The following is a 55,947-nucleotide window of genomic DNA, read 5'->3' on the forward strand; positions in this document are numbered from 1 at the left end:
GGCAATGGCACGATTGGAATGAATAGCCTCGGAACCACCGCGCAGGATGGTTGCGTTGCCCGATTTCAGGCACAGGCTCGCGGCATCGATGGTCACGTTCGGCCGCGATTCATAGATAATTCCGACCACGCCCAGCGGCACGCGCATCTTGCCGACCTGGATTCCCGACGGCCGGTAACTCATGTCGCGGATCGAGCCGACCGGGTCGGGCAGCGCCGCCACCTGACGCAAACCGACAATCATGCCGTCGATGCGTGCGGGGGTCAGGGCCAGACGTTCGAGCATGGCCGGCTCAAGACCATTGGCCCGGCCTGCGGCCAGATCAAGTTCATTGGCGGCGGTCAACTCGGCGCGAGCGTTATCCAGAGCGTTGGCGGCAGCCAGCAGGGCGCGGTTTTTCTGCCCGGTACTGGCACGGCCGATCACACGGGAAGCGTCGCGGGCAGCGCGACCCAAACGGGTCATGTAGTCAAGAACGGACTCAGTCATGGTCTCTGTGGTCTTGGCAAAGAGGAAAGCGGCAGATTATAGCTGTCGCGCTCTCCTACTAACAGCGGTGACGGGCGGATGGTCGAAATGGACCGCAAAAAGACAGCGTTCAGCCTCGATTAAGTCTGGAGTTGTTATCATTCCGTCACATTCAGCCTGAACACGTCGGCCGCCATGTCCATTCTGACCACCGCGAAACTGCCAAAAGCCCTGCCTGACAGCTTTTTCAACCGTGATGCTCAGCTGCTTGCCTGTGAATTGCTGGGCAAAGTGATCCGTCATCGAGTCGGTGATCTGTGGCTTTCGGCACGAATTATCGAGACCGAAGCCTATTACTGCGAAGAAAAAGGCAGCCACGCCTCCCTCGGCTACACAGAAAAGCGTAAGGCTTTGTTTCTGGATGGCGGCCACATCTATATGTATTACGCCCGTGGCGGCGATTCGCTGAACTTCAGTGCCCGCGGGCCGGGCAATGCGGTGCTGATCAAATCGGCTTACCCGTGGGTCGATGAAATCTCAGGCCCCGCGAGCCTGGCGCAGATGCTGCTCAACAACCCCGACGCCAACGGTCGACCGCGCCCCTCGCAAAAGCTCTGCGCCGGCCAGACCTTGCTGTGCAAGGCGCTGGGCCTGAAAGTGCCGATCTGGGATGCCCAGCGCTTCGATCATGAAGTGCTGTTTGTCGAAGACGTCGGTACACCTCCCCCGCACATCATCCAGACCACACGCCTGGGCATTCCTCATGGCCGCGACGAACACCTGATGTACCGCTTCGTCGACAGCGCTTACGCGCCCTACTGCACCCGGAACCCTCTGCGACGCGGTCAGGTCGAAGACCGCGACTATTTCCTGCTTTGAAACATCCCCCCTGCGGGCCAATGAAAAAATAATGGAGTTGTATGTATGGGCCCATGGCTCGATAGCCTGACCGTCTGGTTGACGGTAAACCCGCAATGGCTGGCGGCGGCGGTATTCATAGTGGCCTGCGTTGAGTGCCTGGCGATTGCCGGATTGATCGTGCCCGGCACGGTATTGCTGTTTGCCATCGCCGTGCTGGCCGGCAGCGGCGCGCTGTCGCTGGGCGAAACACTGCTGCTGGGTTTTCTCGGCGGTTTATTCGGCGATGTGCTGTCGTATTTCCTGGGCAGGCACTTCCATCAGAACATTCGCCGTTTGCCAGGGTTGCGCCATCATCCGGAATGGATCAACGGCGCCGAAAGCTATTTCCAGCGCTATGGCATCGTGAGCTTGTTGGTCGGGCGCTTTATCGGTCCGTTAAGACCGATGCTGCCGATGGTTGCCGGGATGTTCGACATGCCGTTCCCGCGTTTCTTTGCTGTCAGCCTGCTGGCGGGTGCAGGCTGGTCGGTGGCTTATCTGCTGCCGGGCTGGGCCACGGGCGCGGCGATTCGCCTGCCGTTACCTGAAGGTTTCTGGCCACAAGCAGGGCTTGTGGTCGGTAGCATCGCGGTGCTGCTGGGCCTGAGCATCAACAGCAGCTTGCGCGGTCATCGCCAGACCACCGCACTGATCGCCAGCCTCAGCCTGGTGATACTGGGCGGACTGTTTATTGGCTACCCGCACCTTGGGGCCATCGATCAGGGTTTGATGGCGCTGGTTCAGGAACACCGCAGCCCGGCGCTGGATGAAGTCGCCGTGATGCTCACCCAGGTCGGCGACTTCAAGAATATGCTGGTGATCAGCGCAGCGCTGACGATCCTGCTGCTGGTCACGCGGCAGTGGCGGCACTTGATCTTTGCCGCCAGCACACTGCTAATCACTGCACTGGCAAACACCGGAACCAAGCTGCTGTTCGCACGGATGCGCCCGGACGTACTGACCGAGCCGCTGACCAGCTACAGCATGCCCAGCGGCCATTCATCCGGCTCGTTTGCGTTATTCCTGACCCTGGCGGTACTGGCCGGTCGCGGCCAGCCAACGCGCATGCGCCTGACCTGGCTGCTGCTCGGTTGCTTGCCGGCAGCGGCCATCGCCATGTCACGGGTTTATCTCGGTGCGCATTGGCCAACCGATGTACTGACCGGTGCGGTGCTGGCAGCTTGCGTGTGTGCGGCCAGCCTGGCCGTGAGCCAGCGCCAGACACCCCTGAACCCAATGCCGGCCAAGGTCTGGTGGCAGGTCTTGCCGGTACTGGTGGCATTGATCGGGTTCTTCGCGCTGTGGAATGTGCCTCGTACCCTGTTGCGGTATGCCTACTGACGCGCCTCAGGCAAACAACTCCCCCTGCAGCTCATCCAGCAACGCCTGAATCGCATCCAGGCGTTGCTGCGGGTCGTCGAGTTGCAGCAGGTCGATCTTGTCCAATTCTGAAAATGGCAACAGGTACGCCAACTGATTCGCCAGCGATTGCTGGCCAGTGGCCTCGGTGCCCATGTTCAGCGCCTCGACCATCGGGTGTTCGGCCAGCGCCTTGAGCAAGGCAATGAGGTCGGCGTCTTCATCCTGCAAGGGTTGCTCGGGCAGATCACCCAGCCACTCGACATCGGCAACGGTCAGTTGATCGCGCTGGACCTCGGTACGCAGCACATGAAAGCGTCGCCCACCCTGAACCCGAATGCCCAGCAGGCCGTTGTCCTGCTGTTTGAAATCGGTGATCAATGCTTCGCAGCCGACCAGTGCATACCCCTCGGGCGCGACGCCGACTTCATCGCCATCCAGAATGCACACTACACCAAAGCCTGCCCCCTGCTTCATGCAGCGGCCGATCATGTCCAGGTAGCGCGCCTCGAATATCTGCAAATCGAGGATGCAACCGGGAAACAGCACTGTGTTCAGCGGGAAAAGCGCCAGGCTCATAAAGGTTTCCTTAAACCACCATCGACACCGCCAACGGCAGGAATACCGCCGTGGCCACACCCATCAGGCTCATCGCCAACGCAGCAAATGCTCCACACTCTTCATTTTCCTGCAAGGCCACCGAGGTGCCAACCGCATGGGCGGTCATGCCCAGCGCCATACCTCGGGCTTCAGGGCTATGAACCCCCAGGCGCGTCAAAAGACTCGGGCCGAAAATCGCTCCGATCACCCCGGTAATCAACACGAACACCGCCGCCAGTGCCGCCACGCCACCGATCTGTTCGGCCACCAGCATGGCAATCGGCGAGGTCACCGACTTGGGTGCCATGGTCATCAGGATCATGTGCTCGGCACCGAACCACCAACCGAGCAACACCCCCATGCCGGTGGCAACCACGCCCCCTATCACCAGCGTAGTAAATATCGGCCAGAACAGTTGCCGAATCCGTCTCAGGTTGAGGTAGAGCGGCACCGCCAGCGCAACGGTCGCCGGCCCCAGCAGAATACTGAGGATCTCGGTGCTTTTGCGGTACTCGGCGTACGTCAGCCCACAGCCAACTAACACGCCGATCACCAGCAGCATTGACACCAACACTGGCTGCAGGAAGATCCAGCGGGTTTTCTCGAACGTCGCCAGCACCAGTTGATACGCGCCCAGGGTAATGCCGATGCCGAACAACGGATGATGAATCACCGCCGCCAGGGCGCCCTGCCAGTCGAAGATCATTGCGAGTCCTCGGAGCGCGCAGCATGGCGCTTGACCAACCGCTGCATCAACACCCCGGCGAAGGCCATGGACAGCAGTTGCGACAACACCAGCGCGCCAACGATGGCCCAGAAGTCCGCGGCGATATCGGCGGCGTAAACCATCACCCCTACCGCCGGCGGCACCAGCAGCAATGGCAAATAACGCAGCAGGCTGCCGGCCGCCAGGTTCAGCGGTTCAGCCACTTCGCCGCGAATGACCAAGAACCCCAACAGCAACAGCAGGCCGATAATCGGCCCCGGCAGCACCGGCAAAAGCAAATGGTTGATGGCCGTGCCAAGCAATTGAAACAGCACCAGCCAGGTCAGGCCGCGTAGCAACATCCGTCATCTCCAGCAAAACTCATCCCCCACACGCGGGCCGAGCATTATAAGCACGACAACGCTATGCACCGGCATTCGCCAAAAGCATGGTCAGTTGACCTGAGCCAATTGTCATGTTGATCTAAAGTGGTTCTCTGGGAGGTCAAATCCCCCCATTCGAAAAACTATAAATCCGATGAACCCAAGGAGAGTCTCAATGCCCTATGTTCCAGTTGCAGAGCTCAAAGATTATGTCGGCAAGGAACTCGGACGTTCCGAATGGCTTACGATCGATCAGGACCGCATCAACCTGTTCGCCGAAGCCACAGGCGATTATCAGTTCATCCACGTTGACCCGGTAAAAGCCGCACAAACCCCGTTTGGCAGCACGATCGCCCACGGCTTCCTGTCGCTGTCACTGATCCCGAAACTGATGGAGGACATCCTGGTCCTGCCACAAGGTTTGAAGATGGTGGTCAACTACGGCCTGGACAGCGTGCGCTTCATTCAACCGGTGAAGGTCGACTCCAGAGTCCGGCTCAAGGTCGAACTGAGCGAAGTCACCGAAAAGAAACCTGGCCAATGGCTGCTCAAGGCCACCGCCACGCTGGAAATCGAAGGTCAGGAAAAACCGGCGTACATCGCTGAACCGCTGTCGCTGGCGTTCGTGTAACCCCTCGTGTGATGCGAAACAGCTATAAGCTGTTTCGCACAGCTCTATATATCAGACACATAGCTGCGGCATACTCGCTCGCCTAATTGCCCGGATCCCGCTATGCGCTCACTTGCACCCCTTGTTCTGACCCTGTTGCTCACCGCGTGTGGTGACGGCGAATCGCTGTTGCCCCCTGACGCACGCCTGCCGGATGGCGGCCGTTACCGGGGTGATCTGGTCAATGGGTTGCTGCAAGGCCAGGGCCGGATCGACTACCCGAACGGCAGCTGGTACGCCGGCCAGTTCGACAAGGGCCAGTGGCACGGTCAGGGCGAATGGCACGGTAGCAACGGTGAGGTCTACCGTGGGGAATTCCAGCAAGGACTGTTCCATGGCCAGGGCACGCTGACCACCAACGGCAACAGCTACACCGGCGGTTTCAAACTCGGCCGGCGCGACGGTGAAGGCACCCTCAAAGAAGACGGCATGACCTACCGTGGCGAGTTCAAGGCCGATCAATATTCCGGCCTCGGCCGCCTCGAACTTGAGGACGGCAGTCAGTATCAGGGCCTGTTCGCCAATGGCAAACCCAACGGTGAAGGCCAGCGCGGCGATGCCAGCGGCAATCAGTTCACCGGCAATTTCGTCGATGGCCAGCTCGAAGGCAACGGCACCTTCAGCAGCGCCGAGGGCGACATTTACGTTGGCGGCTTCAAACAGAATCAGTTGAACGGTAAAGGCCGCTACGAGAACGCCGACGGCGATGTGTGGGTCGGCCAATTCAAGGAAGGCGCGCTCAACGGCAAAGGCGAATTGATTGGCGCCGATAACAGCCACTATATCGGCCAATTCAGTGATTGGCGCTTCACCGGTCAAGGCCGCTTGAACCTGGCGGACGGCAGCTTTTACATCGGCGAGTTCGACAACGACAGCTATCAGGGTCACGGCACGCTGGTGCTGACCGATGGCACCGTGCAAAGCGGTGACTGGATCAATGGCCAGCGTGTACGCGATGCCAACGGCAAGTTGCTGCCAGACACGCTTGAGCTGGGTTTGCTGGCGCAAGGGCGCCTGCTCGAAGAAGCGCTGGCCAATGTGCCTGCCTCGACCCCGGCAGTCGAACTGTACACCCTGACCCTGGGTGGCGACGGCAAGCAGAGCGTGTTTTTGCGCGAGTCCGACTACGTCAGCAACATGCTCGCCAGCCGCTTCGGCGCCTACGGCCAGATCCGCCTGGTCAACCATCGCGATCACCTCGGCGACCGACCGATGGCCACCCGCGAGAACCTGCGCCGCGCCGTTTTGACCCTGGCCGAACGCAGTGGGCCGGAAGACCTGGTGTTCATCTACCTGACCAGCCATGGCACCCACGAACATGAACTGGTACTCGACCAACCCCGTCTGGAGCTGGCCGACTTGCCGGCCGACGAATTGGCCACCGTCCTCGCACCGCTGAAAAACCGCGACAAGATCATCGTGATTTCCGCCTGCTACTCCGGTGGTTTCATCCCGGCCCTCAAAGACGAACACACGCTGATCATGACCGCCTCACGCGCCGACCGTGTGTCGTTCGGTTGCTCGGAAGAGGCCGACTTCACCTACTTCGGCGACGCGCTGTTCGTCCACGCCCTGAACCAGACCGACGACCTCGAACAAGCCTTCAAACTGGCCAAGGGCATCGTCGCCGAGCGTGAGCAGGCGGACAACTTCGAGGCCTCGGAACCTCAGATCTGGGCGCCTAAAGGGGTGTTGGCGCACTGGCAATTACTGCGCAAGCAGCAAGCACGCAAGGCACTGGAAAGTGCCGCTTTAACCAGCAAGGAAGCAAAGAGCAACTAAGCTGAAACAGTATCAAGGGGAAAATATTATGTACTTGACGCCTCAGCATATATTGCTCGCTGGAGCCACCGGCCTGACCGGTGAACATTTACTCGATCGGCTGCTCAACGAGCCGACCGTCAGTCGTGTACTGGCACCGTCACGCCGACCACTGGCTGAACATCCTCATCTGGAAAACCCGGTCGGCGACCCTTCCGTATTTATTCCGCAACTCAGTGGCCGCGTCGATCTCGCTTTCTGCTGTCTGGGCACTACCATCAAAAAGGCCGGCTCCGAGCAAGCCTTTCGGGCGGTGGACTTGGACTTGGTCGTGGCCTTCGGCAAACGCGCCCGGGAGATGGGTGCACGGCATCTGATCGTGATTAGCGCCATCGGCGCCGATCGGAGATCCTCGGTGCTCTACAACAGAGTCAAAGGCGAAATGGAATATGCCTTGAGGGCCCAGAACTGGCCGCAGCTGACCATCTGCCGACCTTCCCTGCTGCTGGGCGATCGTCTGGAACCGCGCATTACCGAACAACTGGCAGGGCCACTGTCCAAACTGATCCCCGGCAAATACCGCGGCATCGAAGCCTGCCAACTGGCCCGCGCCATGTGGCGCCTGGCGCTGGAAGAACAGGACGGCATGCGGATTGTCGAGTCCGACGAACTGCGCAAGCTCGGCAAATAATCTTGCGGCGTCTGAACGGACGCCTTCGCGAGCAGGCTCGCTCCCACAGGGTTCTGGGGTGAGCATACAAATGTGCGACTCAAGAAAGTCAGTGTGGGAGCGAGCCTGCTCGCGATAGAGCGCAAAGCGCTCTGCTACAACCCGCCCGTCGCCTGAACCCCCACACCCAACACCGTCAACACCGACAGCGGCAACAGCAGCGTGTCGAGCAGTGCGCTGGCCGGCAGGTCGATGCCGGGGTAGCTGGGTGCTTCGGCACCAAAGTGGTCCTTGGCGCAGCAACCACCGTCCAGCGCATACAGATCCAGACGCATGCCCGAGTACACCACTGGCGCACCGGGCTTGGCCGCGTCCAGTGTGCGTGCGGTGGCACAGCCGCCCAATTGCAGGGCAAGCAGCAGAATCAATACCTTATTCATCGCTGCTCAAATGGTGTTCGCCCCAACGCGGCAGCATGTCTTGCGGGATGTTCAACAGATTGAGAATCCGCGCCACGACAAAATCCACCAGATCATCGATGGTCTGCGGTTGGTGATAGAAACCCGGCGAGGCCGGCAGGATGGTCACGCCCATGTTCGACAGCTTGAGCATGTTCTCCAGGTGAATGCTTGAATACGGTGCCTCGCGCGGCACCAGAATCAACTGTCGACGTTCTTTCAACGTTACGTCGGCGGCGCGTTCGATCAGGTTGTTGCAGGCGCCTGTCGCAATCGCCGACAAGGTCCCGGTCGAGCACGGCACCACCACCATCGCGGCCGGCGAGCCGGAGCCCGAGGCCACTGGCGACATCCAGTCTTCCTTGCCATACACCCGAATCTGCCCGGCAACCGCGCCGGTGTATTCAGTGAGGAAGGCCTGCATCAGCTGCGGTTTCGCCGGCAGCGTAACGTCGGTCTCGGTGGCCATCACCAGTTGCGCGGCCTTGGAGATCAGGAAGTGCACCTCGCGGTCTTCGCGCACCAGACAATCAAGCAGGCGCAAACCGTACTGGGCGCCGGAAGCGCCGGTCATGGCCAGCGTGATGCGATCCGGACCGTTGTTCATTTAAGCGCCTCGGCCAGTTTGCCGTGCAGGCCGCCGAAGCCGCCGTTGCTCATGATCACCACATGGGTGCCGGGTTTGGCCTGGTGCTTCACGTGCTCGATGATGCCGTCGAGCGAATCGCAGACAATCGACGGCACCGTGCACAGCGCAGCAACGGCGGGCAAGTCCCAGCCGAGGTTGGCCGGCGCGTACCAGACCACCTGGTCGGCATCGACCACACTTTGTGGCAAACCGTCACGGTGCGCGCCGAGCTTCATCGAGTTGGAGCGCGGCTCGATAATCGCGATCAACGGTGCATCGCCAATGCGTTTGCGCAGACCGTCGAGGGTGGTGGCGATGGCCGTCGGGTGGTGAGCGAAGTCGTCGTAGATGGTGATGCCGTGGACTTCAGCGACCTTTTCCATGCGGCGCTTGACGCTCTTGAACGCGCTCAACGCGGCGATGCCCATGCTCGGAACCACGCCCACATGCCGCGCGGCCGCCAGAGTGGCCAGGGCGTTAGCAACGTTATGCTGGCCGGTCATGTCCCACTCGACCACGCCTTGAGCGACGCCTTCGAACATCACTTCAAACTTCGAGCCGTCTTCGCTGAGCAATTTGACTTGCCATTGCCCGCCCGCGCCGGTGGTTTGCACCGGGGTCCAGCAGCCCATTTCGATCACGCGCTGCAACGCCGGTTCAGTGGTCGGATGGATCACCAGGCCTTCGCTCGGAATGGTCCGCACCAAGTGGTGGAACTGTCGCTCGATGGCCGGCAGATCGGGGAAGATGTCCGCGTGATCGAACTCAAGGTTATTGAGGATCGCGGTACGTGGACGGTAGTGAACGAATTTCGAGCGTTTGTCGAAGAAGGCGCTGTCGTATTCGTCGGCTTCGATCACGAAGAACGGTGTGTCACCCAGACGCGCCGACACCGAGAAGTTCTGCGGCACACCGCCGATCAAAAAGCCCGGGCTCATGCCGGCATGCTCCAGCACCCAGGCGAGCATGCTGCTGGTGGTGGTTTTGCCATGGGTGCCAGCAACCGCCAGCACCCAGCGACCTTGCAGCACGTGGTCGGCCAACCATTGCGGACCGGAGACGTACGGCAGGCCTTTGTTCAAGACGTATTCGACTGCAGGGTTGCCGCGCGACATCGCATTGCCAATCACCACCAGGTCCGGAGCCGGATCGAGTTGGGCGGGATCATAACCTTGTGTCAGCTCGATGCCCTGCGCCTGCAACTGCGTACTCATCGGCGGGTAGACATTGGCGTCGGAGCCCGTCACGTGATGGCCCAACTCTTTGGCCAGGACCGCCATCGAACCCATGAAAGTGCCGCAAATACCCAGAATATGAATGTGCATAGTCAACCTCGTAAAACATCGAGGCAGGTTAGCGTAGGGTGGGAAAAATCGCACCTTGTGTTTCGGACTCACCGACGCCTTCGCGAGCAAGCCCGCTCCCACAAGGTATCGTGTATCCCTGTGGGAGCGGGCTTGCTCGCGAATGGCCGCGACGCGGTTTAGCGGGCGATGCCGTGCTTGCGCAGCTTCCTATATAGCGTATTGCGGCTGACACCCAGTTGCTCAGCGGTATGGGTCATGTGCCAACGCTGCTGCTCCAGGGTATTGAGCAGCGTCAGGCGTTCGGCATCGTCCAATGGATGTTCGGACACCTCGTCCGCCTGCACCAACGCAAGCACCGGCCGCCCCTGCCGAATCATCACCGGCAAATCCTCAACCCCGATCCGCCCGTCTTCACACAATGCCGCCAGGGTTCGCAGCACGTTGCGCAACTGCCGCACGTTGCCCGGCCAGGCGAAGTCGAGCAGCGCCTGTCGCGCCGCAGCGTCGATCAGCACCGCCTCGCCGCCCGACTCTTCAGCCAGCAAGAAGTCGAGCAACCGGGATTTGTCGCTACGTTCGCGCAGGGCCGGCAAGGCGATTTCCAGGCCATTGAGGCGGTAGTACAAATCTTCGCGGAAACTGCCGTCCTGCACGCGCTCCAGCAAATTACGGTGAGTGGCGCTGATGATCCGCACATTGACCGCTTGTGGTTCGCCACCGATCGGCACCACCAGCCGATCTTCCAGCACCCTTAATAGCCGGGTTTGCAGGGCCAGTGGCATGTCGCCGATTTCGTCGAGGAACAGCGTGCCGCCATCGGCCTGCTGCAACTTGCCACGCATGCCCTCTTTGCGCGCACCGGTGAAACTGCCACCGCGATAACCGAACAGTTCGCTCTCGATCAGGCTTTCCGGGATAGCGGCGCAGTTGAGCGCGACGAAGGCTTTTTCTGCGCGCTGACTGGACTGATGCACGGCTTTGGCAAAGGCCTCTTTACCCGAGCCGGTTTCACCGTTGATCAACAGCGGCACATCACGTTCGAAGACCCGCAAGGCTTTACGAAAATCAGCCTGCAGCCCTTCATCCCCCAGACAAATGCCCGCAAGCGCTGGGCGCTCGGCAATGATCGGCTTTTGCACCACCGGGGTCGGCACGCTACGTGGCTGGCCGCGCAACAGCGCAAACAACACCCGCCCGTCGCGGGTGCGTAGTGGCCAACTGGCGCTGGCATTGACGCTCGCCCGCCCCAGCAGTTCGTCCAGCGAGCAATCGAAAAACGCCTCGACCGGCTTGCCCAGCAACCCGCCGCGAATATGCCCCAGCAGGTTCAATGCACTCTGATTGACCGCACTGATCCGCCCTTCGCCGTCGAATGCCAGCAGCCCTTCGCTGAATAGCCCGACCGACTCGGCCTGCAAGTGAAAGCGCAGCAGCCATTGATTGTCGAAGTAACGCAGGAAGTAGCAACTCTCGATCATCTTCGCCGAGAGGTTGACCAGCGCCATGGTGTGGAACTGGCTCTGGCGCGAGACATCGTGGCGCGCCGACGAGACGTCGAGCACCGCCAGCAGCTCGCCGTGAGGGTCAAACACCGGGCTCGCCGAACAGGTCAGCCCTGTATGACGCCCCCGAAAATGCTCATCCTGGTGGATGGTCAGCGACTGACGCTCCACCAGGCAGGTGCCGATACCGTTGGTGCCTTCACAGGCTTCACTCCAGTCGGCACCGAGCCAGAGACCGGCGCGCTCGAAAATCTTCCGTTCGGCGGGCGCGGTGACACAGTTGAGGATCACCCCACGGGCGTCAGTCAACAGCACGGCGTGGCCGGCACCGGAGAGTTGTTGATGCAGGCTGGTCATTTCGCCGCCAGCAATGTGCAGGACTTGCTGCAGGCGTTCGCGACTTTCAAGTACACGACCGTGTTCAAGCACCGTCGGCGCCATGGTCAGGGCCGGATCAAGGTGATAGTCCTCAAGGCAACGCAGCCAGGAACGGGCGATGGACGGATCGCTGCCAGGTCCCTGCAAACGGGATTTACCCTGGGTCACGGTCAAGACTTGCTGGGCATGGCGACTCAAATGGTTGCTGTGCATTTTTATTATTCTCCCCGAACACTGTGCTGGACCCAATGATGGGCTGTCACCACCTTGTGGCGAGGGAGCTTGCTCCCGCTCGAGTGCGTAGCGCTCGCAAAAGATCATGAACGGCAGATAGTTTGGGGCCGCTTCGCTGCCCAGCGGGAGCAAGCTCCCTCGCCACAGAGCGGCCAGCATCCTCCAGCGCCGAGCGCATTGCAATGCCGGCCTGACCACCAGGTCTCAGGCTGTGCCACAAGCGGTACAAACTGTCACGGGGCCTGTACCGCATCTGTCACATGCCCAGTTCCGGCAACGCTCAAAAAACCCGTAAGCCCCTGATTTACCTGACCCGCAAAGCACTGGCCCGACCTTTGCTCTACGCTTCTCAAGCGCTCACTGCGCGTACTCCCTTATAAGCACAAAAGCCAAGGAGATACTCACCATGCGTTACGCTCATCCAGGTACTGAAGGCGCTATCGTTTCGTTCAAGAGTAAATACGGCAACTACATCGGCGGCGAATTCGTCGCGCCTGTCAAAGGTCAGTACTTCACCAACACCTCGCCGGTCAACGGCCAACCGATTGCCGAATTCCCCCGCTCCACGGCCGAAGACATCGAAAAAGCCCTGGACGCTGCCCACGCTGCCGCCGATGCCTGGGGCAGCACGTCTGCTCAGGCGCGCTCGCTGGTGCTGCTGAAAATCGCCGACCGCATCGAACAAAACCTTGAGGTTCTGGCGATCACCGAAAGCTGGGACAACGGCAAAGCCGTGCGTGAAACCCTCAACGCCGACATCCCGCTGGCCGCTGACCATTTCCGCTACTTCGCTGGCTGCCTGCGCGCCCAGGAAGGCAGCGCCGCTGAAATCGACGGCAACACCGTGGCGTATCACATTCATGAACCGCTGGGCGTGGTCGGGCAGATCATCCCGTGGAACTTCCCGATCCTGATGGCCGCCTGGAAACTCGCTCCAGCCCTGGCCGCCGGTAACTGCGTCGTACTGAAACCTGCCGAACAAACCCCGCTGGGCATCACCGTACTGCTGGAGCTGATCGGCGACCTGCTGCCGCCCGGCGTGCTGAACGTGGTGCAAGGTTTCGGCAAAGAAGCCGGTGAAGCCCTGGCCACCAGCAAACGCATCGCCAAAATCGCTTTCACCGGATCGACCCCGGTCGGCTCGCACATCATGAAATGCGCCGCCGAAAACATCATCCCGTCCACCGTGGAGCTGGGTGGCAAGTCGCCGAACATCTTCTTCGCCGACATCATGCAAGCCGAACCGACCTTCATCGAGAAAGCCGCTGAAGGCCTGGTGCTGGCGTTCTTCAACCAGGGAGAAGTCTGCACCTGCCCGTCCCGCGCACTGGTGCAAGAGTCGATCTACGACGACTTCATGAAAGTGGTGATGAAGAAAGTCCTGCAAATCAAACGTGGCGACCCACTGGACACCGACACCATGGTCGGCGCCCAGGCGTCCGAACAGCAATTCGACAAGATCCTTTCCTACCTGGAAATCGCCAAAGGCGAAGGCGCTGAGCTTTTGACCGGCGGCAAGGTGGAAAAACTCGAGGGCAACCTGGCGACCGGGTACTACATCCAGCCGACCCTGCTCAAGGGCACCAACAAAATGCGCGTGTTCCAGGAAGAAATCTTCGGCCCAGTGGTGAGCATCACCACCTTCAAGGACGAAGCCGAAGCCCTGGCCATTGCCAACGACACCGAGTTCGGCCTGGGCGCCGGCCTCTGGACCCGCGACATCAACCGCGCCTACCGCATGGGCCGGGCGATCAAGGCCGGTCGCGTCTGGACCAACTGCTACCACCTGTACCCGGCTCACGCCGCGTTCGGCGGTTACAAGAAGTCCGGCGTCGGTCGTGAAACCCACAAAATGATGCTCGACCACTACCAGCAAACCAAAAACCTGCTGGTGAGCTACGACATCAATCCGTTGGGCTTCTTCTAAATCGGCGCGAAACCGCGCAACGGCTTTCGCGAACAGGCTCGCTCCCACATTTGCACCGCGTAACCCTGTGGGAGCGAGCCCGCTCGCGAAGGCGTCATCAACGACACACCGAACATCGCCCCGCCGCTCTGGCACGGGCTTTGCGTGCCCGCTCCACAAGAAAACGCCGTACCCGAAAGTCCAACAGATCAAACAATAAAAAGCAGAGAGGACTTATGACTTCGACAACCACGCTCAAACCCACACTCGGCACCCTGCATTTATGGGGCATTGCCGTCGGCTTGGTGATTTCCGGCGAATACTTCGGCTGGAGTTACGGCTGGGGCACCGCAGGCACCCTGGGGTTTCTCGTCACCTCGTTGATGGTGGCGACGATGTACACCTGTTTCATCTTCAGTTTCACCGAGCTCACCACCGCGATTCCCCACGCTGGCGGGCCTTTTGCCTACAGCCGACGGGCCTTTGGTGAGAAAGGCGGCCTGATCGCCGGGATCGCCACGCTGATCGAGTTCGTCTTTGCCCCACCGGCCATTGCAATGGCCATCGGCGCCTACCTGAACGTGCAATACCCGGACCTGGACCCGAAAATCGCTGCGGTCGGCGCCTATTTCGTGTTCATGGGCCTGAACATCCTTGGCGTCAGCATTGCCGCGACCTTCGAACTGGTGGTGACCGTTCTGGCGGTAGCCGAATTGCTGGTGTTCATGGGCGTGGTTGCACCGGGCTTCAGCTTCAGCAACTTCGTGCTCAACGGCTGGTCGGGTTCAAGCGAGTTCACGATGGGCTCGATCCCCGGGATGTTTGCGGCGATACCGTTTGCTATCTGGTTCTTCCTCGCCATCGAAGGCGCGGCCATGGCTGCCGAAGAAGCCAAGGACCCGAAACGGACGATTCCCAAGGCTTATGTCAGCGGCATTCTGACCCTGGTGTTCCTGGCGATGGGCGTGATGGTCATGGCCGGCGGCGTGGGCGACTGGCGCCAACTGGCGAACATCAACGACCCGTTGCCGCAGGCGATGAAAGCGGTGGTCGGCAATAACTCCAGCTGGATGCACATGCTGGTGTGGATCGGCCTGTTCGGTCTGGTGGCAAGCTTCCACGGCATCATTCTGGGTTACTCGCGACAGTTCTTCGCCCTGGCTCGCGCCGGCTACCTGCCTCGCAGCCTGGCCAAGCTCTCGCGTTTCCAGACCCCGCACCGGGCGATTCTGGCCGGCGGCGTGATCGGCATCGCGGCGATCTACAGCGACGGACTGGTCAACCTGCAAGGCATGACCTTGACTGCCGCAATGATCACCATGTCGGTGTTCGGCGCTATCGTGATGTACATCATCAGCATGCTCAGCCTGTTCAAACTGCGTAAAACCGAGCCGAACCTGGAGCGCACCTTCCGCGCCCCGGGTTATCCGATCGTGCCGGGCATTGCGCTGTTCCTGGCAGTGGTGTGCCTGGTGGCGATGGCCTGGTTCAACGCCTTGATCGGGCTGATCTTCCTCGGCTTCATGGTGGCAGGCTTCATCTACTTCCAACTGACCGCCAAACAGCGTTTCGACGCACCGGCGGACGCAATGCTCACTGGTATCTGATTGCACTGGCACCGGGCTGACTCCCCGGTGCCTGCCATATTGAAGTGCACTGAGATCCAGTGTGGGAGCGAGCCTGCTCGCGATAGCATCGCCTCGGCATGACTGACACGCCGAGGCGCCCGAATCGCGAGCAGGCTCGCTCCCACAAGGGTTCAGTGGTGTATTTGAGTCACTTATTGAATCAAGAGGACACCGCTCATGGCTGCATTTGCCCATACCGTCGGCGCCCGGACCTACCGTTTCGACGGACTCAAGGAAGTCATGGCCAAGGCCAGCCCGGCGCGTTCCGGGGATTTCCTGGCCGGCGTCGCCGCCCTGAACGATGGCGAACGGGTTGCCGCGCAAATGACCCTGGCTGACATCCCGCTCAAGCATTTCCTGCAAGAAGTGCTGATCCCCTACGAATCCGACGAAGTCACCCGGCTGATCATCGACACCCACAACGCCAGCGCCTTTGCGCCTGTCAGCCACCTGACCGTCGGCGGATTTCGCGACTGGCTGCTCAGCGATGCGGCCGACGAGCACAGCCTGCGCGCCCTCGCCCCCGGCCTGACCCCGGAAATGGCGGCCGCCGTGTCGAAGATCATGCGTGTGCAGGACCTGGTGCTGGTGGCCCAGAAAATCCGTGTCGTGACTCAATTTCGCGGCACCATGGGCCTGCGCGGCCGCCTGTCGACCCGCCTGCAACCGAACCACCCCACCGACGAACCGGCCGGCATCGCCGCTAGCATTCTCGACGGCCTGCTCTACGGCAACGGCGACGCGATGATCGGCATCAACCCGGCCACCGACAGCATCGCCTCAATCTGCGCCATGCTGGAAATGCTCGACGCGGTCATCCAGCGCTACGAAATCCCGACCCAGGCCTGCGTGCTGACCCACGTCACCACGTCCATCGAGGCGATCAACCGTGGCGTACCGCTGGATCTGGTGTTCCAGTCAATCGCTGGCACCGAAGCGGCCAACGCCAGTTTCGGCATCAGCCTGAGCGTGCTGCAGGAAGGCTACGACGCAGGTCTGAGCCTCAATCGCGGCACGCTGGGGCAAAACCTGATGTACTTCGAAACCGGCCAGGGCAGCGCGCTGTCGGCCAACGCCCACTTTGGGATCGACCAGCAAACCTGTGAAACCCGCGCCTATGCCGTGGCACGGCACTTCAAGCCGTTTCTGGTGAACACCGTGGTCGGTTTCATCGGCCCGGAATACCTCTACAACGGCAAACAGATCATCCGCGCCGGCCTCGAAGACCACTTCTGCGGCAAATTGCTCGGCGTACCGATGGGCTGCGACATCTGCTACACCAACCACGCCGAAGCCGATCAGGACGACATGGACACTCTGCTAACCCTGTTGGGCGTGGCCGGGATCAACTTCATCATGGGCATCCCCGGCTCCGACGACATCATGCTCAACTACCAGACCACCTCGTTCCACGACGCGCTCTATGCCCGCCAGACCCTGGGCCTCAAACCTGCGCCGGAGTTCGAGTTGTGGCTGGCAAAAATGGGCATTTTCACCCAAGGTGACGGCAAGGTTCACTTCGGCAACAACCTACCGCCGGCCTTCCGCCAAGCCATGGCGCAACTGGGATGAGCACTCTGCTGATGGATAAACCAACCGTCGATCCGCAAAACCCCTGGCTGGGACTGCGCCGCCTGACCCCTGCACGTATCGCGCTGGGCCGTACCGGCATCAGCATGCCGACCGGCGCACAACTGGATTTCCAGTACGCCCACGCCCAGGCCCGCGACGCCGTGCACCTGCCCTTCGACCATACGGGGCTCAGCCAGCAACTGGCCGAGCGCGGACGCGACAGTCTGCTGCTGCACAGCGCCGCCACCGACCGCCACAGCTACCTGCAACGGCCAGACCTGGGCCGCAAGCTGAGTGACGGGTCCGCGCAAAAGCTGCGTGAACACGCCTACGCCAACCCGGGTGGCGTCGATCTGGCGGTGGTCGTGGCCGACGGCCTGTCAGCGCTGGCGGTGCATCGACACACCTTGCCGTTTCTGGCGCGCATGGAAGAACAGACCCAGGCCGAAGGCTGGTCGCTGTCGCCGGTGATTCTGGTGGAACAGGGCCGCGTCGCCGTGGCTGACGAGATTGGCGAACTGCTCGGCGCAAAAATGGTGGTGATCCTGATCGGCGAACGCCCTGGCCTCAGCTCTCCAGACAGTCTCGGCTTGTATTTCACCTATAATCCAAAGGTCGGTCTGACGGATGCCTATCGCAACTGTATTTCCAATGTCCGACTGGAAGGCTTGAGCTATGGCATGGCGGCACACCGTTTGCTGTACTTGATGCGCGAAGCCTGTCGACGGCAGTTGTCAGGGGTCAACCTGAAAGACGAAGCTCAGGTTCAAACTCTTGAGTCGAAAGACGACGCTAAAATGAAAGGAAATTTCCTACTACGTCCGCCGAATGACTGAACCGTATCCGAATTGCGTTTTTGATCCGCTTTCAGGCAGAGTCGACGAACGGCTGCCCGAGTAGTGAACCGATTGCCGTCGTATCCACTGGAAACTGCCGCCCTATCTACTTGAAGTTGAGGCCTAGCATGCGGATTACTCAAGCAACCCTCGAGCACCTGGACCTTCTGACGCCCTTGTTCGTCAAATACCGCGAATTTTATGGCTCGCTGCCTTATCCGGACTCGTCCCGGGCCTTTCTGGAAAAGCGCCTGCGGCGCAAGGAGTCGGTGATCTATCTGGCCCTGCCCGATGATGACGACAAAAAATTGCTGGGCTTTTGTCAGCTGTACCCAAGTTTCTCGTCCCTGTCGCTCAAGCGCGTGTGGATCCTCAACGACATCTACGTCGCCGAAGACGCCCGCCGCCAATTGGTTGCCGATAACCTGATGCGCACCGCAAAGAAAATGGCCAAGGAAACCCAGGCTGTCCGCATGCGCGTGTCCACCAGCAGCGACAACAAAGTGGCGCAGAAAACCTACGAATCCATCGGTTTTCGCGAAGATACCGAGTTCAAGAACTACGTATTGCCGATCAGCGACGAGCTGTAAGGTCGTTGTGAGGCAAGCTCTTTGTGGCGAGGGAGCTTGCTCCCGCTCGGCTGCGAAGCAGACGCAAAGCCAGACAATCGTGTCTTAACTGAAAGCACGCAATTACCGGGATAGGGAGTCCTTCGGCCTCCAGCGGGAGCAAGCTCCCTCGCCACAGGGGCCGGTGCAATGCCTTCTCCCCCCGACTCCGGAGACTTCGAAATCCCCCGCTACAAACTCGACACGCTTTTCACCTTTCAATCCGTATAATCCGGAGCGTCTTGGGTCGTAAGAAAAACTTCACGCCCCCTGTAGTCTCATTTTCCGCACAGGCCTGCTGAGCCGGGTCATTACCACAGGTGCCCACCATGGATTTCAACCCGATCGACCTAATCCTGCATCTCGACGTCTACCTCGACATGCTGGTGACCAACTACGGGCCATGGATCTACGCCATCCTGTTCATGGTGATTTTCTGCGAAACCGGCCTGGTAGTAATGCCTTTCCTGCCGGGTGATTCGTTGCTGTTCATCGCCGGCGCGGTAGCGGCCGGTGGCGGCATGGACCCGGTACTCCTGGGCGGTCTGCTGATGCTGGCAGCGATTCTCGGTGACAGCACCAACTACCTCGTCGGGCGAACGGCCGGCGAAAAGTTGTTCAGCAATCCGAATTCGAAGATCTTCCGTCGCGACTACCTGCAACAAACCCATGACTTCTATGACAAGCATGGCGGCAAGACCGTGACCCTGGCGCGCTTCCTGCCGATCATCCGGACCTTCGCACCGTTCGTCGCAGGCGTCGGCAAAATGCCTTACCCGCGTTTCTTCGCCTTCAGCGTGTTCGGCACCATCCTTTGGGTCGGTGGCCTGGTTACCCTGGGTTATTTCTTCGGTAACGTACCGTTCATCAAGAAAAACCTGTCGTTGCTGGTGGTAGGCATCATCCTGCTGTCGCTGGTGCCGATGATCATTGGCGTGATCCGCAATCGACTGGCCAACGCGAGCTCCAAAGCCGAGTCGCGCTGAGCGTCCATGTGGTTTCTCAACGCCTGGCGCCGCCAGCGCACGCTGGCCAAGCACCCCGTTGCCGATGAAACCTGGCAGCGGGTGCACCAACACCTGAGTTTTCTCGACGGCCTGAGCGAGGCCGAAGACCGGTGGCTGCGCGAGGCCGCCGTGCTCTTTCTGCAAGACAAACACCTGACCTGCCTGCCCGGCGTTGAACTGCACCAGGAGCAACGCCTGCTGCTCGCCGCGCAAGCACAATTGCCCCTGCTGCATCTGGGCGATTTGAACTGGTACCAGGGTTTCCACGAAATCGTGCTCTACCCCGATGACTTCCTCAGCCCGCAGCGCCATCGCGATGCCAGCGGCGTCGTGCATGAATGGGACGGCGAGCACAGCGGTGAAGCCTGGCAACAGGGGCCGATCATTCTGGCCTGGCCAGGCGTGATGGCCAGCGGTGGCTGGGAAGGCTACAACCTGGTGATCCACGAACTGGCGCACAAACTCGACATGCTCAACGGCGACGCCAACGGCTTGCCGCCGCTGCACAGCGACATGCGCGTCAGCGATTGGGCGAAAGTCATGCAACAGGCTTACGACGACCTCAATCGTCAACTGGATCGCCACCCGAACGCCGACACTCCGATCGACCCTTATGCAGCGGAAAATCCGGCCGAGTTCTTCGCCGTCACCAGCGAATACTTTTTCAGCGCCCCGGATTTGCTGCACGCAACTTATCCACAGGTCTATCAGCAACTGCAGCTGTTTTACCGCCAGGACCCACTGGCCAGGCTTCAGCAATTGCAAGCCACACATCCGGGCTATCAGGCACACGACTAGGGTCTATACGACCTCTGGCACATGGCGTCGGCGTCGGAATATGCCTATAATCGCCGCCACTTTTTGGTCAATCCGGCCAAGTCATTTGGCCACTTACGGGGGCACCGCCCAATGAGCTACAGCAAGATTCCGGCTGGTAAAGACCTGCCGAACGACATCTACGTCGCGATCGAGATTCCGGCCAACCACGCGCCGATCAAATACGAAATCGACAAAGACAGCGATTGCCTGTTCGTTGACCGTTTCATGGCCACCCCAATGTTCTACCCGGCCAACTACGGTTTCATCCCGAACACCCTGGCGGACGACGGTGATCCCCTCGACGTACTGGTTGTAACCCCTTACCCGGTTGCTCCAGGCTCGGTGATCCGCGCACGTCCAGTCGGCATCCTGAACATGACCGACGACGGCGGCGGCGATGCCAAAGTCATCGCTGTGCCACACGACAAGCTGTCCCAGCTGTACGTTGACGTGAAGGAATACACCGACCTGCCGCCGCTGCTGATTCAGCAGATCGAGCACTTCTTCACGAACTACAAAGATCTCGAAAAAGGCAAATGGGTGAAGATCGAAGGCTGGGCCGGCGCAGACGCCGCTCGTGCCGAGATCATGAAGTCGGTTGCTGCCTATAAAGGCTGAGACGGCATTGGCTGAACGCCACTGACCTCTTGAAAAACCCCGGTTATCCGGGGTTTTTTTATGAGTGTCAAAACATCAGAATAAACAGAGCGTTTAATGAAACAACGTCTAACGTTTATCCTTGTTTAATATGAACTAACAATATCCTGCAACACCGCAGAATATTCCCGCGAAAATTGACCGGGTTGTTTATTTAATCCCGCCACCCCGGCCAGTAAACTCTGTGCTCATGAAAAAGCATAAATGCGGCCCACGCTTCAAAGCGCTCCTGAAGGAGGTGAACATCACCCCTACGGAATTCGCGTCCTTCTGCAACGTCGAGCCCCAGCACGTGAACAACTGGTACATCCGCGGCGTCCCCTACCCACGGATGGACGAAATCGCCCGCCTGTTGAGCGTCAACAGCTTATGGTTGCTCAACGGCGAAGGCACTAAGCACCCTGCTCCGGGCCAACTTACCGACCAGACCGGCAATGTTTTCGACGCACATGAAACACGCGGCGTGTACATCGTGAACGTCGACTCGGCCGACATCGAAATCCCTTTATATAAAGAAGTCCCTATTGCCGATGGCGCCAGCGAAACTCAGGTTGCCGAAATTCCCGGAGAGTTTATCCGTCTGCCGCGAAGCCATCTCGAAAGCCTGGAAGTCGAACCCGCCCAAGCGATCTGCGTACCGATGGTCGGCGACAGCATGTCGGAGAAAATCGAAGACGGCTCAACCCTGGCCATCGACCGCAGCCTGACCCAGGTCGTCGACGGCCAGATCTACGCCCTCGAACACGCCGGCATGCTGCGCATCAAATACCTGCACCGCCTCCCCAACGGCGCCCTGCGACTGCGCAGCCACAACAGCAGCGGCTACCCCGACGAAATCTTCAGTGCCAAAGAGATCGAGGCACAAAACATCGAAGTCCTCGGCTGGGTTTTCTGGTGGTCCACGCTGAACAAGAAACGGCCGCCGGTGCCCTTCAATTGACACCACACCACCCTTATCGCCGGCAAACCCCGCTCCCACAGAGAAAGCGATCACCTGTAGGAGCGGGCTTGCTCGCGAAAGCGCCCTGCCAGGCACCACAACCGACAGGCTCGCAATGACCCTTTCAGGCACCGCAACGCTCTGGATAGCACGTCAAGCTGGGAATTCCCCAAAAAAATCAGTATGCTGCGCCCCACATTTGCATCGACCCGCCCTGCGCCGGTCCGATCGCACCGACAAGGCAGATGACTTTCTCGCCAAGTCCCACAGCCGGACGCAAGATCCGGGTGTACGTTTTGAAGGCTGGTACGGTTTACCAAAAATAAACCAAGCCCGTCCCCGAGAAGCCGGCCACAAGCCGGCTTTTTAATGTCTGCAGGAAAGCTTCAGGACTCGCCACCATTAAGGGCATAGAACTCGTGCAGTTTGGCCTGTAACAACTTCTTGTCCGGCAATTGCGTCTGGTACTCCGCGATCAATGCCGGCGAGAGTGAACGGTTGAGGGTGTACTCGACCACCTCATCGTCCTTGCTGGCACACAGCAGTACGCCAAGCGCCGGGTTTTCATGGGGCTTGCGGACATTGCGATCCAGGGCCTCAAGATAGAAGTCCAGCTTACCCAGATACTCCGGCTCGAAACGCCCGACCTTGAGCTCGATCGCCACCAGGCAGTTCAATCCACGATGGAAGAACAGCAGATCCAGGGCGAAGTCACGGCCTCCAACTTGCAACGGATATTGCGAGCCGATGAAGCAAAAATCTCTTCCCAACTCGATAAGAAAGTCCCTGAGCCTGCGCAATAACCCGCCATGCAAATCCGCCTCGACATGTCCTTGCGCAAGGTCGAGAAATTCGACCATGTACGTATCCTTGAACACATTGATGGCTTCAGGATGCATTTGCCTCACTAGTGGTGAGACTTTTGCCGGGCTGATGACGGAACGCTCAAACAGAGCGGTTTTTAACTGGCGCTCCAGCTCCCGGCTTGACCACTGTTCCTGAATCGCCATACGCAGGTAAAACTCACGCTCTTCCAGGCGTTTGCTTTGATTGAGGATGATCAGGTTTTGGGTCCAGGGTAATTGTCGCAGCAGTGCTGCGACTTTTGCATCGTGCCTGTACGCCTCGTAAAACTTGCGCATGCGAAAGAGATTAGCCCTGGTAAAACCGCGCAACCCAGCCTGAGTTCGCGCGAGGTGAGTAGCCAATTGAGCAACCACCCCATCGCCCCACTCCGCGGATTCGATCTTCCGGCTGATATAAGCCCCGACCTGCCAGTGCAACTCAATCAGCTCGGTATTGACGGCCTGGACCGCTCGTTGCCGGGCAGCAACAATCAGTTGTGTGATTTCGTTGAAGCTTGCATCAGGGGACGACAAGGATGCACTGAAGTCATTCACGTAAGGGCGTTCCTGTTCTATAGGCGACGCCCTTGAGTACTCCCAACCTTAAGAATATAAAAATCACAAAGTGTGTCGACGTGAGACGGTCTCACGGATAACCAGAATTAATAAGAAATCTGTCCCGCTCTGGTCCTATCAAGCCCACCACAGTCGACCTACTGGAACCTCATGAACGGTCCATTGACTGCCCTTCCCCAAAGCGCTCAACCTATCGAGCGCCTGAACGGGCTCGACGGCTGCCCTGCGCCTCGCCCGAAACCATTGCCTCTGTAAGGACACAACCATGAAAAAGTGGCTCCCCCTGCTGCTCGCCGCCGTGTTTTTTCATCACCCCGCGGCCTTCGCCGACTGCGCCAGTTCCCCCAAGCCCGTGACCGAAGCTTTCTATAACTGGTACCTGCAAAGTTTCAGCGATGAAAAAGACCCGCTAACCGATGATATTGCGCAGATGAAGCAGTACGTTTCGGACGAACTGATCGGCAAGATCAAAAAGCAGATAGCCAGCCCGGACGGGCTGGAAGAGGACTATTTCATTAAGGCCCAAGACTACATGGAAGAATGGCTCACCCAAATCAAGGTAGGTGAGCCGCAGGTGCAAGGAGCCTCGGCCAGGGAGCAGGTCACGCTGGGCAATACGCCCGATACGACGCAGATCGTTGATGTGCTGCTGGTCAAAAACAATGGCTGCTGGAAAATCAATGACGTGCTGTCCACAGCGGATCAGAGCGACTAATCGATGGCCGACCGTTTCTTCTGAATCGCCAGGCGCACTGACGAGCTACTGGACGGTGAGCCGAATCCGCCACACAATCGGCTCACCAAATGAGCCGAATAACCCTCTTATTCGGCTCACGCCCATGAGTACGACCCTATGTCCCACCCTCGCTGGATCTGGCAACAGCCCGATTGGCCGCACTTTCACTGGCAGTCCGAGCGCTTGTCGCCGCTATTGCGTGAGTGTGTCCAGGCGCAAGGTCGTCTGCTGGGAATGTCCAGCTCGGCGGGGGGAGCGCTCACCGCTCAAAGTGAGCTGGATTCGCTGCTGCAGAACATCGTGACCTCATCCGCCATTGAGGGCGAGCAGCTTAATGTGGGTTCGGTCCGTTCTTCGCTGGCCCGACGTCTGGGCCTGGAAGAGGTTGGCGACAGTCGCGTGAGTAAGCGCAGTGAAGGGTTGGCAGAATTGATGCTGGACGCCACTCAGCATTTCGCTGAGCCGCTGAACCTTGCACGCCTTCTGCGCTGGCATGAATGGTTGTTTCCTGCTCAGGAAGAAGACTTCAGTGCACGAAATATCCGTGTCGGCGCTTTGCGTGGAGATGAGCCGATGCAGGTGGTTTCTGGCCGCCTGGATAAGCCGACCGTTCATTTCGAGGCCCCTGCGCGGGATGGCTTGGAGCCGCAGTTGGATGCCTTTCTCGATTGGTTCGAAACCAGCCGTGCCGAAACACAACTCGATCCCTTGCTGCGTGCAGGTATCGCGCACTTCTGGTTTGTGACTCTCCACCCGTTCGACGACGGCAACGGGCGTTTGACCCGTGCCCTCACTGACTTGGCGCTCGCTCAAGGCGAGAACCAGGCCATCCGTTTCTACGCCATGTCCGCCAGTATCCTGGACGACCGCTCCGGTTATTACAGGGTGCTGGAAACCTCTCAGAAAGCCACGCTCGATCTCACCGAGTGGCTGGAGTGGTTTCTGCAAACGCTGTTGAAGAGCCTGCAACAGGCAATGGCACGTATCGGCCGGGGGCTCGGCAAGGCGCGTTTCTGGCAGCAGCATCGAGAACAACCGCTGTCTTCAGAACAAGTCAAAGTGCTCAATCGACTGCTCGATGGCGGCGAGAACGGCTTTGAGAACGGGATCAGCGCCGCCCAGTATCAAGCGGTGGCAAAAGTCTCCAAGGCCACTGCCACACGCCATCTGGCCGACTTACTGGACAAGGGCTGTCTGGTCCGTCTGCCCGGAGCTGGTCGCAGCACCCGATATCAGGTCAATTATTCGGACAGCGCCGGGGCTTGACCCGACGGGAACAGGCCCCCCTCCATTTGCCCCAACCCCCCCTATCTGCTAGTGTCGCGCCGGTTTAACGTCTACCGGAAATCGCCGCCATGGCCCGCAAAAAAGCTGCACTGGATTTCGAACAATCCCTCGCTGACCTGCAAACGCTGGTCGAGCGTCTGGAGAACGGCGAGCTGTCGCTGGAAGACTCGTTGACGGCTTTCGAGCAAGGCATCGGTCTGACCCGTGATTGCCAGGCTGCGCTGGCGCAGGCCGAGCAGAAGGTTCAGGTGCTGCTTGAGCGTGATGGCGAGCTGACCGAGGCTCCTTTTGACGCGGAACAGCCAGAATGATCGCGGCGTATTCGGCCACCAGTCAGGCCCGGGTCAACGCGGCACTCGAAACCCTGTTCAACGCGCCGAGCCCTGAACTCGCACGCCTATATGAAGCGATGCGCTACAGCGTGATGAATGGCGGCAAACGCGTGCGTCCGTTGCTGGCCTATGCCGCTTGCGAAGCGCTGGGCGGTGACGCGGAGCAAGCCAACGGCGCGGCCTGTGCGGTGGAGTTGATCCATGCGTACTCGCTGGTGCACGACGATTTGCCGGCGATGGACGACGACGATCTGCGTCGCGGCCAACCAACCACGCACAAAAAATTCGATGAAGCCTGCGCGATTCTCGCCGGTGACGGCCTGCAAAGCCTGGCCTTCAGCGCCCTGCTCGACCCGCGCCTGAATTCAGCCGACGCCGAGATTCGCCTGCAAATGGTCAGCGCCCTGGCGTTGGCGGCAGGCCCGGCCGGTATGGTCGGCGGTCAGGCCATCGACCTGGGCTCCGTCGGTTTGAAGCTTGATCAGAAAGCCCTCGAATACATGCACCGGCACAAGACCGGCGCGCTGATCGAAGCCAGCGTCAAGCTCGGCGCCCTGGCCAGTGGCCGCGCCGAGAAAGACGAACTCAAATCCTTGCAGACGTATGCACAGGCCATCGGCCTCGCGTTTCAGGTGCAGGACGACATTCTCGACGTCGAGAGCGATACCGAAACCCTCGGCAAGCGCCAGGGCGCCGATATTGCCCGGGACAAACCGACTTACCCGGCGCTGCTTGGCCTCGACGCGGCCAAGGCCTATGCCCTGGAACTGCGCGATCAGGCCCTGCATGCACTGCGACCGTTTGACGCGTCGGCCGAGCCGCTGCGTGATCTGGCGCGCTATATCGTCGAACGCCGCAGCTGATCAGGCGCCCGCTGTTCCACCGCATTTCGGCCAAGTTCCGAGCTCTGCGTGGGCAGCGTGCGATGCATCAGGTAAACTGCCGCATCTTTTATACCTATAACGATTCGCCTGATGCCCACGACGTTTCATGAGATTCCCCGCAAGCGCCCGACCACGCCCCTGCTCGACCGTGCCAACACGCCGGACGGCCTGCGCCGGTTAGGCGAAGCCGAGCTGGAAACCCTGGCGAATGAGTTGCGCCTGGAATTGCTCTACACGGTCGGTCAGACCGGCGGGCATTTCGGTGCCGGCCTGGGTGTCATCGAGCTGACTATCGCGTTGCATTACGTGTTCGACACCCCGGACGACCGGCTGGTGTGGGACGTAGGTCATCAGGCGTATCCGCACAAGATCCTCACCGGTCGCCGCGAGCGCATGAGTACCCTGCGCCAGAAGGACGGCCTTGCGGCCTTCCCGCGTCGTTCCGAGAGCGAGTACGACACCTTTGGCGTCGGCCACTCCAGCACCTCGATCAGCGCAGCGCTGGGCATGGCGATTGCCGCCCGCCTGCAAGGCAGTGATCGCAAGGCGATCGCGGTGATCGGCGACGGCGCACTGACCGCGGGCATGGCGTTCGAAGCGCTGAACCACGCGCCGGAAGTCGACGCCAACATGCTGGTGATCCTCAACGACAACGACATGTCGATCTCGCGCAACGTGGGCGGGTTGTCGAATTACCTGGCGAAGATCCTTTCCAGCCGCACGTACGCGAGCATGCGTGAAGGCAGCAAAAAGGTCCTCTCGCGCCTGCCCGGCGCCTGGGAAATCGCCCGTCGTACCGAAGAATACGCCAAAGGCATGCTGGTGCCCGGCACCCTGTTCGAAGAGCTGGGCTGGAACTACATCGGCCCGATCGACGGCCACGACCTGCCTACCCTGATCGCCACCCTGCGTAACATGCGTGACCTCAAGGGCCCGCAGTTCCTGCACGTCGTGACCAAGAAAGGCAAAGGCTTCGCCCCGGCGGAAGTCGACCCGATCGGTTACCACGCGATCACCAAGCTCGAACCACTGGATGCCCCGGCCGCCGCGCCGAAAAAAGCCGGTGGGCCGAAGTACTCCGGCGTGTTTGGCGAATGGCTGTGTGACATGGCCGCCGCTGACCCGCGTCTGGTCGGCATCACCCCGGCGATGAAAGAAGGCTCCGACCTGGTGGCCTTCAGCGAACGGTTCCCGCTGCGCTATTTCGACGTAGCGATTGCCGAGCAACACGCGGTTACCCTTGCGGCCGGCATGGCCTGCGAAGGCGCCAAACCGGTGGTGGCGATCTATTCGACGTTCCTGCAGCGCGGCTATGACCAGCTTGTTCACGATGTGGCGGTGCAGAACCTTGATGTGCTGTTCGCCATCGACCGTGCAGGTCTGGTGGGCGAAGACGGCCCGACGCACGCCGGCAGTTTCGACCTGTCGTTCCTGCGGTGCATCCCCGGCATGGTGGTGATGACCCCTAGCGACGAAAACGAACTGCGCAAAATGCTCACCACCGGTCACCTGTACAACGGTCCGGCGGCAGTGCGTTACCCGCGTGGCACCGGCCCGAACGCGACCATCGAGAAAAACCTCGAACCGATTGAAATCGGCAAAGGCGTGATTCGTCGTCAGGGCAGCACCGTCGCCCTGTTGGTATTCGGCGTGCAACTGGCCGAAGCACTGAAAGTTGCCGAGAAGCTCGACGCGACCGTGGTCGACATGCGCTTCGTCAAGCCGCTGGATGAAGCGCTGGTACGCGAGATCGCTGGCAGCCACGCGCTGCTGGTGACCATCGAAGAAAACGCCATCATGGGCGGTGCCGGTGGCGCCGTCAGCGAGTTCCTCGCCCGCGAAAACCTGCTCAAGCCCGTGCTGCACCTGGGCCTGCCGGACGTTTACGTCGAGCACGCCAAACCGGCGCAAATGCTCGCTGAATGCGGTCTGGACGAAGCGGGTATCGAAGAAGCCGTACGTCAGCGCTTGCAGCTGCTGGGCCTCTAAACCTCAAACCTGCACAACCCCCTGTGGGAGCGAGCCTGCTCGCGATAGCGGACTGACAGTCGACTCTGATGTTGACTGACACACCGTAATCGCGAGCAGGCTCGCTCCCACAGTTGTTAGCGTCAAATTCGATACGCCAAGGATTGCCCCGATGAAACTCCCCCGCCTCGCCCTGGCGTTGGCCCTTTTGCCTGCCGGACAGCTTTTGGCTGACACCTTCAAACGCGAACAAGCCCTGAAACTGCCTGACGTGCTGATCAGCGCCAACCGCCAGGTCGAAGCGCGCAACGACAGCAGCGCCGCCAACACCGTGTTCACCCGTGAAGACATCGACCGCCTGCAACCGAGCAGCGTGACGGACCTGCTGCGCCGGGTGCCGGGCGTACAAGTCTCGCAAAGCGGCGGCCGTGGCAGCCTGCCGGGGATTTACATCCGCGGCACAAATTCGGCACAAAGTCTGGTGCTGGTGGACGGTCAGCGCATTGGCAACTCGACGTCCGGCGACAGCAACCTGCAACACCTGAACATCCAGCAGATCGAGCGCGTGGAAGTGCTGCGCGGTTCGCGCTCGGTGATCTATGGCAGTGATGCGATTGGCGGGGTGATTCAGATCTTTACCCGCCGCGGCACCGAGGTGGGCCTGCAACCGCGCTTGCACATCGGCTTTGGCAGCAACCAGACTTGGGAGCGCAGCCTGGGCTTGTCCGGGGGTGACGCGCAAACCCGCTTCAACCTCGGCGCCAGCCTCGATGACACCGCCGGGATCAATCGTACTCACGAGTCGTATCCAAGCGATGCCGACCACGATGCCTATCGCAACAAGTCCGTCAGCCTGAGCCTGAGCCATGCCCTCAATGACGATATCGAAGCCGGTCTGAACATCCTCGATAACCGTGGCAAAAACGAGTTCGACAACCCGTTCGGTCGCTACGACATGAACACCGGCACCAGTGTCCAGCAAAAGCCCTTCAACGACTTCACCGTGAGCAGTGTCAGCAGTTATGTCGACACACGCATCAACGATGTGTGGAAGTCTCGCGTGGAGCTGGGCCACAGCGAAAACCGCGAAGAAACCTTCGACAAGCTCAGCGACGATCACAGCGTGTTCAACACCTACCGCAACTCGCTGAATTGGCAAAACGACCTGACGCTGAACCAGCAGAACAGCCTGATCCTGGGCGGTGATTGGTACGAGGACCGGGTCAACAGCAGCACGCCGTTCGACGAAGACAGCCGCTGGAACCGTGCGGCGTTTATCCAGCATCGTTTCCAGGCTGAACGCTTCTCCACCGAACTGGGCCTGCGCCACGATCAGAATCAGCAGTTTGGCAGTCAGAACAGCTGGAGCGGCACCTTCACCCTGCCGTTGAACCCGGACAACGACGTGTTGCTGAGCTACAGCGAAGGTTTCCGCGCGCCGACTTTCAACGATCTCTACTACCCGGACTTCAGCAACCCGAGCCTGAAACCCGAAACATCGAAAAGCTATGAGGTGCAGTGGCGCAGTCAACTGACCGAAACCAGTCGCCTGGAAGCCTCGCTGTACCGCACCGACCTTGAAGGCGCGATCATTCTTGGCAGCCATTCGCGTCCGGAGAACATCGCATCAGCGCGGATCAACGGTTTCGAAGCAGCACTCAAGCAGGAATTGTTCGGCTGGCAGAGCAACCTCGGCGTTGCAATCATCGACCCACGGGATCGCGACAGCGGCCACACCCTGGCCCGCCGTGCACGACGAACCTTGAGTCTGGATCTGGATCGTCAGTTTGATCGGCTTGGTCTGGGCGCCAGCTGGCAGGCGGTCAGTAGCAGCTATGACGACAAGGACAACCGTCAACCGCTGGGTGGTTATGCCCTGCTCGGGTTACGCAGCAGTTGGGCAGTGAATCATGAGATCACGCTGGAGATGAAAGTCGATAACCTGCTGAACAAGGATTACAGCCGCGCGCTCTACGAGCATGAGGGTAGCCAGTACGGGTATCGCGAAGAAGGTCGGGCGTTGATGTTTGGGGTGACCTGGATGCCTCAGATCTAACCTGAGATTGGCGGTGTTTGGACTGACCTCATCGCGAGCAGGCTCGCTCCCACACTGGATCTATGTCGCCCATAGATCTCCTGTGGGAGCGAGCCTGCTCGCGATGGCCGCACCTCGGTCTCACCGGGTGGGCGCGATCAACCGGCACAACTTGGCCGTCGCTTCGATCATCTGCCCACTCGGCCGCTCCAGGCCTTTGTCCGTCACCAACAGCAATTGCCCTTGAGCGACTGCCGTCACCTGCGGCCAGGCTTTCCAGGCGTCGAGCTGCACCTGGCTGCTGGCGAGGATCACCTGGGGATTACGCGAAAGCACCGATTCCACGCTGACCTGTGGCGCCGGCAAGCTCATGTCGGCAAACACGTTGTGCGCACCGCACACCTCAAGCGCATCGCTGATGATCTGCCCACCGCCCACGGTGTACAGCGGCTGATCCCAGACCTGATAAAACACCCGAAGCGCTTCCGTTCGTTGATAGCGCTGGCGTAAATCGTCGAGCTGCTTGCGCAGATCAGCCGCCAGTGTACGCCCGCGCTCGGGCCGGCCGAGCTGTTTGGCTATCGCTTCGATTTGGTGGATCAGTTGTTCGAGGTCATGGGGGTCGGCGACAAAGGTCGGAATGCCCAGCCGGCTCAGTTGCTCACGCTGCGCGGGACCGACGCTGCCGGGCCAGAGCAAGAGCAAATCCGGTTTAAGGCTCAGCAGGCGCTCCATGTCCAGCTGACCGTAACGGCCAACGGAAGGGACAGATTCGAGTTCGGCTGGACGCTCGCCAGCATCGAGCACACCCACCAACAGGTCGGCCGAGCCCAGCTCAACGACGATTTCCGAAAGTGACGGGGCGAGGCTGACCACCCGCTCCACTGCTGCCGCCGAGCCACTGATGGCCAACAGCAGAACCGCCAGCCAACTACGCATCAGCCGAGTTGACGCGGAATACGGTAGAGGTAGAACAGCACCACGGTCGACAGCGCCAACAGCACCAACGGCACCGCTTCCAGACCGACAAACACCGCCAGCGCGCCGATCCAGGCTGGCAATGCAGCGGCGAGGAATGCCGTACGGCGTTTAGCCGCCAGGGCCACCCAGGCAGCAGGTTCTTCCGGGGTGTCGAGGGCTTTCTGGGTAGCGATCAGGGCGTGTTTGTAGCCGCCGAAAAATCGCAGGCTGACAAACATCGAAGCGACACCCGCAATGAAAAACGGCATCGCCAGCATGGGCAAAATCGCCTCGCTTTGGCCGAATACACCGTTGATCACGAACAGCGGAAGCAAGGCCAGGGCAAAGTATTGCCACCAGTTGACGGACAGTCGCCGCCGGACCTGACCGCGGGTCACGCCCGATCTGCCTCGCCCTGATGCTCGTTGCCCATCATGTGGTCGAGCTTGCTGGCCTTGGTCGCCAGGTAGAGTTTGTTGTGCGGATTGTGGCCGGTGTGCAGCGGCACGCGTTCGGCGACCACGATGCCCATTTCGGTCAAGGCTTTGACCTTGCGTGGGTTGTTGGTCATCAGGCGCAGGGATTTCACACCCAGGTGCTCAAGCATCGGCAGGCACATGGCGTAGTCGCGCTGGTCGGCGGCAAAGCCCAGACGCTCGTTGGCTTCAACGGTGTCGGCGCCGCCATCCTGCAACTCATACGCGCGGATCTTGTTCAGCAAGCCAATGCCACGGCCTTCCTGACGCAGGTAAAGCAACACGCCACGACCTTCGCGAGCGATCGCCTGCAACGCCGCCTCGAGTTGCGAGCCGCAGTCGCAACGCTGGCTGAACAAGGCATCGCCGGTCAGGCATTCGGAGTGCAACCGGCCGAGTACCGGGGCACCGTCGGCGACATCACCCAGGCTCAGTACGACGTGCTCGCGGCCAGTGGCCTCATCGAGAAAGCCATGCATGGTGAATTGCGCAAAAGGCGTGGGCAGCTTGGAAGCGGCGACAAAAACGACAGGCACCGGTGTGCTCCTGATCTGTAGGTACTGGTGATTTGCAGAGGCAGAATTGTAACAGCAGGCTACAGGCACCTGTGTACTCCTGATCTGTATGTACTGGAGATTGCGGCATTGTAACAGCAGGTCCCGACAGACACTTAGGCTGAATTATCGGCCATAACGATCAAAAAGTTCGATCACTGTCGTGCCGGCTTGGTGACTTCATCAAACGGGTAAGGTTGTTTCCAGTGCTCGAAGATTGGTTTCAACTGGCCGTTTTTCACCAGCAACTCCATGCGCTTGTCGTACAACGCCATCAAAGTGCGGGCCTGTGGTGTATCGGCGAAACCCAGGAACAGCGGCAGTTCGGCCAAGTGAGTTAGCCGGTACTGGGACGGATCCTCAGCCGCTGCGAGCACCGCATTGATTTCCGTCAGCGCGTCGATGTAGAAATCCGCCCGAGCTTGCTTGAGCATCGGCAGGATCCCGGTGCGGCGCTCGATCTGGTTATAGCGATGGATGTTCGGCAGGTAACGCTCGTAGCTATAGCCACGGACCCAGACCAGTCGGTACCTGCCCAGGTTCTTCAGCGTCGGAGCCGGGTCGCTCGCAAGGCCCAGGGCATAAATATGATCGGTATCGAAATTCCAGTGGGGGTACAACACCTGACCGACTTCATCGCGATAGACGCCAACCAGCGCATCCACCTCACGCCGCTGCACCAGCCCCACCGAACGGGTGTAAGGCACGGTGCGAAAATCCAGTTTCACCCCGGCCGGTTCGTACACTGCGCGCAAAATATCCCAGGCCAGGCCATGACCATCGGCGGCGGTGTAGTCTTCCCAGTCCTCGCTGGCCAGATGAATCACGGCAGGTGTCGCCGGCACATCCGCCGCACGGGCGAGCGAACAGAACACAGCAAAAACCAGAACCCACAACCAGCGACCCGCCATTCCCCAGCCCCTCAATCTGCCTATCAGGCGAAATACCGGACCAGCCCCTGCAGCGCCAACCAGGCAAACACGCCCGCCAGCACGTCATCGAGCATGATCCCGACACCGCCGTGCACATGCCGGTCGATCCAGCGAATCGGCCAGGGCTTGAGAATGTCGAAGAAGCGGAACAGCAGGAACCCCGCCAACAACCAGTACCAGCCTGCCGGCACCAGCCACAGGGTGATCCACATCCCGACCATCTCGTCCCAGACGATGCCTTCGTGGTCGTGTACCCGCAGATCGTCGGCGACCTTGCCGCACAGCCAGAAGCCGAACAGTAGGGTGATGCCGAGCATCAGCCAGTAACCCCAGTCGGGCAACATCTGCCACAACGGGATAAAGGGTAGCGCAACCAACGAGCCCCAGGTGCCCGGCGCTTTAGGCAGGGTGCCCGAGCCGAAGCCGAAGGCCAGGAAATGCCAGGGATTGCTCCAGACCGATGGCTGCACGCGTTCTGTCGGGATCTGTTTGGGATGATCTGTCACGGGGTCTCCCGAAAATGTTGATAACCCCGGGCGTGCGGGGTGATGTCCTGCCCGTTGGCGTCCAGTAGCGTCACGCCCTGCCCGGCCACGACCTGGCCGATAGCGTGGATCGGCCAACCGTCGGCGAGCAATGCCGGCAATTGCGCGGGCGGCAAAGTGAAGGCCAACACGTAATCGTCGCCGCCACTCAAGGCCACTGCGCGGGCCGCATTTTCACCGAGAAAGCTCACCAGTGCGGTGGACAGCGGCAGCTTTTCGCTTTCGATCAGCAAGCCGACAGCTGACGCCTTGGCGATATGCCCGCAATCGGCGAGCAAACCGTCGGAAATATCCAGTGCCGAGGTGGCCTTGCCGCGCAACGCCACTCCCAAATCCAGCTGCGGCTGTGGTGACCAATAATGCGCCAACAACGGCCCGGCCACTTCGGCTGGCGCAACGCGCTCACCCAGCACCAACGACAACGCACCGGCCGCATTACCCAACTCCCCGCCCACACACAGCAGGTCGCCGGGTTGCGCACCACTGCGGGTCAACGCCTTGCCTGCCGGGACCCGGCCGAACACGGTCATGGTCAGACTTAGCGGGCCGCGTGTGGTGTCGCCGCCCACCAGCCGAACACCGCAGCTTTGCGCCATGGCGTTCAAACCACGGGCGAAGGCGTCCAGCCAATCGGCGGTTACCGTCGGCAAGGTCAGGGCAAGGGTAAAGGCAATCGGGGTGGCGCCCATGGCAGCCAGGTCGCTGACCGCTACAGCCAGCGCGCGCTGACCGAGCAGAAACGGGTCGCAGGGGTCTGCGAAATGCACACCGGCCACGAGCGTGTCGGTGGAAATTGCCAGCTGCTCCCCTGCGGGAACAGCGAGCAAGGCGCAGTCGTCGCCAATCCCCAGCGCAACGCCTTCGCCTGCCTGCGCACAAGGCGCAGCGGCAAAGTAATTGCGGATCAGCTCAAACTCGCCCATTGGGTATCCTGTCTCACCAATACTGTTCTTTTTTTGGCGGCGTCTGTTGTCGCCAGACTGCGTTGCCGCTCCTCGCCATAGCGGGCTATGACTTGTCGCGGCGCCTTGTCTGGCAACAACAGCCACTCCCCAAAAAAGGAACGTATCGGCGAGACAGGACACTGCTACAAGCGCGAATCAGCGCTTGAACGCCTTCACTTCAGCTTCACGCAGGCGCGGGGCCAGTTTGTCGAGTACACCGTTGACGAACTTGTGGCCGTCGGTGGAACCGAAGACTTTAGCCAGCTCGATGCCTTCGTTGATCACCACGCGGTAAGGCACGTCGACACGCTTGAGCAGTTCCCAGGTGGACAGGCGCAGAACCGCCAGTTCAACCGGGTCCAGCTCTTCGATTTCGATGTCCAGGCATGGCTTGAGTGCGGTGTCGATTTCAGTCTTGTTCGCCGGAACCCCGTGGAGGATTTCACGGAAGTAGGCTGCATCGACATCGCTGAAATCGTTATCGACCCGGAACTGCGCTTCGATCTCGTTCAGCGATTGCTTGGCCATGTGCCATTGATACAGCGCCTGGGTCGCAAGCTGACGGGCTTCGCGACGCTTGACGCTTTTCGACGGCTTGCCAGCATCCGCAGGCTTTGGATCGCGCGGGTTGAAACGATCGCTTTCGTCGCTAATCACTTGGCCTCCAACTGCGCCAGCAGGCTGACCATTTCCAGAGCGGACAAGGCAGCTTCAGCACCTTTGTTACCGGCCTTGGTGCCGGAACGTTCGATGGCTTGTTCGATCGAGTCGACGGTCAGGACGCCGAAAGCGACCGGTACGCCAAACTCCATGGACACTTGGGCCAGGCCCTTGGTGCACTCGCCAGCCACGTATTCGAAGTGCGGAGTACCGCCACGAATGACCGCGCCCAGCGCGATGATTGCCGCGAACTCGCCCTTCTGAGCGACTTTCTGCGCAACCAGCGGGATTTCGAAGGCGCCAGGGGCACGGATGAGGGTGATGTCGCTTTCGCTCACGCCATGGCGAACCAGGGCGTCAACAGCACCGCTTACCAGGCTTTCGACAACGAAGCTGTTGAAGCGGCCAACAACCAAAGCGTAGCGGCCTTTGGGGGCGATGAAGGTACCTTCGATGGTCTTCAGGGTCATTCGACAAATCTCTTAAAGAGCCGGGACGCGTTCAGTACGCGCCCCTCAGTGATATTTGAACCGCGAATTCAAGACAAAAACAGCCGGTCTTTATTCGGAGGGCACGTATTCTACAACTTCCAGGTCGAAACCGGATATCGCATTAAATTTCATTGGCGCACTCATCAGGCGCATTTTGCGTACGCCCAGGTCACGCAGGATCTGCGAACCGGCACCGACGATGCTGTAGGTGGTCGGTTTTTTCGCCGGCGCGTGGTCGGCGGTTTCGCGGATATGCGCCAGCAACACGTCGCCGTCGAGCGGGTGACCGAGCAACAGCACCACGCCACTGCCGGCCTCGGCCACCGCGGCCATGGCGGCGCGCAGACTCCAGCGGCCTGGCTGCTTGACCATCAACAGGTCGCGCAGCGGGTCCATGTTGTGCACGCGAACCAGGGTCGGTTCTTCGGCGCAAATGGTGCCCAGGGTCAGTGCCATGTGCACGTCACCTTCTACCGAATCACGGTAGGTCACCAGGTTGAACTGGCCCAGTTCGCTGTCCAGTGGCTGCTCGGCAATCCGCTGAACGGTACGTTCGTGGATCATCCGGTAGTGAATCAGGTCGGCGATGGTGCCGATCTTGATGTTGTGTTCGGCGGCAAAGGTTTCCAGCTCGGCGCGACGGGACATGGTGCCGTCGTCGTTCATCACTTCGCAGATCACCCCGCTCGGCTCGAAACCGGCCATGCGCGCCAGGTCGCAAGCGGCTTCGGTGTGGCCGGCACGGGCCAGGGTACCGCCGGCCTGGGCCATCAACGGGAAGATATGGCCGGGGCTGACGATGTCTTCTGCCTTGGCATCTTTGGCGGCGGCAGCTTGCACGGTACGCGCACGGTCAGCGGCGGAGATGCCGGTGGTGACGCCGGTGGCCGCTTCGATGGACACGGTGAACTTGGTGCCAAAACCGGAACCGTTACGCGGCGCCATCAAGGGCAGCTTGAGCAGTTCGCAGCGCTCGCGACTCATCGGCATGCAGATCAGGCCACGGGCGTGCTTGGCCATGAAGTTGATGTGTTCAGGCTGGCAGCACTCGGCGGCCATGATCAGGTCGCCTTCGTTCTCGCGGTCTTCGTCATCCATGAGGATGACCATCTTGCCTTGGCGGATGTCTTCAACCAGTTCTTCGATGCTATTGAGCGCCACGCGGCACCCCCCTTCTTTCAAAAATTGAGTTTCAGGAATTGAGGTAGCCGTTCTCGGCCAGAAAGCTTTCGGTAATGTTGCCCTTCGAGGATTCTGCGGCCTTATCACCCAGCAACAGACGCTCCAGGTAACGGGCCAGCAAGTCCACTTCGAGGTTCACCCGGCGACCTGGCTGGTAAGACGCCATGATGGTTTCGCTCAGGGTGTGCGGAATGATCGTCAGCAAGAACTCGGCGCCATCGACCGCATTCACCGTCAGGCTGGTGCCGTCGACGGTGATCGAGCCTTTATGGGCAATGTACTTGGCCAGGTCTTTCGGTGCACGGATGCGGAACTCCACAGCGCGGGCATTCTCGGTACGGGCAACCACTTCGCCGACACCGTCGACATGACCGCTGACCAGGTGTCCACCCAGGCGGGTTGTCGGAGTCAGGGCTTTCTCCAGATTGACCGGGCTACCGCTTTTGAGGTCGTTCATCGCGGTGCAGTCGAGGGTTTCACGACTGACGTCCGCCGCAAAGCCGTTGCCAGGCAACTCGACTGCGGTCAGGCACACGCCGTTGACCGCGATGCTGTCGCCGAGTTTGACGTCGCTCAGGTCGAGCTTGCCGGTTTCTACGTGAACCCGCACATCACCACCCTTGGGGGTCAATGCACGGATGCTGCCGATGGATTCGATGATGCCGGTAAACATGGAGTCCTCCTCGAGAACAGGGCCAGCGCTGTTGCGATGGCCGGGAATTATACGCTCGCCGATCAGCCTGTGTGAGAACGTAACGAGCGAAGGCAAGACAAGGCAAAAACAGGCGAGGAAGCGGAGTTTACGGGTTGTAAATGAGCATTCCGAGCCTGTTTTTAACGCAGTATTGCCTGCGTAGCGCCGAAGGCGCCCAGCGTGCAGTAGTTCTCACACTGGCTGGGGTATAGGGATGGCGGTGACTCGCCAGTCATCGCCCACCGCACGAATTTCTGTGATTTTGAGCTCCGGCGCATCCTTCATTTGCGCGAGTGGCCAGTCGAGCAACGGGCGGGCCGTGGAGCCCAGGAACTTACCCGCGATGAAGATCTGGAACTCGTCCACCAGCCCTTGCTGAGCAAACGCCCCGGCCAAACGCGGGCCGGCTTCCACCAGCACTTCGTTGACACCACGGGCAGCGAGTTCGAGCAACAGCTTGCGCAGGTCGACCTGGCCATCGTCGCCCGGCACGATCAGGCACTCGGGGCCGTTGGCGTATTGCTCTTCCACCGCGACGCAGGTGGCGACCAGTGCCGGCCCGGCCTTGAAGAATGGCGCGTCGAGCGGCACCCGCAGGCGGCCGTCGATCAGCACGCGAAGCGGCGGACGGCTCAACACCTGCGCGGTTTGCTCGGCATCCAGACCCAACTCGTCAGCACGCACGGTCAAGCGCGCGTCATCGGCCAGCACCGTGTCGGCACCGGTCAACACGACGCTGGCCTGGGCCCGCAGACGCTGCACCGCCGAGCGGGCGGCGGGGCCGGTGATCCATTGGCTTTCGCCGCTGGCCATGGCAGTACGGCCGTCGAGGCTCATCGCCAACTTCACCCGCACGAACGGCAAGCCGTGTTCCATGCGCTTGAGAAAACCTTCATTGAGCTTGCGCGCCTCGCCTTCGAGCACACCACTGCAGGTCTCGATGCCGGCCTGCTCCAGACGCTGCAGACCACGACCGGCGACTTCCGGGTTCGGGTCCTGCATCGCCGCAACAACTCGCGCCAGACCAGCATTCACCAGTGCATCGGCGCACGGCGGCGTGCGGCCGTGATGGCTGCATGGTTCGAGGGTCACGTAGGCGGTGGCGCCCCGGGCGTTTTCACCGGCGGCGCGCAGGGCGTGGACTTCGGCATGGGGTTCGCCGGTGCGCACGTGCCAGCCTTCGCCGACAATCTGCCCGTCACGCACAATCACGCAGCCCACCCGAGGGTTGGGATGGGTGGTGTAGTGACCTTTGCGCGCCAGTTCCAGCGCACGCGCCATGTAATGGGCGTCGAGAATCGCTTGCTCTGAAGATATCGTCATGGTTTGACCGGCTCACGGGCCAGGCGATCGATCTCTTCACGGAACTCGTTGAGGTCCTGGAAGCGGCGATACACCGAAGCGAAACGAATGTAGGCGACTTCATCGAGCTTTTGCAGCTCGGCCATCACCAGTTCACCGACCACCAGCGATTTGACCTCGCGCTCACCGGTCGCCCGCAGCTTGTGCTTGATGTGCACCAGCGCCGCTTCCAGGCGCTCGACGCTCACCGGGCGTTTTTCCAGGGCGCGCTGCATGCCGGCGCGAAGTTTTTCTTCGTCGAACGGCTGACGGCTGCCGTCGGTTTTGATCAGGCGCGGCAACACCAGTTCGGCGGTTTCGAACGTGGTGAAACGTTCGCCGCAGGCCAGGCATTCGCGCCGGCGGCGCACCTGTTCGCCCTCGGCGACCAGACGCGAGTCGATGACCTTGGTGTCGTTGGCACCGCAGAAGGGACAGTGCATGGTGGCAGGCAACAAAAAAAGGGAGGGCCATGGTAGCGCATCCCACTGGCAAGACAAGCCATAGGGTTTACGGTATATAGACGGGCTACACTGCATGATCCATGGATTTCACCTTGCTGGAGCCGCAAATGCCGCTACGACCGCTTGTTTTACTCAGTCTCGTCGGCCTGTTGGTCGCGTGTAGCAGTCATGCGCTGAAACCGGCGGCACCCACCCCAGGCCCTGCGCCCGAGATGGCCCAGAAGAAAGCCCAGGCCTCGGCCGACCTCGGACCGCTGCCGACGTATCAACGGGAATTGAGTGGCACCTTGCAGGGCGTACCGGCCGGCGCCGAGGTTGAACTGGCACTGCTGGTGATCGACGAGCGCTCCCGGCCGCAGCAATTGCTCGCCAGCGCCAACCTGATCGGTAACAACAAGATTCTGCCGTTCCACCTGCGGTTCAACCCCGATGCCTTCCCGGTCGGTGCACGCGTCGAACTGCGGGGTCGCGCCAGCCAGTCCGGGCAGTTGATCCTGCACCTGCCGGCGCAACGCATCTTTGAGCCGACCACCCAGGCCCTGGGCCAGTTGCAGTTTTTCAAAGCGCCATGAATGCACCGCTTGACCTGCAACACGCGTTAAGTGAACTGCTCGGCGATGCGCAGCTTGTGCCTTGCCCGCTGCCTGAGACTGCGCTGAAACTCTGGCTGATCGACGGCGACAACATGGACCGCGCCTTCAGCCCGGAAGAAACCCGGCGCATCCTGCACGAGCCACCGTACTGGAGTTTTTGCTGGGCCAGCGGCCTGGCGATGGCCCGCTACCTGGCAGAGTATCCGCAGTGGGTTGCCGGCAAGCTCGTGCTGGATTTCGGCGCCGGTTCCGGCGTGGCAGGGATCGCGGCGGTCAAGGCCGGGGCGCTGGAAGTGGTGGCCTGCGACCTTGATCCGCTGGCGATTGCGGCCTGCCGGGCCAATGCCGAACTCAATGATGTCGAGCTCAGCTACTCGACGGATTTTTTCGCTGAAGCCGATCGCTTTGATCTGATTCTGGTGGCCGACGTGCTGTACGACCGGGCCAACCTGCCACTGCTCGATGAGTTTTTAAGCCGTGGCCGTGAGGCGCTGGTGGCCGATTCACGAGTGCGGGATTTTCGCCATCCGTTGTATCAGCGGCTGGAGATGCTGGAGGCGATGACCCTGCCGGACTTGGCAGAGCCGGAAGAGTTTCGGCATGTGAGCCTTTATCACGCCAAACGGACATGATCGCTCCAGCCCGTAGCAGCTGCCGAGCCTGCGAGGCTGCGTTCGGCCGCGAAGAGGTCGTAAAATCAGGCAGCGCGTTCTTTCAGGCAAACCGCGTACGCAGGAATTGCGAGGACTTCGTCCTCGAACGCAGCCTCGCAGGCTCGGCAGCTGCTACGGGCGTTGGAGCAGAAAGTTGTGTAGATACTTATGCCCATCGCCGCCACCCCTTATAGTTGCCCCATTCACGTTTCTTCGAGATGCCCCATGAGTCAAGACACGCCGTACATCTTCGACGCCACTACTGCCGATTTCGACCAGTCGGTGATCGAAAACTCGTTCCACAAGCCGGTTCTGGTGGATTTCTGGGCTGAATGGTGTGCGCCGTGCAAGGCGCTGATGCCGATGCTGCAAACCATCGCCGAGAGCTATCAGGGCGAATTGCTGCTGGCCAAGGTCAATTGCGACGCCGAGCCAGACATCGTTTCGCGCTTCGGCATTCGCAGCCTGCCGACCGTGGTGCTGTTCAAGGACGGTCAACCGGTAGACGGTTTTGCCGGAGCACAGCCCGAATCCGCCGTCCGCGCGCTGTTGGAGCCGCATGTACAGATGCCACCGCCGGCCGCCGCCGACCCGTTCGAACAGGCTCAGGCGCTGTTCGACGAAGGCCGTTTCGCTGACGCTGAAGCCCAACTGAAAGTGCTGCTGGGTGAAGACAACACCAACGCCCGCGCGCTGATCCTCTACGCCCGCTGCCTGACCGAACGTGGCGAACTGGGCGAAGCCCAAGTCGTGCTCGATGCCGTCAAAAGCGATGAACACAAAGCTGCACTGGCGGGCGCCAAGGCGCAGATCAAGTTTCTCGGTCAGGCTGCTGACTTGCCGGATGTTGCCGACCTGAAATCCCGTCTGGCGCAAAACCCGCTGGACGATGAAGCGGTCTACCAACTGGCGATCCAGCAACTGGCCCGCCAGCAGTACGAGCCGGCGCTGGACTCCCTGCTCAAGCTGTTCATCCGCAATCGCAGTTACAGCGAAGGTTTGCCGCACAAGACTCTGCTGCAAGTGTTCGAACTGCTGGGCAACGATCACCCGCTGGTGACCGTTTACCGCCGCAAGTTGTTTGCTGCGCTTTACTAAGCCTGCTCGATCCAGCTGTAGAGCGGCGTATCTCCGCCGCTCACTACCTTGACCTCGGCGCTATGGCGCAAACGCACCAGCAGGCGTTTGCCAGCGACGGTGTTGCCGGTCAAACCCTCCAGCCGCTCCAGCAAGTCCGGCCCTGACAGTTGCCCCGACTGGCGCAGCAGATCCTTGGCGAGCTGCCACAGCACCTCATCCTGATTGACAGGCCTGACCACCGGATCGGCCGCCGCTGCACTGCTTTCCGATTTGCTTACCTGCAACTGCGCGCCGAGCCGCGCCCAATCCCCATCGTCCAGTTCCAGGGTCAAATCCACCGGCCAGTCACCGATGCTTCCACGAATGCGCAACATTGGGGTTTCCTCAGGTTTATGACGAACATGCTCCCACGCGTCTTGCGCAACGCCAAGCGGGCAGTCAAACTCTCGCCACGCTTGTTATAAGATTACATAACAAACTTTTCATCTTCCTCTCCGGAGACTCTCCATGCGCCGTCTGCTACTCGCTTTGCCGTTTGCCCTGTTGCCGCTGGCTATCGCTCAGGCCGCTGAAGTTCATGAACACGGGAGTCTGGGCGCCCACGAACATGGCGTCGGGCGTTTGAACGCAGCGCTGGACGGTCAGACCCTGGCACTGGAATTGGACAGCCCGGCGATGAACCTGGTGGGCTTCGAGCACGTCGCCAGCAGCGATGCAGACAAGGCCAAAGTCGCCGCCGCCCGTGCGCAGCTGGAGAACCCGCTGGTGCTGTTCAGCCTGCCAAAAGCGGCCAACTGTGTGGTCAGCCAGCAAGAACTGAAGAGCCCGCTGTTTGGTGACAAACCGGATGCCCCGGACGCCGATGATCACGACGACGATGACGACCATGCGACCGACGGTAAAGGCGCCGCCGCCGAAGAGCATCACCACGATCACAGCGAAATCCACGCACATTACCAATTCACCTGCGCCGCTCCTGGCGCGCTGAAGACCCTGGACTTGTCGCAGGTGTTCACGACCTTCCCCGCGACCCAGAAAATTCAGGTACAACTCATCAGCCCAAGCGGCCAGCAAGGGGTTGAAGTGACCTCGAAGGCTGCGGCGCTCAAGTTCTAAATTCACAGAAGATCCCTTGTGGGAGCGAGCCTGCTCGCGATAGCGGTCGAACAGCCAACATAGATGCTGAATGTTATGGCCTCATCGCGAGCAGGCTCGCTCCCACAGGTGATCAACACCCATGAAATCGGCGCCATGACCCAAGCACTCATCGAACTGTCAGACCTGGGCTTCAGCTGGCCCGGTCATCCGCAATTGCTGGATATCCCGGCGTTTCGCCTGGAACCCGGTGAAACGCTGTTTCTCAAAGGCCCCAGCGGCAGTGGCAAGACCACCCTGCTCGGCCTGCTCGGTGGCGTGCAGAAACCCAATCGCGGAAGCATTCGCCTGCTCGGCCAGGAACTGACCGAACTGTCGGCCGGCGCCCGCGATCGATTTCGGGTCGACCACACCGGCTACATCTTCCAGCAGTTCAACCTGCTGCCGTTTCTCTCGGTGCGCGAGAACGTCGAGCTGCCGTGTCACTTTTCCAAACTACGCGCCAGCCGAGCGATTCAGCGCCACGGCAGTGTCGATCAGGCCGCCGCGACCCTCCTCGCACACCTGGGGCTCACGGATGAAAACATGCTGAGCCGCCGCGCCGACTCGCTGTCCATCGGCCAACAGCAACGGGTCGCCGCCGCCCGCGCGCTGATCGGTCAGCCGGAACTGGTGATCGCCGACGAACCGACCTCGGCCCTCGACTACGACGCCCGCGAGGCGTTTATCCGCTTGTTGTTCGCCGAGTGCCGCGAAGCCGGTTCCAGCCTGTTGTTCGTCAGCCACGACCAGAGCCTGGCACCGCTGTTCGATCGTCACCTGTCGCTGGCCGAACTCAATCGCGCCGCCACGCCCGCAGAGGTCTGAGATGTATTTGTTTCGTCTAGCCATGGCCAGCCTGGCTAACCGTCGCTTCACCGCGATCCTCACCGCGTTCGCCATCGCCCTGTCGGTCTGCCTGCTGTTGGCCGTGGAACGGGTTCGCACCGAAGCCAAGGCCAGTTTCGCCAGCACCATCAGCGGCACCGACCTGATCGTCGGTGCGCGCTCAGGCTCGGTGAACCTGCTGCTGTACTCGGTATTTCGCATCGGCAACGCCACCAACAACATCCGCTGGGACAGCTTCGAGCACTTCGCCAACAACCCGAAAGTGAAATGGGCGATCCCGATTTCCCTCGGTGATTCCCATCGTGGTTATCGCGTGATGGGCACCACCGACGCCTACTTCGAGCATTACCAGTACGGCCATCAGCAAAGCCTGCAACTGGCCAGCGGCCGGGCGTTTGCCACCGACCCGTTCGAAGTGGTGCTGGGTGCCGAAGTGGCCGATGCGCTGCATTACAAACTCGGCGACAAACTGGTGCTGGCCCACGGCGTGGCAGTGATCAGCCTGGTCAAGCACGATGACAAACCGTTCACCGTGGTCGGTATTCTGAAACGCACCGGAACCCCGGTCGACCGCACGCTGCACATCAGCCTCGGCGGCATGGAAGCGATCCACATCGACTGGCACAACGGTGTGCCGGCTCAGGGCAACGCCCGGATCAGCGCCGACCAGGCGCGCAACATGGACCTCACGCCGCAAGCCATCACCGCGTTCATGCTCGGCCTCAACAACAAGGTCGCGACCTTCGCCGTACAACGCGAGATCAATGAATTCCGTGGCGAGCCAATGCTGGCGATCCTGCCGGGTGTAGCCTTGCAGGAACTCTGGAGCTTGATGGGCACTGCCGAAAAAGCCCTGTTCGTGGTCTCGCTGTTTGTGGTGTTGACCGGGTTGATCGGCATGCTCACGGCCATTCTCACCAGCCTCAACGAACGCCGCCGCGAGATGGCGATCCTGCGTTCGGTCGGCGCCCGGCCATGGCACATCGCGACGCTGCTGGTGCTGGAAGCCTTCGCGTTGGCGCTGTCCGGAGTCGTGGCGGGTCTGGCGCTGCTGTATGTCTGCATCGCCGCAGCCCAGGGTTACGTGCAATCGACCTACGGCTTGTACCTACCGCTGGCCTGGCCAAGCGAGTATGAATGGACGCTACTCGGTGGCATTCTGCTTGCCGCGTTGCTGATGGGCAGCGTGCCGGCCTGGCGCGCCTATCGCCAATCATTGGCCGATGGTCTGTCGATCCGTTTATGAGGACATTCAAAATGCTCCGCGCTTTGCCTGCGCTGTTGATGCTGGTCGCCCTGCCCCTGTGGGCGGCCGCGCCGAAAGACCTGACCTGGGCGGAAATGATCCCGCCGGACGCTCCGCCAGAAGTGCCGAACATGAAACCGCTGCACGACCTGTCGCAGATGAGCAGCACGCTGTCCGCCGAGGCCGCTCCAGCGGCCAAGCAAGACATGCCCAATGCGCCGGTAGTGAAAAGCCTCGATGGCAAGAACATCCGCCTGCCGGGGTACATCGTGCCGCTGGAAGTCAGCGAGGAAGGCCGCACCACCGACTTCTTGCTGGTGCCGTACTTTGGCGCGTGCATCCACGTGCCACCGCCGCCGTCGAACCAGATCGTCCACGTCAAAAGCGAGGTCGGGGTGAAGCTCGACGAGTTGTATCAGCCGTACTGGATCGAAGGTGCGCTGCAGGTCAAGGCGTCGAGCAGTGAATTGGCGGATGCCGGGTATCAGATGGATGCAGACAATATCTACGTGTACGAATTGCCGGAGTGAGTCCGGTCGTCATGTGTGACTGATAGATAGCCATCGCGAGCAGGCTCGCTCCCACAGTGGATTTGTGTTGATACACAAATTACATGCACACCGCCGATCAAATGTGGGAGCGAGCCTGCTCGCGATGGGGCACTCGAAAGCTCCGCAACAATCAGGGCTATCACACTTTCATTGAGCTGAGTCAAAAGCGCCATTCCTGACGCTTCGTACCATTGGACATAGAGAATTTGAATCGTCCTTTGGAGCCCCCATGCACAAGTCATTGCTTAGCGCTTCCCTCATTGCATTCGCGCTTGCAGCCCCGTTCGCCCAGGCCCATGAAGCCGGTGACATCATCGTTCGGGCCGGTGTAATCACCGTCAACCCGAAAGCCGACAGCTCCAGCGTCAAGGTCGATCAAGGCCCATTGGCCGGCACCAACCTGGGTGGCAAGGCCACCATGAACAGCGACACGCAGCTGGGCCTGAACTTCGCGTACATGTTCACCAACAATATCGGCATCGAGCTGCTCGCCGCCTCGCCGTTCGAGCACGACGTGAACCTCAAAGGCACCTCTCTGGGCGCAGCCAACGGTAAGCTCGGCACCCTCAAACACCTGCCGCCAACCCTGAGCCTGGTGTACTACCCGCTTGATCACAAGTCAGCCTTCCAACCCTACGTTGGTGCCGGTATCAACTACACCTGGATCTACGACGAAAAGCTCAGTAACGAAGCGCAAGCCAACGGCTTCAGCAACTTCAAGGCAAAAAACTCTTGGGGTATGGCGTTCCAGGTCGGTGCCGACTACATGATCACCGACAACATCATGCTCAACGCCCAGATGCGCTACATCGACATCAACACCCGTGCGACCGTGGAAAACGACGCCGTGGCGCCGGGTACTCGGGCCAGGGTCAACGTGGATGTTGACCCGTTCGTCTACATGGTGGGCCTGGGTTACAAGTTCTAAACCTGAGTACACGCGAAGGGCCCTCTTGAGGCCAATACCAGAACCTGTGGGAGCGAGCCTGCTCGCGATGACGGAGTGACATTCAACATCGATGTTGACTGACACACCGCCATCGCGAGCAGGCTCGCTCCCACATGGGTTTAGCTAAGCTTTCATGGCGACGAAAAACTCAACGGCCCAACAGTCGCGCCAGCCCGACGCTCATCGGCGTCTGCTCGGGGAAGGTGAAGCGCTGCAACAGGCGCTGATTGTTCGCCCGCGAATGGCGGATGTCGCCGGAGCGCGCCGGGGCGTAGCTGATCGGTGGCAACTTCCCGACCACTTCGCCCAAAGCCTGGAGCATTTGCTTGAGGGTCGTCGCCTGGTTCCAGCCGACATTGACCGCACCCACTTCAAGTGTCGGCGCTTCGATGGCCTGCACCAGCAGGTCCACCAGGTCTTCGACATAAACGAAATCGCGGGTCTGCTCGCCGTCACCGAACACGGTGATCGGCAGGCCTTTCTGCGCACGTTCGCTGAAAATGCTGATCACCCCGGAGTACGGCGATGACGGATCCTGGCGCGGGCCGAAGATGTTGAAGAAGCGGAAAATCGCCGGTTCGATCCCGTGCTGACGACGGTAGAAATCGAGGTAGAACTCACCTGCCAGCTTGTCTGAGGCGTACGGCGTGAGCGGGGCCTTGATGGTCTCTTCGTCGATTGATTCGCCTTCACCGTTATTGCCGTAGACCGCTGCGCTTGAAGCAAACAGCACACGCTTGACCCCAGCCTTACGCATCGCTTCACAGACGTTCAAGGTGCCGATGAAATTGCTCTGGTGAGTGCGCACCGGATCATCCACCGATGCCTGGACCGAAGCCACGGCAGCCAAATGCGCCACGGCGCTGCAACCGATCATCACCTGCGCCACCAGTGCAGCATCGGCCACATCACCTTCGATCAATTCGATCAGTGGGTTGTCCAGCGGCAGGTTGCTGCGCTTACCGGTGGACAGGTCGTCGAGGATGCGCACCGAATGCCCCTTGGCGAGCAAGGCGTCAGCAAGGTGCGAACCAATGAAACCGGCACCGCCGGTGATCAAAACAGGGCCATCAGCCATGACGATAAAACCTATCCAGTAAGCCCGGGAGCGCTGCGCGCCAGGCGCGCGGCTTGATCCCGAAGGTGTGCAGAATTTTCTTGCAGGCCAGTACCGCGTGCTGCGGTTCTTCGCCAGCATCCGGACTCGCGGCGTGGGCCTGCGCGGTCGGTGCTTCGATGGCCAGCGCGTGCAGATTGCGGGCTTCGGTGAGGATAGCCTGCCCCAACGCCAGCGGCGTGGTCGCCTCATGCCCGGCGTAGTGGTAAGTGCCCCACAGTGGCGCGGCGCAATCGAGCTGCTTGAGCACCGAAATGATCACCCGCGCGGCATCGTCTACTGGCGTCGGGTTGCCACGCCGGTCGTCGGCCATCAGCAGTTCTTCAGGTTGTTCGGCCCGCGCGAGGAAACGCCCGAGGGTGCCGTCGACGCTGTCATCGAGCAACCAGCCAAAACGCAGCATCACGTGTTGCGGGCAGGTGGCGCGCACGCTTTGCTCGATACGCCACAAGGCCTGGCCACGCAGGCCCAGCGGCACGGGTTCGTCTTTTTCGCTGTAGGCCGTCGCCCGTGAGCCATCGAACACCCGATAGCTGGAAGGCTGCACGAGAACAATGTTGTGATGCTGGCACAGTTCGGCCAGCCGCTCGACCGCCCGCTCCTGTGAGGCCAGACGCGCCTCGGCCACGCTCTCGGCCTGAAACCAGTCAAAGTAGTAGGCGAGATTGATCAGCGCGTCGGGGCGCGTGTCGTCGAGCAGTTGTGTCAGGCTCGCGGCGTCCCAGCCGTCTTGCGGTGGACGGGGGGCGAGGAAACCGATGTCTTCCTCTGCACCGAGGCGAATCAGCGCCTGCCCAAGGGCATTTCCGCCACCCAGTAACATAAGGCGCATTCGCATAGAGTCAGCAGGCCCAGTCTGTTTGGAACGATGGTTTATCGACACAGCCCGCAGGCTTTGCCGTTGAGATTTGCCAGAATCGTTGCATTTTGCGGGTTTAAAGCGCAACCGTCACCCGTAAAGTGTAGATCCCCTGGATTTGTGCTGCGGCGACCGGCCCCTTCGCGAGCAGGCTCGCTCCCACATGGGATCTTCATCGCACCGTAGACCCACTGTGGGAGCGAGCCTGCTCGCGATGAGACCCTGACAGGCGATGAAGGTCTTGAGCGGTACTTGCATCTTCAGGCACCCAGCCGCATAAATTACCCCATGAATCTCCCCGAATCCGCGGACAGCGTCCTGAGCGGCTTTCACCCTGCCGTCAGCGCCTGGTTCAACAGCACCTTCCCAGCGGTCACCGCCGCGCAAGCCGGCGCGTGGCCGTTGATCCGCCAGCGCCGCTCGACACTGGTCGCCGCGCCGACCGGCTCTGGCAAAACCCTCACGGCGTTTCTTGCGGTCATTGATGACCTGGTCCATCAAGGCCTGGCCCAAGGGGGCGAGTTACCCGACGAAACCCTGGTGGTTTACGTCTCGCCCCTCAAGGCGCTGTCCAACGACATCCAGATCAACCTGCAAACCCCGCTGGCCGGTATCACCGAGCAACTGCAGCGCCTGGGCTTTCCCGAATTACAGATCAACACCGCCGTGCGCACCGGCGACACGCCGCAAAAGGACCGTTCGGCGATGCGCAAAAGCGCGCCGCACATCCTGGTCACCACCCCGGAGTCACTGTACGTGTTGCTCGGCTCCGATTCTGGCCGGCGCATGCTCGCCAGCACCCGCACGGTGATCGTCGACGAAATCCACGCCATCGCCGGCAGCAAACGCGGCAGCCACCTGGCCCTGAGCCTGGAGCGCTTGCAGGCGCTGACCTTAAGTAAGGCAGGCGGCGAACCGCTGATACGCATCGGTCTGTCCGCCACGCAAAAACCCATCGAAGCGGTTTCGCGCTTTCTGGTGGGCACCGGCCGCCCGTGCGAGATCGTCGATATCGGCCACGCCCGCCCACGGGACCTGGGCATCGAAGTGCCGCCGGTGCCGTTGTCGGCGGTGATGGCCAACGATGTCTGGGAGCTGGTCTACGACCGTATCGCCACACTGGCGCGTGAACACCGGACCACACTGATTTTCGTCAACACCCGACGCCTGGCCGAGCGCTTGAGCCGCCACCTCAGCGAGCGCCTCGGCAAAGACGCAGTCGCTGCGCACCACGGCAGCCTGGCCAAGGAGTTTCGCCTCAATGCCGAGCAACGGCTCAAGCGTGGCGAGCTGCAAGTATTGATCGCCACCGCGTCACTGGAACTGGGCATCGACATCGGCGACGTCGACCTGGTCTGCCAGATCGCCTCGCCGCGCTCGATTGCCGGGTTTCTGCAACGGGTCGGACGTTCCGGGCACCAGGTTGGCGGCACGCCCAAGGGCCGTTTGTTCGCCACCACCCGCGACGACCTGATCGAATGCGCCGCCCTGCTCGATTGCGTGCGCCGGGGCGAGCTCGACACCTTGCTGATCCCCACCGCACCGCTGGACGTATTGGCGCAGCAAATCATCGCCGAGGTCAGTTGCCAGGAATGGCAGGAGCAGGCGCTGCTCGAAACACTGCGCCGTGCATCGCCCTACGCCGGACTCGACGACACACACTATCAAGCGCTGTTGCAGATGCTCGCCGAGGGCTACAACGGCCGCCAAGGCGTCCGCAGCGCCTACCTGCACCGCGACGCCGTCACACGCACCTTGCGTGGCCGCCGAGGCGCCAAGCTGACAGCGGTGACCAGCGGCGGGACGATTCCGGATAACGCCGATTACGCTGTGTTGCTGGAGCCCCAAGGGCTGAACATCGGCAGCGTCAATGAAGACTTCGCGGTGGAAAGCATCGCAGGCGATGTCTTTCAGTTGGGCAATACCTCGTACCGGATCCTGCGGGTCGAAACCGGCAAAATCCGGGTCGAGGACGCTCAGGGCCAACCGCCGACGATTCCGTTCTGGCTCGGCGAAGCACCGGGGCGCAGTGCCGAGCTGTCGGTCGCCGTGGCGCGCCTGCACGCGCACCTTGATGAACTGCTGAGCGCCACACCCGGCGATGTGCAACCCAGCCTCGACTGGCTGACCGAGACCCTCGGCCTGAACCTCGCCAGCGCCGAACAATTGGTGGAGTACCTCGCCCGTGCCCGGTTGACCCTCGGCGCCCTGCCGTCTCAGGACACGCTGCTGATGGAGCGGTTTTTCGACGAATCCGGCGGCACGCAGTTGATCATCCACACGCCGTTCGGTAGCCGCATCAACCGCGCCTGGGGCCTGGCCCTGCGCAAGCGCTTCTGCCGCACCTTCAACTTCGAATTGCAGGCCGCCGCCAGCGAAGACGCGATCGTCTTGTCGCTGTCCACCAGCCACAGTTTCGAGCTGGACGAGGTCTGGCGTTATTTGCACAGCAACAGCGCCGAACAGATCCTGATTCAAGCCGTGCTCGACGCGCCGTTATTTGGCGTGCGCTGGCGCTGGAATGCCGGTGTCGCACTGGCGCTGCCGCGTTACAGCGGCGGGCGCAAAGTGCCGCCGCAGATCCAGCGGATGAAAAGCGAAGACCTGATCGCCAGCGTGTTTCCCGACCAGATCGCCTGCCTGGAAAACCTCGCTGGCGAGCGCGAAATCCCCGACCACCCGCTGGTCGAACAAACCCTCGACGATTGTCTGCACGAAGCCATGGACTGCGACGGCTGGCTGGCACTGTTGCGGCGCATGGAACGCGGTGAAGTGCGCTTGATCAGCCGCGACCTGCCGGCGCCTTCGCCACTGGCGGCGGAAATTCTCAGCGCCCGGCCCTACACCTTTCTCGACGACGCACCGCTGGAAGAACGCCGCACGCAAGCGGTGCTCAACCGACGCTGGAGCGAGCCGCAATCGACCGATGACCTCGGCGCACTGGATGCCGAGGCCATTCAATCGGTACGCGAAGAGGCCTGGCCGCTGCCAACCAACGCCGATGAAATGCATGAAGCGCTGATGAGCATGACCGCGATCAGCGACGCCGAGGCACAGGCCAATCCGCAGTGGTCAGGTTGGCTGAACATTTTGGCCGACGGTGGTCGCGCCAGCCGTTTGCAGATCAACGCGGATCACGCGTTATGGCTGGCGCTGGAACGGCTGACCTGCCTGCAAGCAATCTATCCACAGGCCCCGTTGCAACCGCCGTTGCAGGCCTTGCCGGGTTTCGACGAAGCCTGGGAGGTCGATGAAGCGGTGGTCGAACTGATCCGCGCGCGTCTCAGCGCATTTGGTCCGCTGCCGATTCAGGCGATTGCCGAACCGCTGGGGCTTTCGATGGCTCACGTCACTCAAGCCCTGGCACAACTGGAGCGCGAAGGTTATGTAATGCGGGGGCGCTTCAGCCCTTCGGCCACGCAAGAAGAATGGTGCGAGCGGCATTTGCTGGCGCGCATTCATCGCTACACGGTCAAACGCCTGCGGCGGGAAATCGAGCCGGTGGCGTTGCAGGACTTCATGCGTTTTCTGTTTGACTGGCAGCATCTGTCCCCGGCGACACAAGGCCAGGGCAGCGCGGTATTGCCGGCGATTGTCAGTCAGTTCGAAGGCTACCCGGCGGCGGCTTCCGCCTGGGACAGCGACATTCTGCCGGCGCGACTCAAGGGATACTCATCGACGTGGCTGGATGAGCTGTGCCGCAGCGGCAAGCTGGTCTGGACCCGGCTGACCGCCCGCAACAAGGCCGCTAGCATCGCGCTGCGTAGCACGCCGATTGTGTTGCTGCCGCGTACACAGGTGGCGCTCTGGAGCAACCTGACCGAGCAGCCGGACGTCAGTGAACTGTCGCCCAAAACCCAGAAAGTCCATCAAGCGCTGAGCCAACACGGCGCGCTGTTTTTCGATGAGCTGCTGCACGAAGCCCATCTGCTGCGCAGTGAACTGGAGATCGCTTTGCAGGAGCTGGTCGGCGCCGGGCTGGTGAACGCCGACAGCTTCGCCGGCCTGCGCGCGTTGATTACGCCAGCGAGCAAACGCCAGGCGCGCAGCAGTCGCCGCGGTCGTGGGGCGTTTGTCGGCGGGATGGACGATGCCGGACGTTGGGCCTTGTTGCGCCGTCAGTCGACGCCGCCGGTTGTGGATAACCGTGGCACCCCGAGCGACACCCTGGAACACATCGCCCGGACCTTGCTCAGGCGCTATGGCGTGGTGTTCTGGCGTTTGCTGGAACGCGAGGCCGACTGGCTGCCAAGCTGGCGCGAACTGCTGCGCACTTTTCATAGACTGGAGGCTCGCGGGGAAATTCGCGGCGGACGTTTTGTCAGTGGTCTGGCGGGCGAGCAATTCGCCTTGCCCGAAGCGATCCCGTTGCTGCGCGACGTGCGCCGCCGCCCTCATGACGGCAGCCTGATCGGTGTCTGCGGCGTCGACCCACTGAACCTCGCCGGCACCCTGCTGCCAGGGCACAAAGTCCCGGCCCTCGCCAGTAACCGACTGGTGTACCGCGATGGCCTGCCGGCCGCCGCCGAGATCGCCGGCTCGCAGCATTTCTGGTTGGAACTGGATCAACACGACAGCGCCGAACTGCACAAGAAATTGACCCAATACCGCCTCACCCCACCGACCGCGTAGGAGCTGGCGAAGCCTGCGATCTTTTGATCTTGAGCTACTTCGTCGACGTCCTATATACCGCCAAGATCGCAGCCTTTGACAGCTCTTACACGTTCCGCGCGACTTACACCCGCGCAGGCGCCGTCACTCCAAACCGAGCGCGGTAATCACTCGGTGCCAGGCCGGTGATTTTCTTGAACGTGGCGCGAAACGCACTCGGGTCCGAATACCCGACATTCCAGGCGATGTGGTCGATGGTGCCGTTGGTGAATTCGAGCATTTCCCGGGCCTTGCCGACCCGCAGGTGTTGGCAGTACTCGGTCGGTTTCAAACCGGTCGCCGCTCGAAAACGCCGCAGGAACGTGCGCTCCTCCAGCCCCGCCTGCCGGGACATCACACTCAGTGACACCTCCACCGCGCCGTTGGCCTGTAGCCAGTGCTGAACCTTGAGAATCGCCGCATCGCCATGGCTCAGGATCGGCGCGAAGTTACTGCCGCATTCGCTTGCGCTGTCGCTGTGCTCGACCACCAAAAAGCGCGCGGTACTTGTTGCGATGCTCGGGCCGAGCAAACGGTCGACCAGACGCAGCCCCAGCTCCGACCAGGCCATCAACCCGGCCGTGGTGATCAGGTCACCATCGTCGACGATGGGCTTGTCGGCGTTGAGTGTGATCTTCGGGTAACGCTCGGCGAACTTTTTCGCCGAGGTCCAATGCGTCGTGGCGCTACGACCGTCGAGCAGACCGCTTTCGGCCAACAGAATAGAACCCACGCAGACCCCGCCGAGGGTTGCGCCGGCCGCGTGTTGCTGGCGAATCCACTGGATCAACGCTGGCGGCGCCTGGCCTTCGGAAAAACCGCCAATCGAGGGCGGGATCAACAGCGCCATCAGTGCGCCGTCGGGAGCGGGATGGCTGTCGTAAATGCGTTGGGGCGCGTGCTCGGCAGCCGCCTGCCAGTGGCTGATCCGCAACAACGGCAGCTGCGTGCTCTGATGCTCGGCGGCGATGCGATTCGCGACACCGAACAAATCCGTCAAACCATGGACCGCCGCCATCTGCGCGCCGGGATAGATCAGCACGCCTAACTCGGCGACTGCGCGCTCTATGCCCATTGTCAGTTTTCCCCCTTCTATTGTCGGTGCGGCCAATCCTCGAACGGCCGGCGAAACCCAATACTTCGTTCCACACACACCGAACCGAGGAAACACCCATGGCCAAGCAAGCACTCATCGTAGTCGATATCCAGAATGACTACTTCCCCCAAGGCAAATGGCCGTTGGTCGGCGCCGATGCAGCTGCCGACAACGCGGCGCGGATGATCCAGGCCTTCCGAGATGCGGGCGATCAGGTGGTGCATATCCGCCACGAATTCACCTCTGACACCGCGCCGTTCTTCACGCCGGGTTCTGAGGGCGCGAAGTTGCACCGCAAAGTCCTCAACCGCAGCAACGAGCCGGTGGTGCTCAAACACTTCGTCAACGCGTTCCGTGAAACCGAATTGCAAGCACTCCTCGACCAGCACGGCATCAAAAATCTGGTGATCGTCGGCAGCATGAGCCACATGTGCATCGACGGCGTCGCGCGTGCCGCGGCCGACCTTGGCTACGGCGTCACGGTGATCCACGACGCCTGCGCCACCCTTGACCTGGAGTTCAACGGTGTTGTGGTTCCGGCCGCCCAGGTACACGCCGCCTTCATGTCGGCCTTGAGCTTTGCCTACGCAACGGTGGTGTCCACCGTTGACTTCCTGGCGGCCAGCCACTGAACCTGACCCCATCAAACACCAAAGGCCCGCAGCGCTGACGCACTGCGGGCCTTTTTCGTGATGACAGTCCACCGTAATAAATTCTCACACGTGAGACATTGAGAGCGCAGGTCTTTATCTGTAGCGTTCTCACGCGTGATACAAAAAAGCGGAGCCAGAGTTATGAAGCGTCGCTCTCTATCAGCGTCAGACACCGAACCCGCGAGCAGCCAGAGAGAGCGCTCGAAACCTTCCGCGAAAAAACCATCAAGCTTCTACATGAAGCAGATGCGCGGAGGACTTAGCGCCGCCGGCTATGTGAAACATGAAACTTGGGTGCTTCCCGAAAACCGAAGCCTGCTCAAGCAAATGGAGAAACAGCTACGCCAGCCGATCCTGGCTGGCTCATTCATGTTGGAGGATTACATGAGCGCAGGTAACAACTGGAACATCGATCGCCTCTTCAGCGCCCTGCAGGCCCTCGATGAAGTGGCATCGGATGAAATCACCCTGACACTGATTCAAGGCTGCGAGCAAAGCATCAAGCTGGAAATGAACGAGTTTGGCGGGCTGCCGATTTACATCGCCGTCGTCGGCGAACAAATCATCGTCGACACCGTGCTGGTCGATCTCGAATCCATCAAGGATGTGCAGCG

General features: G+C 60.8%; 56 protein-coding genes (2 of these 56 running past the window's edge). 31 read left to right on the plus strand and 25 right to left on the minus strand.

Annotated elements, in window-relative coordinates:
• A protein-coding gene (locus NTD87_RS16465; RefSeq protein ID WP_262115077.1) for a glutamate-5-semialdehyde dehydrogenase crosses the window boundary here: on the minus strand, positions 1 to 489 show its 5' end (the start). Its footprint begins 783 nt before the window's first position; 489 of the gene's 1,272 nt are visible here — the first part of the coding sequence; its start codon is at positions 487 to 489; its stop codon lies beyond the left edge, outside the window.
• A gap of 174 nt (positions 490 to 663) precedes the next feature.
• On the opposite strand from NTD87_RS16465, the gene NTD87_RS16470 reads away from it, so the two are divergent.
• Together NTD87_RS16470 and NTD87_RS16475 are read left to right on the plus strand one after the other, a co-directional pair.
• A complete protein-coding gene (locus tag NTD87_RS16470) occupies positions 664 to 1,347 on the plus strand; it encodes a DNA-3-methyladenine glycosylase (RefSeq protein ID WP_262115078.1) in 684 nt (227 codons plus the stop codon).
• A gap of 45 nt (positions 1,348 to 1,392) precedes the next feature.
• Complete coding sequence (locus tag NTD87_RS16475; RefSeq protein ID WP_262115079.1) at positions 1,393 to 2,709, plus strand: bifunctional DedA family/phosphatase PAP2 family protein; 1,317 nt, start codon at positions 1,393 to 1,395, stop codon at positions 2,707 to 2,709.
• Positions 2,710 to 2,715: 6 nt separating this feature from the next.
• Here the strand turns inward: NTD87_RS16475 and NTD87_RS16480 are convergent, their stop codons facing one another.
• From NTD87_RS16480 to NTD87_RS16490, 3 genes are read right to left on the minus strand one after another with little or no spacing between them, the layout of a single operon-like run.
• On the minus strand, positions 2,716 to 3,306 hold the full coding sequence (locus NTD87_RS16480) for an LON peptidase substrate-binding domain-containing protein (protein WP_262115080.1): 591 nt from the start codon (positions 3,304 to 3,306) through the stop codon (positions 2,716 to 2,718).
• Between the two features lie 10 nt (positions 3,307 to 3,316).
• A complete protein-coding gene (locus NTD87_RS16485; protein WP_262115081.1) occupies positions 3,317 to 4,033 on the minus strand; it encodes an LrgB family protein in 717 nt (238 codons plus the stop codon).
• Positions 4,030 to 4,395, minus strand: coding sequence for a CidA/LrgA family protein (locus NTD87_RS16490; RefSeq protein ID WP_262115083.1), 366 nt, complete (start codon positions 4,393 to 4,395; stop codon positions 4,030 to 4,032). Before NTD87_RS16490 ends, NTD87_RS16485 begins: the two co-directional genes overlap by 4 nt.
• Before the next feature lie 196 nt (positions 4,396 to 4,591).
• Between NTD87_RS16490 and NTD87_RS16495 the strand changes: the two genes are divergently transcribed.
• From NTD87_RS16495 to NTD87_RS16505, 3 genes are all read left to right on the plus strand, one after another.
• On the plus strand, positions 4,592 to 5,047 hold the full coding sequence (locus NTD87_RS16495; protein ID WP_262115085.1) for a MaoC family dehydratase: 456 nt from the start codon (positions 4,592 to 4,594) through the stop codon (positions 5,045 to 5,047).
• A 102-nt stretch (positions 5,048 to 5,149) separates the two neighbouring features.
• Entirely contained in the window at positions 5,150 to 6,868 is a 1,719-nt protein-coding gene (locus NTD87_RS16500) for a C13 family peptidase (protein ID WP_262115087.1), read from the plus strand.
• 28 nt (positions 6,869 to 6,896) lie between these two features.
• Complete coding sequence (locus NTD87_RS16505; protein ID WP_262115088.1) at positions 6,897 to 7,538, plus strand: oxidoreductase; 642 nt, start codon at positions 6,897 to 6,899, stop codon at positions 7,536 to 7,538.
• Between the two features lie 134 nt (positions 7,539 to 7,672).
• Here the strand turns inward: NTD87_RS16505 and NTD87_RS16510 are convergent, their stop codons facing one another.
• The 4 genes from NTD87_RS16510 to NTD87_RS16525 form a co-directional block, all read right to left on the minus strand.
• On the minus strand, positions 7,673 to 7,957 hold the full coding sequence (locus NTD87_RS16510; RefSeq protein ID WP_262115089.1) for a YceK/YidQ family lipoprotein: 285 nt from the start codon (positions 7,955 to 7,957) through the stop codon (positions 7,673 to 7,675).
• The gene (gene ubiX / locus NTD87_RS16515; protein ID WP_262115090.1) at positions 7,950 to 8,582 is read right to left on the minus strand and encodes a flavin prenyltransferase UbiX; all 633 of its coding nucleotides are present in this window, start codon (positions 8,580 to 8,582) and stop codon (positions 7,950 to 7,952) included. The genes NTD87_RS16510 and ubiX overlap by 8 nt, the downstream gene beginning before the upstream one ends.
• Positions 8,579 to 9,928, minus strand: a complete 1,350-nt coding sequence (mpl, locus tag NTD87_RS16520) for a UDP-N-acetylmuramate:L-alanyl-gamma-D-glutamyl-meso-diaminopimelate ligase (protein WP_262115091.1) — start codon at positions 9,926 to 9,928, stop codon at positions 8,579 to 8,581. Before mpl ends, ubiX begins: the two co-directional genes overlap by 4 nt.
• 158 nt (positions 9,929 to 10,086) lie before the next feature.
• Positions 10,087 to 12,003 carry a sigma-54-dependent Fis family transcriptional regulator gene (locus tag NTD87_RS16525; protein WP_262115092.1) on the minus strand — a complete coding sequence of 639 codons (1,917 nt, stop codon included), beginning with the start codon at positions 12,001 to 12,003 and terminating at the stop codon, positions 10,087 to 10,089.
• A gap of 427 nt (positions 12,004 to 12,430) precedes the next feature.
• Between NTD87_RS16525 and NTD87_RS16530 the strand changes: the two genes are divergently transcribed.
• From NTD87_RS16530 to NTD87_RS16570, 9 genes are all read left to right on the plus strand, one after another.
• Positions 12,431 to 13,951 (plus strand): aldehyde dehydrogenase family protein, encoded by a 1,521-nt coding sequence (locus NTD87_RS16530; RefSeq protein ID WP_054594222.1) that lies wholly within the window; start codon positions 12,431 to 12,433, stop codon positions 13,949 to 13,951.
• Between the two features lie 215 nt (positions 13,952 to 14,166).
• Complete coding sequence (gene eat / locus NTD87_RS16535) at positions 14,167 to 15,537, plus strand: ethanolamine permease (RefSeq protein WP_262115093.1); 1,371 nt, start codon at positions 14,167 to 14,169, stop codon at positions 15,535 to 15,537.
• Between the two features lie 198 nt (positions 15,538 to 15,735).
• Positions 15,736 to 17,130 carry an ethanolamine ammonia-lyase subunit EutB gene (locus NTD87_RS16540; protein WP_262115094.1) on the plus strand — a complete coding sequence of 465 codons (1,395 nt, stop codon included), beginning with the start codon at positions 15,736 to 15,738 and terminating at the stop codon, positions 17,128 to 17,130.
• A gap of 11 nt (positions 17,131 to 17,141) precedes the next feature.
• Positions 17,142 to 17,966 carry an ethanolamine ammonia-lyase subunit EutC gene (eutC, locus tag NTD87_RS16545; protein WP_262115172.1) on the plus strand — a complete coding sequence of 275 codons (825 nt, stop codon included), beginning with the start codon at positions 17,142 to 17,144 and terminating at the stop codon, positions 17,964 to 17,966.
• Between the two features lie 128 nt (positions 17,967 to 18,094).
• The gene (locus NTD87_RS16550) at positions 18,095 to 18,556 is read left to right on the plus strand and encodes a GNAT family N-acetyltransferase (RefSeq protein ID WP_262115095.1); all 462 of its coding nucleotides are present in this window, start codon (positions 18,095 to 18,097) and stop codon (positions 18,554 to 18,556) included.
• A gap of 347 nt (positions 18,557 to 18,903) precedes the next feature.
• Positions 18,904 to 19,560, plus strand: coding sequence for a DedA family protein (locus NTD87_RS16555; RefSeq protein ID WP_262115097.1), 657 nt, complete (start codon positions 18,904 to 18,906; stop codon positions 19,558 to 19,560).
• Between the two features lie 6 nt (positions 19,561 to 19,566).
• Positions 19,567 to 20,379 carry a zinc-dependent peptidase gene (locus tag NTD87_RS16560; protein ID WP_262115099.1) on the plus strand — a complete coding sequence of 271 codons (813 nt, stop codon included), beginning with the start codon at positions 19,567 to 19,569 and terminating at the stop codon, positions 20,377 to 20,379.
• A 111-nt stretch (positions 20,380 to 20,490) separates the two neighbouring features.
• Entirely contained in the window at positions 20,491 to 21,018 is a 528-nt protein-coding gene (ppa, locus tag NTD87_RS16565; RefSeq protein ID WP_262115100.1) for an inorganic diphosphatase, read from the plus strand.
• Positions 21,019 to 21,247: 229 nt separating this feature from the next.
• On the plus strand, positions 21,248 to 21,997 hold the full coding sequence (locus NTD87_RS16570) for an XRE family transcriptional regulator (RefSeq protein WP_262115101.1): 750 nt from the start codon (positions 21,248 to 21,250) through the stop codon (positions 21,995 to 21,997).
• A gap of 386 nt (positions 21,998 to 22,383) precedes the next feature.
• Here NTD87_RS16570 and NTD87_RS16575 read toward each other — a convergent pair whose 3' ends face one another.
• On the minus strand, positions 22,384 to 23,397 hold the full coding sequence (locus NTD87_RS16575; RefSeq protein ID WP_262115102.1) for a YhcG family protein: 1,014 nt from the start codon (positions 23,395 to 23,397) through the stop codon (positions 22,384 to 22,386).
• 286 nt (positions 23,398 to 23,683) lie between these two features.
• Here NTD87_RS16575 and NTD87_RS16580 point away from each other — a divergent pair, with 286 nt between their 5' ends.
• From NTD87_RS16580 to NTD87_RS16605, 6 genes are all read left to right on the plus strand, one after another.
• Positions 23,684 to 24,133: a YbjP/YqhG family protein gene (locus tag NTD87_RS16580; protein ID WP_262115103.1), complete on the plus strand. Its 450-nt coding sequence runs from the start codon at positions 23,684 to 23,686 to the stop codon at positions 24,131 to 24,133.
• 138 nt (positions 24,134 to 24,271) lie between these two features.
• Positions 24,272 to 25,420 carry a Fic family protein gene (locus tag NTD87_RS16585; protein ID WP_262115104.1) on the plus strand — a complete coding sequence of 383 codons (1,149 nt, stop codon included), beginning with the start codon at positions 24,272 to 24,274 and terminating at the stop codon, positions 25,418 to 25,420.
• 89 nt (positions 25,421 to 25,509) lie between these two features.
• Positions 25,510 to 25,752, plus strand: a complete 243-nt coding sequence (locus NTD87_RS16590) for an exodeoxyribonuclease VII small subunit (protein ID WP_019693836.1) — start codon at positions 25,510 to 25,512, stop codon at positions 25,750 to 25,752.
• Positions 25,749 to 26,636 (plus strand): (2E,6E)-farnesyl diphosphate synthase, encoded by an 888-nt coding sequence (gene ispA / locus NTD87_RS16595; protein ID WP_262115106.1) that lies wholly within the window; start codon positions 25,749 to 25,751, stop codon positions 26,634 to 26,636. The genes NTD87_RS16590 and ispA overlap by 4 nt, the downstream gene beginning before the upstream one ends.
• A 111-nt stretch (positions 26,637 to 26,747) precedes the next feature.
• Positions 26,748 to 28,646, plus strand: coding sequence for a 1-deoxy-D-xylulose-5-phosphate synthase (dxs, locus tag NTD87_RS16600; RefSeq protein ID WP_262115107.1), 1,899 nt, complete (start codon positions 26,748 to 26,750; stop codon positions 28,644 to 28,646).
• A gap of 151 nt (positions 28,647 to 28,797) precedes the next feature.
• On the plus strand, positions 28,798 to 30,681 hold the full coding sequence (locus NTD87_RS16605) for a TonB-dependent receptor domain-containing protein (protein WP_262115108.1): 1,884 nt from the start codon (positions 28,798 to 28,800) through the stop codon (positions 30,679 to 30,681).
• A gap of 120 nt (positions 30,682 to 30,801) precedes the next feature.
• Here NTD87_RS16605 and NTD87_RS16610 read toward each other — a convergent pair whose 3' ends face one another.
• The 12 genes from NTD87_RS16610 to nrdR form a co-directional block, all read right to left on the minus strand.
• A complete protein-coding gene (locus NTD87_RS16610) occupies positions 30,802 to 31,599 on the minus strand; it encodes a cobalamin-binding protein (protein ID WP_262115109.1) in 798 nt (265 codons plus the stop codon).
• A complete protein-coding gene (locus NTD87_RS16615; protein ID WP_262115110.1) occupies positions 31,599 to 32,018 on the minus strand; it encodes an MFS transporter in 420 nt (139 codons plus the stop codon). The genes NTD87_RS16610 and NTD87_RS16615 overlap by 1 nt, the downstream gene beginning before the upstream one ends.
• Positions 32,015 to 32,632, minus strand: coding sequence for a GTP cyclohydrolase II (gene ribA / locus NTD87_RS16620; protein WP_262115111.1), 618 nt, complete (start codon positions 32,630 to 32,632; stop codon positions 32,015 to 32,017). The genes NTD87_RS16615 and ribA overlap by 4 nt, the downstream gene beginning before the upstream one ends.
• Positions 32,633 to 32,805: 173 nt before the next feature.
• Positions 32,806 to 33,561: a substrate-binding periplasmic protein gene (locus NTD87_RS16625; RefSeq protein WP_262115112.1), complete on the minus strand. Its 756-nt coding sequence runs from the start codon at positions 33,559 to 33,561 to the stop codon at positions 32,806 to 32,808.
• Positions 33,562 to 33,584: 23 nt separating this feature from the next.
• Positions 33,585 to 34,088 (minus strand): phosphatidylglycerophosphatase A, encoded by a 504-nt coding sequence (locus tag NTD87_RS16630; RefSeq protein WP_262115113.1) that lies wholly within the window; start codon positions 34,086 to 34,088, stop codon positions 33,585 to 33,587.
• On the minus strand, positions 34,085 to 35,050 hold the full coding sequence (thiL, locus tag NTD87_RS16635; protein ID WP_262115114.1) for a thiamine-phosphate kinase: 966 nt from the start codon (positions 35,048 to 35,050) through the stop codon (positions 34,085 to 34,087). The genes NTD87_RS16630 and thiL overlap by 4 nt, the downstream gene beginning before the upstream one ends.
• A gap of 177 nt (positions 35,051 to 35,227) precedes the next feature.
• Positions 35,228 to 35,728 (minus strand): transcription antitermination factor NusB, encoded by a 501-nt coding sequence (gene nusB / locus NTD87_RS16640; protein WP_262115115.1) that lies wholly within the window; start codon positions 35,726 to 35,728, stop codon positions 35,228 to 35,230.
• Positions 35,725 to 36,201, minus strand: a complete 477-nt coding sequence (ribE, locus tag NTD87_RS16645) for a 6,7-dimethyl-8-ribityllumazine synthase (RefSeq protein WP_077045597.1) — start codon at positions 36,199 to 36,201, stop codon at positions 35,725 to 35,727. The genes nusB and ribE overlap by 4 nt, the downstream gene beginning before the upstream one ends.
• Positions 36,202 to 36,291: 90 nt before the next feature.
• Positions 36,292 to 37,383, minus strand: a complete 1,092-nt coding sequence (gene ribBA / locus NTD87_RS16650; protein ID WP_262115116.1) for a bifunctional 3,4-dihydroxy-2-butanone-4-phosphate synthase/GTP cyclohydrolase II — start codon at positions 37,381 to 37,383, stop codon at positions 36,292 to 36,294.
• A gap of 31 nt (positions 37,384 to 37,414) precedes the next feature.
• On the minus strand, positions 37,415 to 38,077 hold the full coding sequence (locus tag NTD87_RS16655; protein WP_054594247.1) for a riboflavin synthase: 663 nt from the start codon (positions 38,075 to 38,077) through the stop codon (positions 37,415 to 37,417).
• A 213-nt stretch (positions 38,078 to 38,290) separates the two neighbouring features.
• Complete coding sequence (ribD, locus tag NTD87_RS16660; RefSeq protein WP_262115117.1) at positions 38,291 to 39,421, minus strand: bifunctional diaminohydroxyphosphoribosylaminopyrimidine deaminase/5-amino-6-(5-phosphoribosylamino)uracil reductase RibD; 1,131 nt, start codon at positions 39,419 to 39,421, stop codon at positions 38,291 to 38,293.
• Entirely contained in the window at positions 39,418 to 39,882 is a 465-nt protein-coding gene (gene nrdR, locus NTD87_RS16665; RefSeq protein WP_025215726.1) for a transcriptional regulator NrdR, read from the minus strand. Before nrdR ends, ribD begins: the two co-directional genes overlap by 4 nt.
• 128 nt (positions 39,883 to 40,010) lie before the next feature.
• Between nrdR and NTD87_RS16670 the strand changes: the two genes are divergently transcribed.
• From NTD87_RS16670 to trxA, 3 genes are all read left to right on the plus strand, one after another.
• The gene (locus tag NTD87_RS16670; protein ID WP_262115119.1) at positions 40,011 to 40,475 is read left to right on the plus strand and encodes a hypothetical protein; all 465 of its coding nucleotides are present in this window, start codon (positions 40,011 to 40,013) and stop codon (positions 40,473 to 40,475) included.
• A complete protein-coding gene (locus NTD87_RS16675; RefSeq protein ID WP_262115120.1) occupies positions 40,472 to 41,128 on the plus strand; it encodes a class I SAM-dependent methyltransferase in 657 nt (218 codons plus the stop codon). Before NTD87_RS16670 ends, NTD87_RS16675 begins: the two co-directional genes overlap by 4 nt.
• A 246-nt stretch (positions 41,129 to 41,374) precedes the next feature.
• Complete coding sequence (trxA, locus tag NTD87_RS16680) at positions 41,375 to 42,247, plus strand: thioredoxin (RefSeq protein ID WP_262115121.1); 873 nt, start codon at positions 41,375 to 41,377, stop codon at positions 42,245 to 42,247.
• Here trxA and NTD87_RS16685 read toward each other — a convergent pair.
• Entirely contained in the window at positions 42,244 to 42,603 is a 360-nt protein-coding gene (locus NTD87_RS16685; protein WP_262115123.1) for a hypothetical protein, read from the minus strand. The genes trxA and NTD87_RS16685 overlap by 4 nt on opposite strands.
• Before the next feature lie 133 nt (positions 42,604 to 42,736).
• Here NTD87_RS16685 and NTD87_RS16690 point away from each other — a divergent pair, with 133 nt between their 5' ends.
• The 5 genes from NTD87_RS16690 to NTD87_RS16710 all read left to right on the plus strand — a co-directional run bounded on the left by NTD87_RS16690 (position 42,737) and on the right by NTD87_RS16710 (position 46,937).
• Positions 42,737 to 43,345, plus strand: a complete 609-nt coding sequence (locus NTD87_RS16690; RefSeq protein ID WP_262115125.1) for a DUF2796 domain-containing protein — start codon at positions 42,737 to 42,739, stop codon at positions 43,343 to 43,345.
• A 135-nt stretch (positions 43,346 to 43,480) separates the two neighbouring features.
• A complete protein-coding gene (locus NTD87_RS16695; protein ID WP_262115126.1) occupies positions 43,481 to 44,191 on the plus strand; it encodes an ABC transporter ATP-binding protein in 711 nt (236 codons plus the stop codon).
• Between the two features lies 1 nt (position 44,192).
• Positions 44,193 to 45,458, plus strand: coding sequence for an ABC transporter permease (locus tag NTD87_RS16700; protein ID WP_262115128.1), 1,266 nt, complete (start codon positions 44,193 to 44,195; stop codon positions 45,456 to 45,458).
• An 11-nt stretch (positions 45,459 to 45,469) separates the two neighbouring features.
• Positions 45,470 to 45,988: a DUF3299 domain-containing protein gene (locus NTD87_RS16705; RefSeq protein WP_262115129.1), complete on the plus strand. Its 519-nt coding sequence runs from the start codon at positions 45,470 to 45,472 to the stop codon at positions 45,986 to 45,988.
• Between the two features lie 250 nt (positions 45,989 to 46,238).
• On the plus strand, positions 46,239 to 46,937 hold the full coding sequence (locus tag NTD87_RS16710; protein WP_262115131.1) for an OmpW/AlkL family protein: 699 nt from the start codon (positions 46,239 to 46,241) through the stop codon (positions 46,935 to 46,937).
• A gap of 169 nt (positions 46,938 to 47,106) precedes the next feature.
• On the opposite strand, the gene NTD87_RS16715 is transcribed toward NTD87_RS16710, so the two are convergent.
• Positions 47,107 to 48,036: an NAD-dependent epimerase/dehydratase family protein gene (locus tag NTD87_RS16715; RefSeq protein WP_262115132.1), complete on the minus strand. Its 930-nt coding sequence runs from the start codon at positions 48,034 to 48,036 to the stop codon at positions 47,107 to 47,109.
• Positions 48,029 to 48,913: an NAD(P)-dependent oxidoreductase gene (locus NTD87_RS16720; protein WP_262115134.1), complete on the minus strand. Its 885-nt coding sequence runs from the start codon at positions 48,911 to 48,913 to the stop codon at positions 48,029 to 48,031. Before NTD87_RS16720 ends, NTD87_RS16715 begins: the two co-directional genes overlap by 8 nt.
• 309 nt (positions 48,914 to 49,222) lie before the next feature.
• Between NTD87_RS16720 and NTD87_RS16725 the strand changes: the two genes are divergently transcribed.
• Positions 49,223 to 53,566, plus strand: coding sequence for a DEAD/DEAH box helicase (locus NTD87_RS16725; protein ID WP_262115135.1), 4,344 nt, complete (start codon positions 49,223 to 49,225; stop codon positions 53,564 to 53,566).
• A gap of 103 nt (positions 53,567 to 53,669) precedes the next feature.
• Here the strand turns inward: NTD87_RS16725 and NTD87_RS16730 are convergent, their stop codons facing one another.
• Positions 53,670 to 54,659: a GlxA family transcriptional regulator gene (locus NTD87_RS16730; RefSeq protein ID WP_262115137.1), complete on the minus strand. Its 990-nt coding sequence runs from the start codon at positions 54,657 to 54,659 to the stop codon at positions 53,670 to 53,672.
• A 98-nt stretch (positions 54,660 to 54,757) separates the two neighbouring features.
• On the opposite strand from NTD87_RS16730, the gene NTD87_RS16735 reads away from it, so the two are divergent.
• Both NTD87_RS16735 and NTD87_RS16740 read left to right on the plus strand, forming a co-directional pair.
• On the plus strand, positions 54,758 to 55,312 hold the full coding sequence (locus tag NTD87_RS16735; RefSeq protein WP_262115138.1) for a cysteine hydrolase family protein: 555 nt from the start codon (positions 54,758 to 54,760) through the stop codon (positions 55,310 to 55,312).
• Positions 55,313 to 55,474: 162 nt separating this feature from the next.
• Positions 55,475 to 55,947, plus strand: partial view of a YjfI family protein gene (locus tag NTD87_RS16740; protein ID WP_262115139.1) — the 5' portion only. It continues 205 nt past the right edge of the window; 473 of the gene's 678 nt are visible here — the first part of the coding sequence; its start codon is at positions 55,475 to 55,477; its stop codon lies beyond the right edge, outside the window.

The sequence above is a fragment of the Pseudomonas sp. 6D_7.1_Bac1 genome (assembly GCF_025465945.1).
In the GTDB taxonomy this organism is placed as follows: domain Bacteria; phylum Pseudomonadota; class Gammaproteobacteria; order Pseudomonadales; family Pseudomonadaceae; genus Aquipseudomonas.

What these genes read in the sequence shown, in the direction of transcription:
- NTD87_RS16470 (WP_262115078.1), top strand. Translation starts at nt 664, where the DNA reads ATGTCCATTCTGACCACCGCGAAACTGCCAAAAGCCCTGCCTGACAGC.
- NTD87_RS16495 (WP_262115085.1), top strand. Translation starts at nt 4,592, where the DNA reads ATGCCCTATGTTCCAGTTGCAGAGCTCAAAGATTATGTCGGCAAGGAA.
- eutC (WP_262115172.1), top strand. Translation starts at nt 17,142, where the DNA reads ATGGATAAACCAACCGTCGATCCGCAAAACCCCTGGCTGGGACTGCGC.
- NTD87_RS16475 (WP_262115079.1), top strand. Translation starts at nt 1,393, where the DNA reads ATGGGCCCATGGCTCGATAGCCTGACCGTCTGGTTGACGGTAAACCCG.
- NTD87_RS16500 (WP_262115087.1), top strand. Translation starts at nt 5,150, where the DNA reads ATGCGCTCACTTGCACCCCTTGTTCTGACCCTGTTGCTCACCGCGTGT.
- NTD87_RS16710 (WP_262115131.1), top strand. Translation starts at nt 46,239, where the DNA reads ATGCACAAGTCATTGCTTAGCGCTTCCCTCATTGCATTCGCGCTTGCA.
- dxs (WP_262115107.1), top strand. Translation starts at nt 26,748, where the DNA reads ATGCCCACGACGTTTCATGAGATTCCCCGCAAGCGCCCGACCACGCCC.
- NTD87_RS16625 (WP_262115112.1), bottom strand. Translation starts at nt 33,561, where the DNA reads ATGGCGGGTCGCTGGTTGTGGGTTCTGGTTTTTGCTGTGTTCTGTTCG.
- NTD87_RS16485 (WP_262115081.1), bottom strand. Translation starts at nt 4,033, where the DNA reads ATGATCTTCGACTGGCAGGGCGCCCTGGCGGCGGTGATTCATCATCCG.
- NTD87_RS16530 (WP_054594222.1), top strand. Translation starts at nt 12,431, where the DNA reads ATGCGTTACGCTCATCCAGGTACTGAAGGCGCTATCGTTTCGTTCAAG.
- NTD87_RS16560 (WP_262115099.1), top strand. Translation starts at nt 19,567, where the DNA reads ATGTGGTTTCTCAACGCCTGGCGCCGCCAGCGCACGCTGGCCAAGCAC.
- NTD87_RS16505 (WP_262115088.1), top strand. Translation starts at nt 6,897, where the DNA reads ATGTACTTGACGCCTCAGCATATATTGCTCGCTGGAGCCACCGGCCTG.
- NTD87_RS16695 (WP_262115126.1), top strand. Translation starts at nt 43,481, where the DNA reads ATGACCCAAGCACTCATCGAACTGTCAGACCTGGGCTTCAGCTGGCCC.
- NTD87_RS16555 (WP_262115097.1), top strand. Translation starts at nt 18,904, where the DNA reads ATGGATTTCAACCCGATCGACCTAATCCTGCATCTCGACGTCTACCTC.
- NTD87_RS16585 (WP_262115104.1), top strand. Translation starts at nt 24,272, where the DNA reads ATGTCCCACCCTCGCTGGATCTGGCAACAGCCCGATTGGCCGCACTTT.
- NTD87_RS16605 (WP_262115108.1), top strand. Translation starts at nt 28,798, where the DNA reads ATGAAACTCCCCCGCCTCGCCCTGGCGTTGGCCCTTTTGCCTGCCGGA.
- mpl (WP_262115091.1), bottom strand. Translation starts at nt 9,928, where the DNA reads ATGCACATTCATATTCTGGGTATTTGCGGCACTTTCATGGGTTCGATG.
- NTD87_RS16480 (WP_262115080.1), bottom strand. Translation starts at nt 3,306, where the DNA reads ATGAGCCTGGCGCTTTTCCCGCTGAACACAGTGCTGTTTCCCGGTTGC.
- NTD87_RS16715 (WP_262115132.1), bottom strand. Translation starts at nt 48,036, where the DNA reads ATGGCTGATGGCCCTGTTTTGATCACCGGCGGTGCCGGTTTCATTGGT.
- NTD87_RS16675 (WP_262115120.1), top strand. Translation starts at nt 40,472, where the DNA reads ATGAATGCACCGCTTGACCTGCAACACGCGTTAAGTGAACTGCTCGGC.
- ispA (WP_262115106.1), top strand. Translation starts at nt 25,749, where the DNA reads ATGATCGCGGCGTATTCGGCCACCAGTCAGGCCCGGGTCAACGCGGCA.
- NTD87_RS16525 (WP_262115092.1), bottom strand. Translation starts at nt 12,003, where the DNA reads ATGCACAGCAACCATTTGAGTCGCCATGCCCAGCAAGTCTTGACCGTG.
- ribE (WP_077045597.1), bottom strand. Translation starts at nt 36,201, where the DNA reads ATGACCCTGAAGACCATCGAAGGTACCTTCATCGCCCCCAAAGGCCGC.
- NTD87_RS16550 (WP_262115095.1), top strand. Translation starts at nt 18,095, where the DNA reads ATGCGGATTACTCAAGCAACCCTCGAGCACCTGGACCTTCTGACGCCC.
- NTD87_RS16490 (WP_262115083.1), bottom strand. Translation starts at nt 4,395, where the DNA reads ATGTTGCTACGCGGCCTGACCTGGCTGGTGCTGTTTCAATTGCTTGGC.
- thiL (WP_262115114.1), bottom strand. Translation starts at nt 35,050, where the DNA reads ATGGGCGAGTTTGAGCTGATCCGCAATTACTTTGCCGCTGCGCCTTGT.
- NTD87_RS16685 (WP_262115123.1), bottom strand. Translation starts at nt 42,603, where the DNA reads ATGTTGCGCATTCGTGGAAGCATCGGTGACTGGCCGGTGGATTTGACC.
- NTD87_RS16540 (WP_262115094.1), top strand. Translation starts at nt 15,736, where the DNA reads ATGGCTGCATTTGCCCATACCGTCGGCGCCCGGACCTACCGTTTCGAC.
- NTD87_RS16610 (WP_262115109.1), bottom strand. Translation starts at nt 31,599, where the DNA reads ATGCGTAGTTGGCTGGCGGTTCTGCTGTTGGCCATCAGTGGCTCGGCG.
- NTD87_RS16690 (WP_262115125.1), top strand. Translation starts at nt 42,737, where the DNA reads ATGCGCCGTCTGCTACTCGCTTTGCCGTTTGCCCTGTTGCCGCTGGCT.
- NTD87_RS16730 (WP_262115137.1), bottom strand. Translation starts at nt 54,659, where the DNA reads ATGGGCATAGAGCGCGCAGTCGCCGAGTTAGGCGTGCTGATCTATCCC.
- NTD87_RS16670 (WP_262115119.1), top strand. Translation starts at nt 40,011, where the DNA reads ATGCCGCTACGACCGCTTGTTTTACTCAGTCTCGTCGGCCTGTTGGTC.
- NTD87_RS16725 (WP_262115135.1), top strand. Translation starts at nt 49,223, where the DNA reads ATGAATCTCCCCGAATCCGCGGACAGCGTCCTGAGCGGCTTTCACCCT.
- eat (WP_262115093.1), top strand. Translation starts at nt 14,167, where the DNA reads ATGACTTCGACAACCACGCTCAAACCCACACTCGGCACCCTGCATTTA.
- nrdR (WP_025215726.1), bottom strand. Translation starts at nt 39,882, where the DNA reads ATGCACTGTCCCTTCTGCGGTGCCAACGACACCAAGGTCATCGACTCG.
- ubiX (WP_262115090.1), bottom strand. Translation starts at nt 8,582, where the DNA reads ATGAACAACGGTCCGGATCGCATCACGCTGGCCATGACCGGCGCTTCC.
- NTD87_RS16735 (WP_262115138.1), top strand. Translation starts at nt 54,758, where the DNA reads ATGGCCAAGCAAGCACTCATCGTAGTCGATATCCAGAATGACTACTTC.
- NTD87_RS16590 (WP_019693836.1), top strand. Translation starts at nt 25,510, where the DNA reads ATGGCCCGCAAAAAAGCTGCACTGGATTTCGAACAATCCCTCGCTGAC.
- NTD87_RS16570 (WP_262115101.1), top strand. Translation starts at nt 21,248, where the DNA reads ATGAAAAAGCATAAATGCGGCCCACGCTTCAAAGCGCTCCTGAAGGAG.
- trxA (WP_262115121.1), top strand. Translation starts at nt 41,375, where the DNA reads ATGAGTCAAGACACGCCGTACATCTTCGACGCCACTACTGCCGATTTC.
- ppa (WP_262115100.1), top strand. Translation starts at nt 20,491, where the DNA reads ATGAGCTACAGCAAGATTCCGGCTGGTAAAGACCTGCCGAACGACATC.
- NTD87_RS16510 (WP_262115089.1), bottom strand. Translation starts at nt 7,957, where the DNA reads ATGAATAAGGTATTGATTCTGCTGCTTGCCCTGCAATTGGGCGGCTGT.
- ribD (WP_262115117.1), bottom strand. Translation starts at nt 39,421, where the DNA reads ATGACGATATCTTCAGAGCAAGCGATTCTCGACGCCCATTACATGGCG.
- NTD87_RS16705 (WP_262115129.1), top strand. Translation starts at nt 45,470, where the DNA reads ATGCTCCGCGCTTTGCCTGCGCTGTTGATGCTGGTCGCCCTGCCCCTG.
- NTD87_RS16720 (WP_262115134.1), bottom strand. Translation starts at nt 48,913, where the DNA reads ATGCGAATGCGCCTTATGTTACTGGGTGGCGGAAATGCCCTTGGGCAG.
- NTD87_RS16700 (WP_262115128.1), top strand. Translation starts at nt 44,193, where the DNA reads ATGTATTTGTTTCGTCTAGCCATGGCCAGCCTGGCTAACCGTCGCTTC.
- NTD87_RS16580 (WP_262115103.1), top strand. Translation starts at nt 23,684, where the DNA reads ATGAAAAAGTGGCTCCCCCTGCTGCTCGCCGCCGTGTTTTTTCATCAC.
- NTD87_RS16655 (WP_054594247.1), bottom strand. Translation starts at nt 38,077, where the DNA reads ATGTTTACCGGCATCATCGAATCCATCGGCAGCATCCGTGCATTGACC.